Genomic DNA, 56,389 nt, shown 5'->3' on the forward strand with positions numbered 1-56,389 from the left:
ACGGCTTCGGGCGAGCCATCCCACGCTCCCAACGATCGAAACGTGATCAACTCCAGCCACCACCATGCCAGACAAAGATCATTATGCAAGGACCCCTTAGGCCTGGACAGGGACACCAATGGTGAGGTCGTGGAAGTGGCAGCTACCCAGGCTGCCGACGTTGTGATCGTGACGGCCCGCGAGATCACGCGGCGCCTCGAACAGCTACTGAGGTGAGAACCTGCCAACGAAACGCCGACGGCGATTGCGCTCGACTGAGCGCAGGCTGCCGAGCCCGGCTTCCGCCGCCCTGGACGCCCTCTAATCCCGCTCCTGCCCCAGAAATCATCATCGAGAAAGGCCAACATGACCATCCGGCAGAGCGATCAAAGCACGCCCTCTCCGTCACCCTTTGTGGTGATCAGCTTCGGATTCGGCGCGGGCAGATGCTGCGGGTCGCCATCGGCTGCTCCGACAGACGCGGCCGTGCCGTCGCCGAGCACCTCGCCGCTGCGCCGCGTCCCCCTGGAGCCGGGGTGTTCATCCATCATCTTCGACTCGTGCCGGACGAAGGTGGAGCGACCTGTACATCCTTCACGCAATCACCAGTCATGATCCGAAATGACGTCTCGACCCGCACCATCATCGAACTTTATGTGACCAGGAAAATGTCGCAGCGAAAAGTGGGGAACCGTGTTGGCATCAGCGCCAGCGCCGTACGCCTGCGTCTGATAGCCGCGGGAATTGAGATCCGCTCCCACGGCAAAAGGCTCGACAGCGATCAAGAATGGCCCTTAAACGAGAGGGTGTTTCGAAAGTGGCAGAAGGGTGTACCAGTAGCAGGAATCGCGGCGCAGCTCGGGATGTCTGCACACGAAGCCCGAGCAAGGCTGCATATCTCCGGCGTGAACCGGATCGGTGTCCCGATCGGTCGGCGTGCCAAGGTCCAGTTCCGCGGCTCAAACCCACACGAAGTTTGGTGTCGCAAACCGGACAGCGGACTTCCCTGGCCGGACTGCTGCCGCCGGTAAGTCGGCACGGCATGCCCAGGCGATCTAGTCGCAGCGGGCGGCAGTCGATCATTGATGGCAGCGCCTCATAAAGGCTATCGAGTAGCGGGGTGCGGTCGGCTGGCTGCCACAACGGCGTGGCGGCAGCCAGCACTCCACACCATCAACACGAAAAACAAAGGTACAGTGAAAGAAACCGAACAGCACGAACCCCAGCCAGGACTGGTAACCGTGGGATTGCATGCCCTGAGTCTGACCATCTTGTGGATCATCGGAGCGACCGCGATGATCCTCGGACTCTCCACCGCCGCCCACCATGCGTGGATCGGAGGGCTTTTCCTCTCATTCGACATCATTCTCCGAGCCGGAAGCTTGGTCACTCGCGTCGTCAGCGGTCGCGCCGCGCGCGCAGCCGCGGAACGCGACGGCAAGGATGGCGATCAGGCTTACTTCGAGGGGATGACCGAAAGCTTGCCCCGCGATCCCCGAAGCGCCCGCGCCGAAATCACCAGTCCACACTGGATCATCCAGCGCGCGTGTGCTGCTGCCTACGGCATCGTGATGATCGCGGTGATCTCAACCTGGGCTCCCACATCAGTCGCCGTCATTGTCGGGGTCAGCTACGTGGCCGCTGATCTCGGAGGCAACTATCTCTTCGCTATCCGGCTGCATAAGATTCTTGCTGCAATCGCTGAGGAGCGATCCTCACGGCGCTCCGCCGGCCGCGAAGCCGTCATAACTCCACCGCAGGAGCGGTGACGGACGAGACAAGCGTCCAGCAGCCAACGCGCCCTTACGGGTCGTAGTTCGCTGACGGCCACTGGCCTCGACGGCGACCGCTCTCACTGAAGTGCGTGCCTGGAGTATGGACCGCGCGACGCTTCGACAGTGGATGACCACTCGGCCAGAGATCGCCGAGCAGCTGCTGCGGGTAGTAGCCCGCCGGCTGCGTGAGGGCCACGACATGCTGGACGGCTTGGTTTTCGCCAGCGTGCCGGGACGTGTCGTCACGACGCTGCTACGGCTCGCGCAGCGTTTCGGCACCTGGGAAGACGGCCATCTGCGGGTCACGCGCTCCCTGCGGCAGAAGGACTCGCACAGCACGTTGATGCGCGGCGGGAGACCGTGAACAAGGGTGTTGACGGACTTCTGGCGCCGCGGCTGGACCGCTGAGGAGGCGAACGCACGCTCCTTCCCGACGCGGAGCGGTTGGAATGCCGTGCCGCCAACCAGTAGGTACCCACACTTCTGTTCTCCACGCGACAACCGAGACTCTGAAGAACGGCCACGCCCCGATCTCTGCACCCTCAGCAACGCTTGACCGAAACCTGATCCTAGAACCCTGAAGGAGTCCACATGTCCGATTGGCCAGTGCAATCCCGCCCGTTCCGTGGCGGTACGAGAGCTCACGCAGTGATCCCGCCGATCGTGCTTCTGTTGAGCTTCGGCTACAGCCAACGGGTCCCGCCACCGGCGAACTTCTCTCTTGACGTGCGTAGCGCGCCAAACCCGCTTCGTATCACCGAATTCCGGGGTCTCTCCGGACTGGACGAGTCCGTCCAGAAGTGGGTGCTCGCCGAGCTGGACTCGTGGTTCGACGGCCTTCTCGATACCCTCGGCCCTCAGCTCGCCGATGCAGAGTCGCGCGACTCGCGCGCACTCACGTGGGCATTCGGATGCACCACCGGACACGGTCAGTCGGTCGCTCTCGCCGAGTTGGTCGGCGCAGCCATCCGACGTACCGGAACGACGGTCTGCATCAAACACCTGGACCTCGCGGCGGAAACGATGCAAAACGACGCAGACCGGGTGGTGATCGCACCGTGACAGCGCGAGTGACCACACGGCTACGTGAGTAGCACAAAGGTCCGCCCGCGCGGTGGCGACGAACATTGGAGGAGTCCGGCGTTGGGCGACGTTAACTGGATTCTTCTCGTCCACGACGACAAACCTGTTGGCCCTCGAGGCTGCCTTCTCGGCTGCATGGTGATGCTGGGCATCTTCGAGGGCTTCATGATCCTCGCGCAGTACATGAGATGAGAACGTGATTCCAGCAAGGTGACGCCCTGCTGCGGGTTCCTCACCGGGACCGGAGTGAATCTGTGCGCCGCGGGCACCACATCACAGCACGCACCAGGTGGTGCTCCCGCTCATGTTCCCGTCTCAGGTTGTTCCTGCGCCGTCGAGGACGTCATTACGGAGCCCGTATGACGTGCGGTCGCACTCTGCTCCTCAAACCGAAAGGATGGACATGGCAACTCTGCCTGAGATCAACCGCAAGCGGAAGTTGACCAGTGAAGCCGAATCCGAGTTGCGCAGCAGGCTGGCAATGGCGGGCTACTACTGCTCCGCCGAGCCGGCAGTAGAGACCGACATCTACTACTCACAGCCGAATGTGTGGGTGCGCATCCGCGAGCGCGACAACGCCGCCGAGATCGCCTACACCGCCACCCCTGGCTCCACGCGCGAGATCCAGGTCATGCTCGCCGACATCACCCAGGCAGGAGAAGCCGCTGCGCTGCTAAAGGCAATCGGCGCGGTCGGGCAGGTGCGCGTGGTCAAGACCCGCGCGATCTTCAAACACCTGGCGCTGGAGGACGCCAGGGTCGTCATCGACCAGATTTCCGGGGTCGGCACCTTCGTGGCAGTCGAGGTCGCGCTCGATGATGCAGACGCCCGCGGCGTCGTGGCCAATGTGGAACGCCACCTGCAGCTCGATGAGCTGCCGATGATCGAACTCCCATACCGGGAGCTGGTAACGCGGGCCGTGACGGTGGCCTCGTGAGCCCGGCAGTGTTGGAGGTCCTCACCTGGGGCTACAACCGCACCACCCCGCCGCCGGCCGACCTGGCCATCAACGTCCGCTGGATCCCCAACCCTTTTCATATCCCGGAGTTCCACGACCTAACCGGGTTGGACATTCCCGTGCAGGAATGGGTGTTCGCCCAGCCCTGTGTAACAACGTGGTTCGACGGGCTACGCGTTGTCCTCAGAGGAATACTCGACGGCACCGAACTCCGGGGCGGTCGGCTGGTGACCGCGGCAATAGGATGTCAAGGCGGTCACGACCGCAGCGTGGCGATCGCCCGACGGCTAGCCGAGGCATTCGAGCGCGACGGAACCCGCACCCACGTCAGGCATCTGAACTTCGTGCGGGGACCACGGTGATCAGACACATCTGGGCGTGGATCCAGCGGACATGGGAGCTCTCCCGTACCCGCTTCGAGCGGGCGCTGCGGGAACACGGACTCGATCTCAGTGATCGATGACCACGAACGCCGGGCGCTCGCGCTCGCGTATTGGCGGACCAGGCCGCTCCCGGCGATAAGGCGGGAACCGCCGCTGACCCCTCCTGGCGACTGGGTGATGCGTCAGTGGATAGCCAACGAGATCACCGTGGCCCAAGTGATCAGGTCAACGAAGAACCAGGAAAGGGCATGACATGGAGGGTGCGCCTACGGTGGTGATCGACCAGCGATGAGTACGGTACAGGCCACGGCTAGCGCGCTCCGAAGAGCAGCGCAGCAGCTCCCACCCAGTATGATCACCCGGCTGGATGACGAGATCACCAAAGAACTGGCGCAGATCCGGATCTCGTTGAACCGCGGAAGTGAACGAACAGTGCAGCACAGGGGTTTCCCGCCGGATACCCGGAAACATGGTGGAGGAGCCGGGATCTCCACACCGCTGTGGCGACGGACGCGGCCGATTGCCGCAGCCACGACAGGGGTTCGCGGCGCTGTCGAGCCCCACGGACGGCCCAGAGGTCTTCCTCACGCTACTCGACGCAAAAGCGACATCGCGGACTGCGCCATTCGCGGGAACGATCCTCAATCAACCTCATATCACTCGGGCACGTCATGAGTTTCTGTCGTGGTCTGCAGACGATCCGAGAACGGAGCTGCTTGGTGGACGGCTTTCGCGTCGACTTGACTGCCTTGACCAGCGCATCGAAAGGTGTGCGCGACACCATCGACTCGATGAACGACCGCAAGGTCAGCGATATCGACTGCCCCGCTGACGCGTTCGGCCATGATCGATTGGCAACCACCGTCGGCGAATTCTGCAATCGTTGGAACAAAGGCGTGACGAATCTAGCCGACGACGCCAGAGAAGTCTCTGCCCGGCTCGACGGCTGCGCGAAGGTTTACCTGCAGACCGACGAAGCTGCCCGAGCCCATTTCGAGGGCATTGTGCAACGGTCCGGTGGCGACGACCCGGCGGCGCAGTGATGGCTGCTGAACTCGGAACCACGAACGACCCGAACGCCCTGATACCTGGCAACGCTGACGCTGTTCGCGTTACCGCAGCGTCAATGCGCCGCTACGGCAACACTCTGCAAGAGGCGGGAGAAGGACTCAAACGCATCGACAGCTCGGAGGGCTGGGAGGGTGAAGCCGCAGAGCAGTTCCGGTCCGCATTCGAGGGCGAACCTATCAAGTGGCTGAAAGCTGGTGACTGCTTCCAGCACTCGGCGGGGGCACTAGAGCAGTTCTGCGAGACACTGGCCTGGGCGCAAGGACAAGCTGCCGAAGCGATCCGACTGTGGAACGACGGCGAAGCCGCGACCAAGCAGGCCAAAGCCGACCACGCCCGAGCAATAGAGCAAGTCGAGCGGCACGCACCGCCTGGAGCAGCAGCTACTGAGGTGGCCTTCCACGATCCTGGCGAAGCGAAGCGCCAAGCCGCCAGGGAGATCTTGCAGCGCGCCCGCGGCCAGCTTGCAGCGGCCGGAGAGCGCACGGCCGACGTCGTCGGCCGTGCGCGGGACAACGCACCCGAAGAGCGAGGTTGGCTCGCGCAGGCAGGGGAAGCGATCGGCGATGCTGCCGCGAACGTGGTCAACGGGCTTGCCTCTTTCGGCAACGCCGCCATTCACCACCCCGAAATGGTCGCTGCCCTGGCGGTAGGTGCAGCGCTCACCGTGGTCAGTGCGGCGGGCGAGACCGTCGGCGTCGCCTTGGATGCCACTGGTGTCGGCGCGGTCGGCGGCATTCCGCTTGGCGCTGCCTCGACAGCTGGCCTGGTTGCCGGCATTGGCGCGATGGGGGTCTCAATGGCCGGGCTCGCCGCCGAATCCGCAGGTGACGACTCCGTCGAAGTCATCGATACCCATGACGCCGAACCCGCGCCCGCGCCAGCTCTTCCGTGGGAGGACCCTGCGGTGCAGGAGAAGCTCCCCGCGGAGTGGGGTGACGGCAGCGCCACGAAGAAAGGCGTCGGGCAGCGTTGGCAGGATCCCAACGATCCTGGCAACGGAGTTAGGATCGACCAAGGCAATCCGAACAACTCCCAACCCACGCAGCAGGTCGACCACGTGATCGTCAGAGAGCACGGAAAAGTAATCGGCCGCGACGGCGAACCAATCTCGGGTTCCGTCAAGCAGAACCCCGAAGAAGCGCACATCCCGTTGAGCGAGTGGAAGCAGTGGAAATCGTGGAACCACCCGTAGAGTCGATCCGCTACCCCGAGATGCGAGCAGAAGTCATCGACGCAGTCCGGTCGCTGTCCGACCTGGACTACCAGCGCCGTGTCTGGATCCGCCATGAGTACCCCCAAGACGGGTTCTACGACGACCTCACCACAAACGTGCACATCCTCTTCGACGACACGTGCGTGCTTCCCGAACCGGAGCAACGAGTCGGTGTTGTTCTCCACTCCAGCGAGGTGGAAGCAATCAAGGCACTCGGCGAGGTACTCGACCCACTCATCGGTGAGCTAGGCGACGCCAGCGATGGCCAGTACCTCGAACATCCACAGTGGTCTGAAGTCGTCACCAGGGCGCAGCAGGCACACCAGATTCTCAGCCGACACGAGAACAGGTAGTGGATCGGAGTCCGTGCAGGGGACGATGTCGCCGAACGAGCGCTGGGACCAGAGTCCGCGGCTCCCCCGTCTGAACTGGTCTTGATCACCAGTTTCTGAAGCATGGCACTGGACTAGCAGGCTTCAGACGATCGATCAGGGTGCTGGCTCGGATAGCTCCCGAACGTGTCGAGAAAAGGGACGTTTGACTGGTACTGGTCGACGAGGAGCTCGCCCCTCCTCGACCCGCGCAAGGCCGTGGACGCAGTCACCGAACCCCCCTGGCGGCGTGACGTGCCTGAAGACCCACACGGACGACGAGGAGACCAGCGCACCGGTAACTGCTGCCCACCGCTAGCAGCAGCGCGGGCGCCGGCAGTGCCAGGCGTGCATGACCGCGCACACCCGCCTGTCCTACCGACGCAAGCAGCACGGGACTCCGTGGACCGAAGACGAGTTCCGCGCGCTGGCAGATGAGATCTACGCACAGCGCCGAAGGCGGGCCGAGCTGTGGGCGCCGGAGGACGCCGGGCCGCTGCGCACCGCAGAGCCGTAAGCCGGTCGATGCCGAGAAGGTCTTGGCCGACTCGGCCGTCTGGTCTGGGCGAACAAAAAACCCCCGGCTACCTGACCAGGGGTTTTCGCATCTGTGACCTAGATCACCGACGGGAGTGATCGAGTTTTTGGTGATCGATGCTAGTCTGACCGCCGGGCACGTTGTGTCCCGATAGGTACACCTCACCACGCTACTGAACTTGAACAACTCAGACATTAGGGTGAACGCCGGAAACCTGTCAAGACCGAAGTAACGGAGTTCACTCCCCTGGTTGAGGTGCTACCTCTCGACAACCGAACCGAGAGGACGTGCATGGACAGCGTTCGTATTGGCCTGGGGCCGTTCCTGGACTACGTGCGTAGCACCCCGCGGGGCTGCGTGGCGATCGTGAAGTCCCAGCGGCGGATGTACCTCGATCCCGACAGCCAGGGATCGTCGTTCTACGGGCCGTTGTCGGCCGGGCTGCGGCGGGCGGTGAACTCGACCGACCCAGCGCGGGTCATCGCCGAGGTCGTGAAGCGGTCCCGGCCTGAGCAGCGACGGCACTACGAGGAGCTGCAGAGCGGGTTCGGCCGGTGGTGGTCGAAGACCAAGGCCAGCGGTGTGCCGGTGGCCTCGACCGAGTGGGTGCGCGCGGAGCTCGCGGTGCGCATCCTCGGCAGCCGTGAGCCCGGCAGCGGGGTGCTGGGGCTTCGGTACCGCGACGGCAAGACCGAGGTCGTGCTGCCCTACCTCAAGGAACCCAAACTGGGCCGGGACGCGGCGAACCTCGCGCTGCGGATGCTGGAGCTGCACATGAACGAGCTGCTGCCGGGCGCGATCCCGGTCGTGCTCGACCTGCGCCGGGCCGCGCCGCTGCGATTGCGCAGCAACACCAACCGCGACGACCTCGACGCGGTGCTGGCCGGCGAAGCCGCCAAGTACGTCACTCATTGGCAGGCCGCTGCGGCCTGATCATGACCGCCCTCCCGGGGCGCGGCCGCATCGTCGCGCCGCGCCCTGGGGTGTGCAGGTGGAGTTGCTGGTCGACAGAAATGAGGGTGCGTGCAGCTCGTCGAGCGTTTGAACCAGATCCGGACCCAGATGCGGCGTGAACTGGCCGATTTCGACCAGGCCGAGGATCAGGAGGCGCGAACCGCGTCCGTGGAGGCTTTGATCGGGCTGACCGAGCAGCTGCTGGCCTTCGACGACTCGCTGCCGGAATACGCACGGCAGCAGGCCAAAGCGGCCGCACAGGCCAAGGTGTTGCGCGTCAAACCAGCGATGCTGACGGCGGCGGGAATCTGCGCGGCCGCCGGGTTGCTGGTGACCGCGACCGTGTTCTGGGGATCGACGCCCGGGATCGCGATCCTGGGCAGCCTGGTATCGCTGCTGCTGGGCTTCCTGCTGTTCGCCGGAGCCGAGGAGACCGAGGTGCACACGGCGAACGGGCCGAAGGTGCCCTCACCGACATCGCGATGGGCCGCCGCGATCTGCGGCGCGCTCTCGGCCGTGGCCTTCGTGGCGCTGGCCTGGGGCTGGACCGGCAGCTGGTTCGGCTGGCTGACGCTGCTGGCCACCGGAGCCCCGGCGTTCCTGGTGACTCTCCAGCCACTGAACCCGCCGCCCTCAACAGAAGCGGCCAGCTCCACGGCCGCGTGAGCAACCCGGGTACTGCCGCCGTCCGCTTCCCGCATCAAGCAGAAAGGCCGCTGGGTGTTCCACAACGTTGAGGACTTCGACGACGTCTCCACCAGCCTGCAGACGATCCAAAACGAAATCGACGAGGTCAGCTCCACCGTCCGACAGCACCACACGGAGATCAACGACCGGGTTGAGAGCGCCGAGACCGAGAACAACCAGCTGGAACAGCGGCTGGACAAGCTCGACGACCAGCTGCAACAGCTGGCAGACCAGATCGCGGTCCTGGAACGGCGCGCGCTGACCACCAGCACCAACCGCGCCGACCTCAATACCCGAACCCCCACCGAACGGCGGCTGGCCCGCAGCGCCCGCCGCGCCAAGGAACTCGAGCGAGAGCTGCTGCCCGAGTACGCCCGCAAGTACAAGCAGAACTCGATCTCGACCTTCGAAAGCCAGGTCCAGGAACTCGCCGACAACGAAAGCACCCTGGTCGAAGCGATCGCGGAACTGGCCGACCTGGCCAAGCGAGACCCACGCACCGCCGAGCACCAGGCCGCCCGGGCCCGCTACACGCAGGCCAAGACCCAGGTCGAGACCAGCCGCCGCTTCGTCACACCACATCGCTGCCAGGCGATCGAGGACGACCGGGCCACGTTGGCCGCGGATGCGAAGAAACGCGCCAAGCACGGCGCGGAGATCGACGCGGGCAAGCAGGACTGGTTCCGGCTGTGCAGAGCACTGCGCAACCGTATAAGCAAGGCCATCGACAGCGGAGCCGCGCTGCCACCGTGGTTCACCACGGTCCTCGGGCCCACGCCACCTGCGACCCGGACCGAAAAATGGGTCAACACCGCCACGCTGCTGCTGGCCTACCGGGCCATGTACGAGGTCACCGACCTGGTCGTCGCGCTGGGCCCCAAACCATCCCGCAACGGCGCCAGCCTGCGCCACACGCTCTACGAGGAACTCGAGGACAAGGTGCGCACATACCGCCGGCGGTAGGCAGACCGCCTGCCGAAACACCCCGAAGCCTCCGCCACGGCGGGGGCTTCGGGGTGTTGCCGGTCAGCTGCGGCTGTGACCGGTGCGCTTGGCCCCGGTGACCGCAGCGACCGCCGCAACCTCGTCCTCGCCGTAGAAGGTGCGCGCCGAGGAGTGCGAGCCCAGGCCCGCCGCCTTGGCCAGGGTCGCAAGCGGATAAGGCCGCGGACCGACGAACTCGCGGCCGTAGGCGATCAGCTGCCGCAGCTGGCGATCGACCTCGTCCCGCTGGCGCCGCACCCGCTCAATCTCGGTCAGCAGCGGGTCCCAGTCCTCGGCCTCCCAGGCCCCTCGCAAGTTGTGGGCGTAGTCCTCGCGCAGCTCCCGCACGTGGTTCTGGGCGTCAGCGATCAAGTCGGGCGGGTCACACTGCGCCGCGTCCGTCGGCATGGGGTAGGCCAACGCAGCGATGTGATCGAAGATATCCATTCCTGCCATGTATGACACTCTACGCCACAACTGACGAATTTCGTCAACATTGACGCGTGACGTCATTCTACTGAAGCGTGCCCCATGTGTATGCGGGTGTCGGCAAGGAAGCCTCAAACAAGCACGGACGGACCGCGGCGGCGTCCTCGGCACGCCGATCCCAAGGATTTTGCAGACCGCCTCTCCGTGGACCAATCGAGTGACAGCTCAGCGACACCAGCTCGCCGCCCGACGACTTCACCGCAACCTTGTCGCGCGGTCGCCGAACGCAATTCGGCGCACCCAGGTGGCGACTGGTTCCTCGCTCAGCCGGGCGGCAGGTAGGGGTCCGTGGCCGCCGGGCGAGACTGTCGGTTCCGCTTGAATACTGACCGTCTGGTTCCGGGCGAATTCTGACCCCCTCGGTGATCGTGAGGGAGTGATCAGCGTGGAGGACTGGGCGGAGATCCGCCGGCTGCACCGGGCTGAGGGGATGTCGATCAAGGCGATCACCCGCAGGCTCGGGATCTCGAGGAACACTGTGCGCAAGGCGCTGGCCTCGCATGAGGCGCCTCGGTATGTGCGGGCGGGTAAGGGGTCGATCGTGGATGCGGTCGAGCCGCGGATCCGGGCGCTTTTGGCGGAGTTCCCGGAGATGCCGACCAGTGTGATCATGGAACGGGTGGGCTGGACTCGTGGCAAAACTGTGTTCTTCGAACGGGTGAACCAGCTCAGACCGTTGTATCGGCCGCCGGATCCGGCATCGCGGACCGAGTATCAGCCTGGCGAGCTGGCGCAGTGCGATCTGTGGTTCCCGCCGGTCGACGTCCCGTTGGGGTTCGGGCAGTCCGGGCGGCCGCCGGTGCTGGTGGTGGTCTCCGGCTACTCGCGCATGATCACTGCGGTGATGCTGCCCTGCCGGCAGTCGCCGGACCTGCTGGCCGGGCACTGGCGCCTGATCATCGGCTGGGGCCGGGTGCCCAAGGCGCTGGTATGGGACAACGAATCCGCAGTCGGGCAGTGGCAAGGCGGGAAACCGCAGCTGACCGAGGCGATGAACGCCTTCCGGGGAACGCTGGGGATCAAGGTCATCCAGTGCCGACCCGGCGATCCGGAGGCCAAAGGCCTGGTGGAACGGGCCAACGGGTATCTGGAGACCTCGTTCTTGCCCGGCCGCAGCTTCACCGGTCCGGCGGATTTCAACACCCAGCTCACCGCCTGGCTGGAGAAGGCCAACCAGCGCCAGCACCGCCGCCTGGGCTGCCGTCCCATCGACCGGTGGGGCGCCGACCGGGCGGCGATGCTCGAGCTGCCGCCCGTGGCGCCGGTAACCGGATGGCACTCGAGCACCCGGTTGCCGCGGGACCACTACATCCGCCTGGGAAGCAACGACTACTCGGTGCACCCCACCGCCGTCGGCCGGCGCGTTGACATCACCGCCGACCTCGAGCACGTGGTGGTCACCTGCGATAGCACTGAGGTCGCCCGTCACGCACGGTGCTGGGCAGCGCACCAGAGCATCACCGACCCCGCCCACAAGGCTGCCGCCGTCGAGTTGCGGCGCTCCCGCCGCCTGGCCGCAGTGCGGCCGGTCGACACCGTCGGGGTGGAACACCGCAACCTCAGCGACTACGACCGGCTGTTCGGCCTAACCAGCGAGGAGATCGCCTGACATGCCCGCCACCAAGACCATTGCCAAGCCCCACGGCCGGCGCAACGTCACCAGCGAGATCGCCTACCTCACCCGCGCCCTCAAGGCCCCGTCGCTGGCCGGGTCGGTCGAACGCCTGGCCGAACGAGCCCGGACCGAGGAATGGTCCTATGAGGAATTTCTGGCTGCCTGCCTGCAGCGCGAGGTCGCCGCCCGCGAAGCCCACGGCGGCGAAGGCCGCATCCGCACCGCCCGCTTCCCGAGCCGGAAGTCGCTGGAAGAATTCGATTTTGAGCACCAGCGCTCGCTCAAGCGGGAGACAATCACGCACCTCGGCACCCTGGACTTCGTTGCTGCCAAGGAAAACGTCGTCTTCCTCGGTCCACCCGGAACCGGCAAGACGCACCTGTCGATCGGCCTTGGGATCCGGGCCTGCCAGACCGGATACCGTGTCGCCTTCGCCACCGCCGCCGAATGGGTCGCCCGCCTGGCCGATGCCCACCACGCCGGGAACCTGCAGGCCGAACTGGTCAAACTTGGCCGCATCCCGCTGATCATTGTCGATGAGGTCGGCTACGTCCCCTTCGAGGCCGAAGCGGCCAACCTGTTCTTCCAACTGGTCTCCTCCCGCTACGAACGGGCCAGCATGATCATCACCTCGAACAAGCCCTTCGGGCGCTGGGGCGAGGTCTTCGGCGACGACGTCGTCGCCGCCGCAATGATCGACCGCCTCGTCCACCACGCCGAAGTGATCTCGCTGAAGGGCGACAGCTACCGACTCAAAGACCGCGACCTCGGCCGCGTCCCCGCGGCCACCAAGACCAACGACTAACAAGATCCACAACTAACCGAAGGAGGTTAAGGTTCGCCCGGAACAGAGGGGTCAAGAGTCGACCGGAATTGACAGCGAGACGGTGCACTTGTCGCGGACTACGGAGGTGCGGCTGCGCCCTCGACTCCTCCGGCGGTCAGGTCGGCAGCTTGGCGCCGGGCCGCCGACCAGCTTCGGTGCCGGCTGCTTGCCGCCGACGCGGGTGCAGCAGCCCAGTAATCCGGCGCGCCGTCCATCTCGGTCAGCAGCGAAACGACCGGCAGCATCCTACTCAGTCACTACCTTCAGGCGATTCGATCGACGCAGGATTCATGGTCAGGCTTTTCAAGGACGCGCTCAGCCCGAGACCGAGCTCGACTCTCCCTCACGTGTACGAGAATTTCGTGAGCTAGGCGTCGGATATCCGGTGCGCTAGAGAGGCGCCCGGTCGCGCGATCGATTGCCTCTCTGCGGTCGCGCGCGCAGACCCCTCCCCAGATCCCCCAGCTGACGCCTTCATCCGCCTCATGGCTAAGGGCGATCACGAGGCATTCAGTCCGGACCGGGCAGCCGGCACAAGCTTCGACCGCCTGACCACGTTGGCGGGCGAGTCCGTCGGCACCGCGGGCTGGCTCAGGGAACCATGCGTCCTGGGAGGTGGACGTGGTGCAGCGGCCATGACTGCGGACTCTCCATTCTTGTTCGCGAAACACAAGCGACCCCCGAAATAGTGACCATCGAGAACGAACCGGCTCCCGTGGGACGGCAGTTCGATGACGAGGCGAGCGCCGCTCTGCTTCGAGTGAACCACCGGTGCGTGAGTACGGGATCCGGGCAACCTCAGTCAGACACCCGACCAGGCTGTCCGCTATTGAGGACTTGGATGGTCGAAAGTACGCCGCCGTGGCCAGTGGGTCAACTCGAATGGTCTAAGGACTTGCACTTGTCCACTAAAGGGGACACCCTTGTAGGACTGGAAGGGAGGTGTCCGATGCCGGAAGCCGAGTCGGGCAAGACGTTCGGGGAGCAGCTGGAGCTGTTGTTCGACGCGGTCCGGCGTGAGGACGGCTCGGCGTACTCGAAACGCGAGGTCGCTGCCGCTGTCGGGTTGTCGAAGACCCACTTGTACAACCTGATCAACGGTGAGCGCGAGCCAAGTCACGCCACGGTCAAGGCATTGGCGGAGTTCTTCGGAGTGCAGCTGGACTACTTCTCAGACAGTGAGCGTGGACGAGAGCTGGCTCAGCAGTACTCGCTGCTAGCGAAGTTCGGCGAAGGCAAGCTGCGCGCTCTCGCACGAGGCGCGGAGAAGTTGTCGCCTGAGCAGTTAGCCAGCGTGATCGAGTACATCGAGTTCCAGGCGAGTAGAGATCACCCTTCTCGGTGACAAGACGTTCTTGTCGCTGTCAGCCCAGCACCACGTAGGGACACTGGATCTCCGCGCCGCGGAGCAGCTGGCGTCGCTGCAGGTTCTTCGCGCCACGACGAGCGACCACCCAGCAGCTTCGCTCGGTGGTAGTGCAGCCGACGCCTCCACCGTTGCGCACGGACGGAGGAAACGCCCGGCGGCGATATGAGGTGATGCGCTGTGGAAGACCCTCAGGGAACGGGCACAACAGCACGTAGATCTCGGCGTCGGCTGTTTGATCTGCGTATGCGCCGCGCTGGGGGTGAGGCCCGCCTTCGGCGCGCGCTTCGCGAGGAACTCGACGAGCTTGGCATCGTGGGCCCGACAGACATGGCCGAAGTGTGCCGACGTCTAGGAGCTCGCCGGGGAAAGCCGCTCAAGTTGTCGCCCTACCCGCTGGACGTACCCGGGCCATTCGGCTTGTGGATTGCGACCCCGGTCGTCGACTTCATCCTCTACCAGCAGGAAACGACGAACGCCCACCAGCAGCACATCATCGCCCACGAACTTGGGCATATCATCAGCGGTCATTCCTCGGACGACGGTGACGAGGCCGGGTGGTACGAGTCCTTTCCCGACATCCCTCCTGACCACGTCCGCCGTGCTCTACGACGTACGCACTACGAGACCGACCAGGAACGTGAAGCCGAAACCGTGGCGACCTTGCTGCTGGAACGCGCCGCTGTGCTCGAGCAGGTCGCGCTTCCTTCTCAAACGCCTCGAGCGCGGCGTGCTCAACAGGCGCTTGGCGAGCAACAGGACTGGCTGTGAGCCTGACGAAGCTGGCCATCATCGTCGCCCTCGCGTGGTTCAGCTATCGGCTAGCCCGCTCGCCACGGGACCTCGCTCTGCGCGCTGTGGTCGCATGCTTGTTCTGCCGCTTGTTCGCCGCGCCTTCGACCATTGCCGCTATTCGCGACCTCATAGGTGGTGCCCTGACGGCCAGTCTCGGCAAGCTGGTCATGAATATCGCGCTGAACGCCTCATGGTTCTTCCTGCTTCTCTTCTTCCTTTTCGCCGCTGCAGGAGGCACTGCTCGAGCCTGGCGGGAAACAACTTTGGTGCTCGGCGCCTCGGCCTGCATGGCCTTAGCCGTTCTTGTCACTCCTGACGCAGACAGCGCGTTCCCGACGCGCGGTGCGTTGCCGGTGACCTTCCAAGTACCGAGCGTTGCAGTCTTCTATCTCGTAGGCACGGCCTACATCGCCTATGCGACTGGATCAGCGGCAATGTGGGCGTGGCGCTACGCCGCTGAGTCTGGTCGCCGCGCGCAGGTTGGCCTTTGGCTCGCGGCCGTCGCCCTGGTTGGTGAAGCAGGCATCGCGGTGATCCGCGCCGGCATCGTCGTCGTCCGCTGGATGGGCGGCAACGTGCCGCCATCGTTCGCCGGTGCTGTCGACGGCCTGGTTCCTGTGGCGCTGCTGATCTTCGTGGTTGGGGTCTGTTGGGCTGGATTGGCAACTCGCATTTCGGTGCTTCGCGTCTGGGCCCGCCACCGGAGCGTTTACCACCAGCTGTATCCGTTGTGGGCAAGGCTGCATGAAGTCTTCCCTGGGGACGCGCTCGAGCGCAGCCCGCGGAGCCTGTGGCTCGATCGGCTTTCACCACGGCGCATACATCGCCGCTTCTGGCGCCGAATGATCGAGATTCGTGACGGCCTGGTCCAGCTTGGCCCGCACCTTGCAGACTCCGGCTTCGATACCGATCGGCCCGCGCATCAACAAGTCGGTGTCTTCGAGGAGGCATTGCGTCGCCAGCGTGAGGGGGCGCGCCCCAGCGGGAGGTCCGCGGTACTCGTCGCTGCTCCCGACGGCCCCGACCTCGGTGCTGACATCGAGCAGCTCGTCGCCCTCGCCCAAGCACTGTCCAAGCAGACCATGCCCATATGACCCACATTGACCAGAGAGACGGCACGATGAGACTTCTGATCACGGCTGAGCGCGTCTTGCTTGGTCCAGCCGGCCATCAGGTCGACGATGGCGCCATCCTGATCGACGAGAACACGATTCTCGCTGTCGGCCCTCGCCCCGAAGTCGAAGCACAAGCTGGCAGTGACGTCCGCCGGCGCGACTACCCGAACCACACCATCCTGCCAGGGTTGATCAACTGTCACGTGCATCTGGCGCTCGATGCTGGTTCAGCCCCCTTGGAGCAATACCTCGCCACCGAGGACTCCGATCTCTTGCTCGGAATGGCCGGCCGTGCGCAACGAGCTGCTCGGAGTGGGGTCACGACCATCCGAGACCTCGGAGACCGCCAGGGCCTTGCTTTCCGTTTGCGGGATGCCATCGCTCGCGGCGAGCTAAGCGGACCCCGCATCCTGGCGTCCGGTGCGCCGCTGACCATTCCTCGTGGTCACTGCCACTTCTTCGGCGGTGAAGTCTCTGGCGAACACGAGATCCGCCAGCATGTCCGGGACATGGCCGACCGTGGGGCGGACCTCATCAAGGTCATGGCGAGCGGCGGCCACATCACCCCGGAATCGCCTCCGATGTGGGCGACTCAGTTCTCCGCGGATGAGCTCCGGATCGTCGTTGAGGAAGCATCCAATGCGGGCCTGCCCGTCGCTGCACACGCCCACGGTTCCGATGCGATCGCTGCCGCAGTGGATGCGGGCGTCTCGACCATCGAGCACTGCACGTGGCTTCGAAGCGGAGGCGGCGGATACGATCAACGTGACGAGGTGGCCAAGCGCATGGCCAGCCAAGGTGTCTACGCCTGTATCGCATGGCCGCCGGACTGGCGGGGATTCATGGAACGCCTCGGGCCGGAACGCGCTGAGCAGATCATCGAGCGGTTCCTATGGATGGACGAGCTGGGGATCCGCCTTGTGCCCGGCACCGATGCGGGCCTGCGCGGCTCAGGGTTCGACGACTACGTCGACGCCCTCGAACTGTATGCCCACATTGGATTCCCGAACGCCCAGATCATCGAGATGACCACAGCAACAAGCGCTCAAGCTCTAGGAATAGGAGCAAGCGTGGGCCAGCTACAGCCCGGATACTCCGCAGACCTGATCGTGGTAGACGGCAACCCCCTCGTCTCCCTCGAACGCCTCCGTCACCCTCAGCTCGTGCTCGCCCACGGACACGAGTTCCACTCCCCCAACTGACCGGCTCCCAGGCACCACAGATGCCGTCGGCAGCGCTTCTGTTCTGACGGTGCACATGGCGTCCAGGCCACGTGTGAATCCCGCTGTGGGACGAGCCTCGACAGGTGGTCAAGACTCGTCCCACAGCGGGATTCTCCAGTTTTCGTACCCCTTCTCAGGGTTCGCGGTCGAAGTGACGTGATGCTTCTATCTTGTTGTCCTACGCGGAGGGTGGGGTCAGACCGAGGCAGCCAGCGACGCCGCCGTGTACCCAGCCGGTGACTCGGGTGGTGTCGTCGGTCAGGTTGACCCAGTCCGGTGTCGTAGGGGTTCCGCCGACGAGCTGGTGCACACGGTAGGAGTGGGCCTTGTAGTAGACGCCGTCGACGGGCGACTGCAGGTCCGCCGCGCGGTGGATGCGGGCACCGTCCTGGATGGACAACGCGGTGCCGGGCGGGCAGGCACCTTCCGCGTGAGCGGTGCCGGAGAGTCCTAGCATCAGAATTCCCGCGGCAGCTGCCAGGTTCACCGCAGTACTATACGTTTTTCGCATCGAACATTCCTCTCAGAATTTCACGAATGAAGAAGAGACACTTCGCTGGCCGGGACGCGTTGAAGGCGGATCCCAGCAGGGTTCCGATGAAAGCGAGGGATTCAGCGGTGCATCACAGGACGTGCTGGCTCGGGTGTCCTTGGCGTGGCTCTTCCAGGTGTGGCAGTCCGCATGACCCGGCGATGCAGTCGTCGTCGGGGGTGGCGGCATGGGCTGCGAGCGCTGTTCCGGCGACGGGTAGCGCGGCCAGGGCTACGGCGATCAACGCGGCTCGTACCGTGTTCACGGCTTCCTTGTGGAAGTACTGATTTTCTCTCTTCATTTCCTTTCCCTTCTCTTTTTGGGCACAGTTCTCCTGGGCGAGAATTCGCCCTGGGTGTGTTGTGTGGGCCGGCGGCGGTTAGTTGGTGATGCGGAGGATGGCCGCGGTCCAGGTCATGCCGACGCCGATGCCCAGCAGGGCAATGTGATCTCCGGCGGTGACGAGGCGTCGGGTGAGGAGGTGGTGCAGGTCGACGATGTGGTCGCAGGCGCCCATGTGGCCGTAGCGGCGGGCGAGGAAGGCGCTGCTGCGTTCTTCGGGAAACCCGAGCGGCGCGAGGCAGTGCCGGTGGGTCAGCGGGGCTCCGTAGTGCGGGCAGAGCAGGAAGCGGAGGTCGTCGAGTTCGAGTTCGGCGTCATACAGCGCTCGCTTTACGACGGTGCTCACGGCGGTCGCATTGAGGGTCTCGAGGCTGCCGGGGCCGTCGTGGGTGGCCAGCCAGTGTGCTTTTCGCTGGCGGAGCTGAATCGGTGGCCGGTAGATGTTTCCGTTGTACCAGCCGGTGTTTCCGCGGTGGAGCCCTTCGAGCTGGGGTTGCGCACAGGAGGCGGTGGAGATCAGCTCGGCCACGGCATCGTCCCGGGAGTCTCGTTGGAGGAGGACTGCGGCTCCGGCGTCGCCGTAGGTGATGCCGGGATCGGTTTGCCAGCGGTCGAACAGCGGCGTGTGGAAGGTGTCGCCGGCCGTGATGAGCGCTGCCTGACCGGGTTGGCCTTTGAGGACGTTGGCGGCCAGTTCGAGGCCGGCGACCATGCTGTTAGACATGCCATTGACCCCGAGGGTCATGGTGGTGTCGAGCCCGAGCTGGTCGGCGACAAAACAGTTGAGCGACCAGAAGTCGAGGCCCGGGTCGTGGATCGTGGAGTGCAGATGCAGGTCCATGTGGCGGTGGAAGCCACGGAGGGCTTGACGTCCCGCGCGTGTCGCGAGCTCCTGTCCAGTGCACTCTGGTGCGATGGCGAGGGAATCCTGGTGGTTCCGCTGCGCCTGCTGCGCGCTGTAATGGCCGGCGTGGATGGCGTCGGCGGCGGGCATGAGGTCGCCGGCGACCGCTCCGATGCCGTTGATCGTGATCCCGTGGTGTCGCATGCCGATCACCTCGCCGGGCGCGTCGCATCGGAGAGGCGCCCGGTGAACCACACTTCGCGGAACCCGTCGGCGCCGATCGAGCAGTCACGGCTGAGCATGTGAAAGACCGGATCAAGGGCGCGGTTGACGAATCCGAGGAAGACGGGCTTGGCGGCGTCGGTGACCGCGGACAGGTGGCCCCAGTCCTCGTCGTCTTGCCACCGCAAGATAAACAGCGTTCGGGATCTGCTGGTTTCTCGTACGGTTCGCATGAGGGATCACTCCATTCCCGCGCACAGCGCGGCAGGAAAAAGAGAAACGGGAAGCCCAATCAGGAAATCGCCTTCGCGGCGAAGGTATTTCCCGTGTTGTGGGTCTCGCCAAGGTGACATGGGCACGGTGCCGGTGTCAGTTTTTGGCCCCACCCCACCAACAGATACACCCATCCGAGTGAGCCCGACGCCCAGCACCGTGGGTCTTTCAACATCGAAAACCCCTGACACAGAACATGATCACGACGAAACCTTGCTCCTCGAGTCGTTGCGGCCGGGGCACCAGGAAGTGGTTGTCCTGCCTGAGGCTTCACTCGAACGAGCGCATACTCCGGTTGACGGGGGCCAAAATCTGACACGAGGCGCAATCCAATGCCAGGCTCACTCGTCCCCGGACCGCCGCGACAAAACCCGCTCCCTCGGACTTTCTCGCAGCCTGGTCCCCAGTTTCGGAGGTGACATTGTGGTGCCGGCCCCTTCTTCCCCACCTCACATCAGCAGTGGACGACGTCGTCCACGCGCCAACACTTTCCTGCCCCGTGCCGGTGATCTCGGTTCTCGTCCTCGCAGGCATCGTGGTGGGCCCGCTGCTGGCGTGGGCGGTGCGACCGTGGGTGGTGTGGTCGACACGCCCCTGGCTGGTCGCCGGGTTCAGCGCTGCTGGCGGCGCCGTCTCCCTCGCCGTGGGGTGCCGCTTCGCCACCGATCCCGTGCTTGCCGCCTGGTGGTGGTGGGCGATCTGCAGCGTGGCGCTGGCCTGGATCGACCTGTCCTGTCACCGATTGCCCCGCCCGTGGGTGATCGGGTTGGCCGCAGGCGGTGTCGTCGTGTTCACCGTCCACGCCATCACGGTCTCCTCCCCGATAGCGCTGCTGCGGTCGGTCTCCGCCGGTGTCCTGGTCCTGGCCGTCGGTTCGCTCTGCTACTGGATCGCGCCGGGTGGCCTGGGCTACGGCGACATCACCTTGCTCGCCGCGATCTCCGTATACACCGGATGGCTCGGGTGGCGAACCGTGCTGGTGGGCATCGCCGCGGCGCTACTGGTGCTCGGCATTCTCGCCGGCCTGGCATGGGCGACCACGCTACGAGCCCGGACCGCACGCATCGCCGCCGGTCCCTGCCTGATCCTCGGCGACTGGATCGCTGTCCTCGTCCACACCTCGTGAAAGGCCACTAGGAATGTCCTCGACGCCTGTGTCCGTAGCCGCGCAAGCTGTGCTGTGTTCGGCCGGGTTCGTCCTGGCCGGCTGTGTGACAGCACCGCCGACCTCGCCGCCTGCTGTCCCGAGCATCGCTACGCCGCCGGGCCCGTCCGCTGACGAACGTGCTGAAGTGGAGCGCACGTATCGCGAATTCTGGCGGATCACCTGGAATTCCACGGCCGAACGCGGTGCCGGATGGGACGCCGAGGTCCGTCGCGTGACAGGGCAGGAGCTGGCCGATCAGATCACCTCGCGCGCTCGCGAGCAGCTGGCTGGCGGAATCCGTCTGTACGGCGCCGTCCTCGCCCGTGTGTCGTCGGTGCAGATCACCGGGGATCACGCGGCTCTGCAGGAATGCCAGGACGCGAGCCGGGCTGGCCAAGCCGACGTCGCGTCGGGGAAGCCGAGGAACGTTGGCGTCGCTCGAAACCTCGTTCACGCGACGTTGAGCAAAGGGTCTGACGGGGTCTGGCGGGTCGATCGGGTCGAGTTTCCGGGTGGTGAGTGCTGATGTGCCCCACAGCCCGCGGTCCGTGCGTTCTCGCCGGATTGACCGTTCTGGCGGCGCTGACCGTCCCTGTGGCGCAGGCCCAGGATGGAGAAGTCGCGGTCGAGCATGGCGACGTTGGCGGCTGGCACGCTCCGCCTTCGATCGGTCTTTCCGCGACCAACCCGGGACGGCCGGGGCGCCCCGCGACCTCAAGGCCCGGGAGCAGCACGCGTCCGAGCAGCAGCTCGGCGGCGCTGGTGCCGTTGTGCCCGACCGTGATGTGTGATGCCCCGGGGCAATCACAGGACCCGGCGTTCATGCTCGGCTCTCAGCCGTTGTCGACGTGGTGCTTGGGACCGCTGGATGACGGGCAATGCCCCCGTCCAAATGCCACGCCGCAGACACCGACCCCGGTGAGCGCTGCGGGTCCGCCGGATCCCGTTGTTCTCGCTCAGGAAGCGGCCCGGCGGCTGCGGTTGCCGCTGCCGACGCCGCGGCATTCCCCGGATCTGCGGTTGCCGGATGGCCGTCCGGCGACGGTCGTCGGTGAGCACACCTGGTTCTGGACTGCCCCCGAAGACTGGCGTCCGCAGACGGAACGAGTGCAGGCGGGCGAGGTGTGGGCTGAGGTCACCGCCATACCGGTTCGGTTGTCGATGACACCCGGGCTGGGCCAGCCGGTCGCATCCTGTGCGGGGCCGGGGACACCGTACGAGCGGTCGTTCGGGCTGCATGCGGCTTCGCCGGACTGTGATGTGGTGTACGAGCAGGCATCGGTCGATCAGCCTGGTGCGATGGTGACGGCGGAGTGGTCGATCACGTGGCAAGTGACGTGGCAGGGCTGGACCGGCAGCGCACCGACCGGGGGTGAGTTGGCGCCGATGACCTCACGGGCACAGGCGAGGTTCGCGGTGGCCGAGGCCCAGGCCCTCCGCACCCACTAACGCAAAGTTTTCCTTTTTCTCTGTTTTCTCTTGTGTGTTTGGTGAATTCACGTGAGGAGAGACCTATGTCCAGTACCGGCATTTTCGCCGTCACCAAGCCCGATTCCACCGATTCCAAAGACAAACCCGTGTCGGTGCGTGCTCCTCGGGTTCCCCGGCAGCGGCGGTGGTGGCTGCTGAGCGCGTCGCTCGGGTTGATCATCGTGTCCGTCGCGGGAACGGTCGCAGTGGTATCGGCGGCGTGGGATCGCGAGGCCATGTTGCAGCTGGTCCGTGATGTGGCGTGGGGACAGCCCATCAGGGACGCCGATGTGACCACTGTGGAGCTTCCGCCGAGCGCGCGGCGATTCGTGGTCGCGGATGCCGACCGCGGCCGCGTTGTCGGGCAGATCGCCGCCGCCAACTTGCGCGCCGGGCACCTCTTGGCCTTCAGCGATGTCACCACTCAAGTCGTGCCCGCCAAGGGACAGCAGGTGATCGGCGTTCGCCTCCCTCTGGGACGGTATCCGGCCCGCGGGCTAGCGCCGAACGATCTTGTGGAGGTCGTGGGCGTGTCGAGCTCCGGTACGGCGTCGGAGACGGTGACGGGCGGGGCCGGGTTTCAGGCACGCGTGGTCCAGGCATCGCCCCCGGACTCCGAGGGCGCGGTCGTGGTCGATCTGCTCATCGATTCCTCTGCCGCCGAACAGGCCGCTGCCGCTGCTGCGGACGGCGCCCTCGTCAAACTGCTCGGCCCCACCCGCTGAAACCAGTGGCGTTCCTAGTCTTTTGTTCTGGTGAAAGGAGTGTGTGATGGCTGTCATCACAATGCTGTCTGCAAAGGCCTCGCCGGGGGTCACCACGGCGGTGGCGGCGCTGGCCACCGCCTGGCCCCACCGGCTTCTGGTGGTCGACGCCGATCCCGCCGGGGGTGATCTGCTGCGGGGATGGGGCGGCCCGTGGTTGGTCGACGGGCACCTCACCTCCGAGTGCGGGGTGGTCAGCTTCGCCGCCGCCACCCGCCACCTCGGCGCCGTGCCCTCGGAAGGGCTGGCGGGGCACGTGCAGGAAATTCCCGGTCACGACCATGTGCGGTTGGTGGCAGGCGTGACGACCCGCGCCCAGGCGGGAGCCATCGGGGACGACGGCTGGCGACGACTCGCCTGCGCCACCCGGGATCTCGCTCGTGAAGGCCCCGATGTCCTCATCGACGCCGGCCGCTGGGCACCGGAAACGCCCTGGCCGCTGATCACCGAAGCCGACCTGGTTCTGGTCGGAGTGCGCCCCAACCTCCGGCACATCTCGGCCGCACTGCCCTTGATCACCACGTTGCGCGAACTGATACCGATCACCCGGCTCGGCGCACTGGTGTCGGCCACCACAAGCCGCCAGGCCGACAGAGTCGCCCGAGCCGTGGGCGTCCCCGTGGCCGTCGAGCTTCCCGACGACCCGGCAGCCGCCCGGTTCTTCTCCGACGCGGAGGGCAACTGCCCGCCCCGCCACTCGGCCCTGTTGCGCACCAGCCGGAAGGCCGCGCTCCGGCTGCAGCGCAGTCTCACCCCACCCGCAACGACGGTGGCCGACGGCCTGGAAGCAGGTGCAGCATGACCACCGGGATCAACGGCAGCACGCACCTGCAGCTCTCGCGCGAAACCGTGGGATGGGTACCGGATACCGCGACCGTGCAGGCATTGCGGGAAAAGGTCGCCGCCCGCCTGCGGAACAGCAGCGCCGCCGAACGTGCGTCGGTGGTGGCCGCGGAAATCACCGCATGGGCCCACGAACGCGCCAGCCACGGCGACCCACCACTGTCCGCCGCCGACGAGGCACGGCTCGCCGACGCGGTGCTGTCCGCGGTGTTCGGCCTGGGCGGGCTCCAGCCGCTGCTGGAGCTGGAGGACGTGGAGAATATCCACATCCACGGCCACGACCAGGTGTGGCTGGAGCTGGCCGACGGCCATCTACAGCGCTGGCCCTACCCGGTCGCCGACTCCGACACCGAGCTCCTAGAACAAGTGGAGGCGATGTCCGCGCGGCTCGGACAAACGTCCCGCGAGTTCAGCCCGGCACGGCCCATCGTGAACCTCCGGCTCCCGGCCGGCGGCCCCTTGGGAGCGCGGCTGGCGGCGGTACGGGAGGTCACCGACCGGCCGCGGATCGCGATCCGTCGCCACCGCCTGACCCACACCACCCTCGCCGACCTCCGCACCCACGGCACCCTCGACCCCGGGCTGGAACACTTCCTTGCGGTCGCTATCCGTGCGGGGGTGAACCTGCTGGTAACCGGCGGCCCGTTCGCGGGCAAGACCACGCTGTTGCGAGCGTTGTGCGCCGAAATCCCTACCCACGAGCACATTGTGACCGTTGAAGATGACTACGAGCTCGGGCTGCATCTCGAGGGCGGGCGCGTGGTGACGCCGTTGGAGGCGCGCACCGCCAACGCCGAAGGCGTCGGCGAGATCAGCCTCGACGATCTGCTCAAACAAACCCTCCGCCACTCGCCATCACGGGTCATCGTGGGCGAGGTGCGTGGTGGGGAGATCACCGCGCTACTGCGGGCGCTGGGCAACGGCGCCACGGGCGGCATGGGCACCCTGCACGCGACATCGGCCCGCGCGGTCCCGGACCGCATCGCCGCCCTAGGACAACTCGCCATCCCCCCGCTGTCCGTAGAGGCCGCGCACCGGTGGACGGCCTCTGCCCTGGACCTCATCGTCCACCTCGCCCGCCGCGACCACTCTGACCGCCGGGAACGTTTCGTCACCGAGATCGTCGAAGTCGGCCCCGTCGGCGACGCCGCCATCCCGGACCTCACCACGCTGTTCCGGCCCCGTACAGGTGACGGTCGCGCGGTCCCGGCATGCCCGCCCAGCCCGACACTGATGGCTCGTCTGGACGCCTACGGCCTGGACCGCACGATCTTCCACCGTCCGGACGGTCAGTGGCACAGCCTCGGTCAAGGTGGTGAGGCGCAATGATCGCTGTTGTCACCGTCCTGTGTGGAGTTTTGTTCGGAACAGGGGTTCTGCTCGGTGTCCTCGCCTTCATTCCAGCAGCGCGGTCTCGTAAGGCAAATGCAACAGGGCAAGGCCGTGCGATGCCGTCGTGGTTGGCCCGGTGGTGGCGGCGCGGCGTGCTCGCCGTGGTGCTGGCGATGGTGGTGTGGTGGGTGACCGGGTGGCCGGTGGCCGCCGCAGCCGCCATCGCGGCCGTCGTGGGCCTGCCCGTCGTGCTGGCCTCACGAGGCGCGCGGGAGGCCATCGTGTTGCAGGAAGCCCTTGCGGTGTGGACGAGGCGAGTTGGGGACCTGCTGGCCTCTGGTGCCGGAGGTTTGCACCAGGCTGTCGCTCGCTCAGCCGACACCGCCCCGGAGCCGCTGGCCGCGCCGGTTCGGCGTTTGGCGGACCGGTTGCAGGCCGACAGTCCGGACACGGCGCTGCGGGCCTTTGCCGCGGAGTTCAGTGATCCGGTCGTGGATGAGGTCGTGCTGGCGCTGCTGTTGCGCCTGCGGACCGGTGGACGTGGTTTGGTGGAGATCCTGCACGCCCAAGCCGCCGCGCTGCGCGCCCGCGCCGCGGCGACCCGCGAGGTCGAGGCCGACCGCGCCAAACCCCGCACGACCGTGCGCACCCTCGTCGCAATCACGGCGGTCATGGTCGTCGGGCTGGTGCTCTTCGCCCGCGAGTTCCTCGCCCCCTTCAGCACCTGGACCGGACAAGGCGTTCTAGCCGTCGTGGCAGGCATTTTCGCGGTGTCGCTGTGGCGCATGCACCAGCTCTCCACGCCGCCAGCCAGGCCCCGCTACCTCAACGACGGGAAACCATCATGAACACCGCCCTCGCACTGGCCGCCGGGTTGGGCACCATGCTCGGAATCGGCATCGTCATCGGAGTGCGCGCGGTCGTGGGCCCGGCGCCGATGGACCTTTCCGCCGCGCTCGGCCACCTCGCCACCCGGACCACCGCGTCCGCCCCCGCGGCCGGGTGGCGGGCCTGGCGTGCACGCCTGTCGACCTACGCCACCAACCGCGCCAACCGGGCCCGGAATCCTTGGCTGGGCATCCCCACCCATGACCTCGACCTTCTTGAACGCAGCCCCACCGACTACGTGACCATGCGGCTGCGGTGGGCTGCGAGCAGCCTCGCCGTCGCCACCCTTCTCGCTGTTTCGCTGACGGTCGTGGGCGTGCCGGCAGGGGTGCTGGTGGGGCTCGTGGCCGCCGGCGGGCTGGTCGGGGCCGTGGTGCCGGTCTGGCAGCTCCGCGACCAGGCCGCGGCGGCGCGAGAGGACGCGCGGCGGGCTCTAGCGGTCTACTTGGACCTCGTGGCCCAGCAGCGCACTGCCGGCCACGCCCCCGGCCCGGCGCTGCGCGAAGCCGCCGCAGTCGGCGACCACCGGCTCCTGACCCGACTGCATCGCACCCTCACTCACGCCGAGCACAGTGGACACTCACCGTGGGAAGCGCTCCGCATACTCGGCACCACGATCCGGCTCCCGGAGCTGGTGGCGGTGGCGGACCTGGCGGCCACCGCCGCAGACGGGGCCGCGATCTACACCAGCCTGACCACCCACGCCACCAGCCTCCGCACCGCCGCAATCAGCACCGACAAAGCCGAGGCCAACACCCACACCGAACGCCTCACCCTGCCGGTCACCACGCTCATGCTCGGAATCCTCCTGCTGATCCTCTACCCAGCCGTCACCCGACTCCTGGGCTAACCACCGCAAACCCAGTCCCATCGAATGCGAAAGAGGTCATCATGTCTGTCAATCGTCTACTCCGGAACGCCACGACCGCGCTACTGCTGCTGTCGGTCTGGATCACGCTCGCCACCGAGCACGTCCAGCAGCGCTGGGGCCACGCCCGTTTCGACGACACCGGATCGGAGAGCACCGAAAAAGCCGTGCTCACCGCGATCGGACTGGCAGCCGCACTCGGACTCGGCGCCGCCATCACTGCAGTCGTCCAGAAATACCAAGGCCAAATCCACTAACCCGCAAAAGGGGGCGGCAGCGATGAAAACCCTGATGCGCCACACACATCCCCGCCAGGCATCTGGGGCCCGGGATGCGGGGTCGGTGGCGGTGGAGCTGGCCGTGCTCGCGCCACTGGCGCTGGTCCTGCTCGTCACGGTCCTGCAGGCCGGGCTGTGGTGGCACACCCGCACCCTCTGCCACGCGGCCGCCCAACACGGCGTGCAGGCCGCCCGCACGGTCACCGGCACCGCCGGTGACGCCCACACCGCCGCCACCAACTTCCTCAACCGAGCCGGCGGCCTCGTAGGCGACCCGGTCGTCACCGCCACTGTTGACGCCCGCCAAGTGCGCGTGCAGGTCGCGGCCACCGCACCACGGATCCTGCCCATCCCCGGCCTTGAGCACATCGAGCAGGAAGCGCGCGCGGCCAAAGAACGCTTCACCACCCCCGGAGAGTCACCGTGAACCGCCGATCCTCCGATGCCGGTTCAGCCAGCGTGGAGCTGGCGATCCTGACACCGATGCTGCTCATGCTGGTCGTGCTGGTCATCGCCGGCGGGCGCATCGTCACCGCCGACCTCGCCATGGAACACGCCGCCACAGCCGCCGCCCGGTCCGCCAGCCTGGCCCGCACCCCCGCCGCAGCCCATTCCACCGCAACCAGTACCGGAACCCGCGCCCTCGCCGAGCAGAACCTCACCTGCGCCGGCCTCCAGGTGACCGCAGACACCAGCGGCTTCGGCCAACCCGGGGGCCCAGGGACCGTCACGGTGACCCTGCGCTGCGCGGTGTCGCTGGCCGACCTCACCGGCATCCCGGGCCTGCAGGCCGGCATCCCGCTGCGCGCGGTGTTCACCAGTCCTGTCGATCCGTACCGGAGCCGAACATGATCCTCCACATCAGACACGCGAAGGACGAGGGATCGGTCAGTGTGCTGGTCGCGGTCCTGGTGCCTTGCCTGCTGCTGGTGTTCGCGCTCCTCGTCGACGGCGCCGACCGGCTCCGCGTCCTGGCGCGCGCGGATGCCGTCGCAGCCGAAGCCGCTCGCGCCGCGCTCACCGCCCTGAACACCCGCGGCACCACCCTCAGCCTCGACTCCCACTCCGCCACCGCGGCCGCGCGGCGATACCTCGCCGACACCAGCCACACCGGCACAGTCACCCTGGATGGCGCCACGACCGTCCGCGTCACGGTCACCTTCTCCGAGCCTGCGAAGATCGGGCTGCTGTGGCCCAGCCACACCGTCACCGGGCACGCGACCGCCGCGCTCGCCACCGGCACTCACAGCGCGGGTGGCCTGTCATGAGCCGGGTTCGGATCGTCTTCGCCGGGCTCGGGATCCTCGCCTTGCTAGCTGGGATGCCGGTGATCCTGACCCTCACTGGCCGCCTCGTCACCATTCCCGACCTGACCTGGCCGGCACTGGACACCTCGTACTGGGCACCGCCGATCCGCGACCAACTCACGGTCTGGGCCGAGGACACCTGGCACACCCTGCGCCTGGATCTCCGCGCCGACGGTGCGCTCCTGCTCGTCATCCTCACCACCGGGTGGATCACCTGGGCGTGCCTGATGTGGTGGACCCTCAGCGACCTCTTTCTCCTGGCCCGCTATGGAACTCGCGTCCTGCGCGAACGCCTTCCACGCTCCGGGCCCCGTGGGTGGATCGCCGCTGTGCTCGCCAGCACGGTGATCTCCCTGAGCGGGCCGTCCGCCTCGGCGGCACCCGCGGCCGACCGGGCCGCGGTCACCGCACCACGGCATCCCTCCGGTGGTGTCCTGCCCTTCCCCAGCAGCGACACCACAACGCTGGGTTCGGGCGGCTACGCCGACCCCACCCCGCCGCCCGAACCCAGCACCCCCACACACATCGACGACACCATGTGCCCGGACTGCCCCCGCTACCGTGTCGCCGGCGGCGACACCCTCTGGGACCTCGCCCAACGCCACCTCGCCAACCCCCACCGGTGGACCGAAATTCGTGACCTCAACGCCGACCGCATCGGCGACCCCCGCCACCTCCAGCCAGGCTGGGTCCTCCTCCTGCCACCCGACGCCACCCACCTGCCCACCCCCGAAGCCATCCCGGAGGACGCGCAGCGGGTCACGACCGTGCCCGGCGAAACCCTCACCACCCTCGCCGAACGCCACCTCGGCGACGCCGGCCGGTGGGAGGAGATCTTCCGGCTCAACGCCCACCACCCACAACCAGACGGACGCGTCCTGCGCGACCCGAACCTTGTTTTCCCCGGCTGGTCTCTCGCGCTCCCGGCCACCGACAATGACCACAACGGCGAAGCCCCCGTCAACCCGGACGCCGAAGCTGCACAAGCAGGTCCCCAGCCGCAGCCAGCGCCAATGCCTGACCGGCAACAGCCCCCGGGGCGTGCCGTCACCACAACCTCCGGCACCGCACTCTCCATTGGCAGCAGCGGGCTCGTTGCCGCAAGTCTGGCCGCTGCCGTGGCGCTGGCCTTGCTCGTCCGCCGCCGACGACGGATACGGACCTACCGGCCGGGACGTGGCGATCGCGCTCCGCTGCCGACACTCGCACCCGCCGTGCACGCACTGCGATCAGCGTTCGACGAAGACCAGATCTCGACCCGCCATGCCGGCCACGACAAGACCGAGCCGATCACGCCTTCGCCCGACAGCCATGCAGACCTTTCCAGGACTGTCTCGTCAGCGCAGGACGTCGAGGTCGGAGTTCGTGACGGCCAGGCTCGTGCGCTTGACCTCGCCGCCGTCCACGGGCTGGGCCTGACTGGACCAGGCGCTGAGGCCGCCGCGCGCGCTCTCCTGGTTCAGCTTCTTGCCACAACGAACGCCACCATCATCATTCCCGATCGCGACGTCCACTCCCTGATCTCGGGAGGCTTGCCCACCTCACCGCGGCTGCGCATCACGGCGGACCTGGCCGACGCAACCACCTACCTTGCCAGTCACCACACTCCCGCCGGTGGAACACACGAGCGGGACAAGCTCGACGTCGTGCTGGTCGCCGGCACCGACCGGCACAACCCACGACTACAGGCGATTCTCGACAACGGCGCCGCGCGCGGCATCGCAGGCATCCTGCTCGGCAGCTGGCCGGACGGAGCCACCGTGCACGTGATAGCCGACGGCCTCGTCACCGCGACGAGCTCAACCGTCGACGACCTGCGCGGTACACACTTGTTCCACCTCGACGCCACCGACACCCGCGACCTCATCGACCTGCTCACCGACACCACGACGCTCCACCCGAACACCGAGCACGCAGAGCCGGAGACCACGACCAAACCCGAGGCCGAAGAAGTCGGAACTCACGTGGACGACACCGACGACACCAGCATCGCTGATGGCGCGGACGACCATGCAGACCCGCCTTCGAACAGCGGGGAAGACCGCACACCGAGCGCGACCGGGATGGTCACGGCTGCCGAATTGGCCCATCCTGCCGACCAGGACGATCGGCCTGTAACGATTGGGGTATTCGGGCCAGTCACACTGACCTGGCGTTCACCGGACGGCGAGGACCACGACATCACCTCAGCGTTGGCCCCCAAACACAAAGCGCTGCTGGTGTTCCTCGCCTTGCATCCCAACGGCACATCCCGTGCAGCAGTCCGCGAAGCCCTATGGCCGGATGCCCGCGGTCGCCGCCCCTACAACGCGTTCTACGCGAGCCTGTCCCAGATCCGCAAAGCCCTCACCGAAATCACCGATGACCACGCTGCCGACGTGATCGCACAGCACGAGGAGACAGTCACACTCAAAACCGACCTCGTGACGGTCGACTACTGGCAACTGCGCCAAGCCGAACATGACCGCAACATCGCAACCACCAGCGAGCAACGAATGGCAGCGTGGTCCCGCATCGCGACCACCTACCGCGGAGAACTCGCCGACGGAATGTCCGCACTCTGGCTGGACGGCCCCCGCGAAGACGCCCACCGCACCGCCCTCGACGCCCTCGCCGGCATGGCCGCCCACTACCGCGGACACGACCCCCACCGACAACTCCAGCTCCTCGAACACGCCCGCATGCTCAACCCCGAAAACGAAGCCATCTACCGCGACATCATGCGCGTCCAAGCCGAACTCGGACTCACCGACGCCATCAGCCGCACCGTTCACCTGCTCACCACCAACCTCGCCGATATCGGCGAGCGACCTGATTCCAGAACCCTGGCACTCGCCCGAGCACTGCAGACCCGATACCAACAAGCAGTGACCTAAAGAAGTTCATGAGTATTCACCTCGACCCTTCGAATACCAGCCTCCACTCAAGCACGAAAACATTGGCACAATGAGCTATGATTTGTCGCAACCCACGCGGCAAATACACAGCTCAGTCAATGCAGTAACTGAACCTTGCGATCAGGTCGCACCAGAAAGAATAAGTGGCCGTCGCGGCCGGCTCGACAAATTCAAAGTCTCTTGTTCATGTCTGCGGTTGCCACAGAAGCCAGCCGCAGCATCTCTTTGTCAAACCACGCCATCTCCTGGGCCTAAACCTTCACCGATCCATATGTCCAATCATATGCCCACTCATGCACCCGTTCATCTACGCCTTAATCAGGAAGCTCCACCAAGTCGCCTTTCGCTGGTCACAGCGCCAGGGCCCCTACCTCACCCTACCCAGCCTCGGTACCCCACGGGAACCTGTTGACGACTGAAGAAGAAGGACAACAGGTAATCCCCGAAATACGACTCAAGAACCTAGGCGAAAGCATCATTCACCCCCTGCATCGCGGAGCCAAAGCCAAGCCGGGAAGACGATCGCAAACCGCCGACGCCGTAGACAGATCGGAGCACTGATCAACCAGGCAGCCGAACATGATGAGTCCATTCGTCGCCAGGTCAGCCAATTCCCCTCCGATCAGCTTGTCAATACCCCGAAAGAGTTGCGGGCATTTCCTCCCAATCTCTCACGCGGAGCATTTGCAGTCACGCGCAGCAACTATGCGCACCTGTGCCAGCTCGCCATCTTCGGTTGAGCCTGCCCGCGCGACCTTGAGCCCGAAAATATCTCACATACCCCCACGTCAAACGCATCCGACCTGCCCTTTCGGTTATTCAGATCACGAAACAATAACGGAGAGCGACTCCAAGTTGCACAGTGTCCTGTTTAAGTGTGTAATAGACATGTTAACAGGACAGGATGAGGAGTTGGTGAGGACCAGGGCACGGCGTCCCTGCGAGTCAATTACCACTGCCACGCTCCTGAATGACATACCGACTGCATCGCGCAGTCATGCGGCCCGAACGGGCCGTGCGATAACAGAGCAGCTAGCCCACGTTCCTGACGTGGTCCGCGTTTGTGAATGCTAGATGTGCTTGCGCCACTCGTCCACGAGTGGAATGCCGCCCCTAAGCGCACAAGCCAGCGCCAGCTAGTCAGGTCCGATAAGAGGTCACTGGACGCGCAGAGCGTCCACCGCGTGAGCGGGACAGATTAATGGGGTTAGTTGACGTGCCAAGTTCTGGCACGGAAAAGCGTGGCCGGTGTGGATACCGAGATCACGTGATATAGCACCGCACCCGTGGGGATACCTAGGCGAGCGTGACGAACGCGACGACCCTAGCGACAACGTCGTGATCCGAAGGATGACAGGAATGCAGCGGGGGCGGACAGCACCGGCCTAGTGACAGTAGGCCAACGCATATCGCAACAGGCGTGCCGCGCGGCGGAAAAGCAAACGTGCAGTTCTTCGTACGTAAGCCAGCGACCATGCGGCACGCCTTAACTGATGGCGCGGCTCAAAAAGTGTTGAGAGTCATCCCAAATGCAGACACAAGTAGCCTACCAAAGGAGAGGGTTCGCGAAATTTTCGCAGAAAACCCTCCCCCCACATGGCTAATGTCGCATCTTGGGGTGTACGGGTTCACGCCCCGTTCGTGCCACTGCGCGCGTCGACAATTGAGCGTCGCGCACGTAAAGGCGAGCCCTGACAGGGAATTCCGGTCCCTGCCAGGGCTCTTGACATACCAGAGAGGTAGCTCTGTTATGCCCGCCACCATTATAGATGACCAGATCGAGTGCGATCAATGTGGTGATCAGGTCTCGGAAACGTGCTTGGTGGATAGCTACACCATGTGCACGGTTTGCGCCGACGATTACCCGATCTGCGAGCACTGCGATCGATGTTCTGAAAGTACCTTCGAGACGGTAGACGGCGGCAATATCTGTGCCCCCTGCGCCCGATTGATCTACACGCGGTGCGAACACTGCAATCTATTCGCCCGCGACCTTCGGTGGACTGCCGACGGAACCGATGTATGCGATTCCTGCGCGGACGACTTCTGGGATTGCGAGGGCTGTGGAGACCTGACGCGCTATGCATCCCTCTGTGAGGCATGCGAAAGGGACGACAACGACAGCTCCGATTTGATCGAACGCTACTCGTACAAACCTGTACCGAGGTTTCACGGTCACGGTCCGGTCTTTCTTGGACTAGAACTGGAGATCAACACCCCGAGCGGCGAGAAGCGGGACTGCGCCGAAATGGCACTGCGCCACTTGGGCAGCCTGGGATACCTCAAAGAGGATTGTTCAATAGATCTCGGTTTCGAGATTGTGACACATCCAATGTCCCACGACTGGGCAATGGATCATTTTCCCTGGCGAGGGCTCTCTGATCTCGCAGACGCCGGGGCCGATGGTTTCGAAAACGGCATGCACGTCCATATCAGCCGTGATTCCTTTGATTCACCGTCCCACGTCTACCGCTGGATGAAATTTCTACACAGGAACGCGAAGCAAGTAACAATTCTTGCGCGCCGCACCTCGGAGCAGTGGGCAGCCTTTTACGAGTCCGACCGAAGGCATATCAAGGATTATGCCAAGGGGTTCAAAGGTGATCGATACCGCGCGATCAACACCCAAAATGACCACACATTCGAGCTCCGTATTTTCGCCAGCACGGTGAAGCCGCGTGAAGTAAAAGCAGCGTTGGGCTTGTCGGCAGCATCGGTGGAATATACGCGAACACTCCGTGTCTCGGATGTCGTCCACCGTGGCGGGTGGACGTGGCGGGCTTTCGTGTCATGGCTCCGCGAACACCCTGAGTATGCGCCGCTTTCGCGCGAGCTTGAGGAGCTGGCATGTGCCTCCTGACTTACTACCCGCAGGGTGTGGCACCGCAAACGGACGCACTTTTGAACGGCGCGCATCTCAACAACGATGGCCACGGTTTTGCCATTGTGGCAGGTAGCCAAATCGAAGTCCGGCGCAGCATGAACCCCGAAAAACTAGTGGAATCCTTCGAACGCATGCGCAAGAAGAATCTTGACGGCCCAGCGTTGTTTCACAGTCGTCTCAGCACACACGGTTCTATCGGCGTCCAAAATTGCCACCCATTCTTCATGGGCGATCGGCGTACCGTTGTTGCACATAACGGTATCCTGCCAAAAGAGGTGCACCCCCAACGGGGAGACAATAGATCAGACACTCGAGTTGCCGCTGAGGACTTTCTGCCGAACAGCTCGTTCGGGTCATTCGCCACTCGAGCGGGACGACGTCGCCTGACTCAATGGCTGGGCAGAGGAAACAAGCTGGCGATCTTGACAGTCGATCCACGCTATCGAAAAAGTTCTTACCTCTTTAACGAAGAGTGCGGAATCTGGGACGACGGCGTCTGGTATTCAAACTTCGGCTATCTCGAGCCATTGCATGATTTCAGCGACGGGTGTCCACTTTGCGAGTCTGCCGCAGAGATGGTTGACATCTACGGGTTCTGTGAGATTTGCGGCTGCTGCGTGGACTGCGAAGAGTACGTGGAGTCGTGCTGCTGCTATGTGCCTGCCATGCAGGCCCGTGGGTAGAGATTTCCAGAAAGTCGCGGACGTGCAGTTTTGCGCTGGACAATCCTGCGGTTTTGTCCAGCGTCTTCTGCCACGGATACAGCCTTTGAATTCGGAGAGACATGACGGTGATGAAGGTAGACGCCTTCGAAAGTTGCAAACAGCGCGCGAAAGAGTTGGGGCAACAACACGGCAAGACCCAGGCGACGTGGCTGGTGGATATGAACGCAAGCGCTGAGTCGGCGCGGCGGGCGCTCCAGATGTACGAGGACGATGACGCAGATTTCTTCGATGTCTTCGATCCCCACGTTCCGTTGTCCGGCGAGTACGCCGACGACTACAGCACCGCAGAACTGTTCGAGGAGTGCGGATACTACAGATCCGGCCTTCACCAGAGCGACGTTGTGGCGGCCGTGGAGGCCGAAGCGGAGTTGGCCGACGCCTACGAGTTCGAGTACTTCGGCGCCTGCACTGACGAAGTGGTGCGGTTGCTGGGCATTCTGGCGGAGGCGTGAGAGCCCTGGGGTCATTAAGAAATCCTCAGCGGGTCACCGGTGGCGATAGGGCCGGAAGCCGCAGAAAGCAGGAGCAATGTCTGAGCATCCACGCTACCGGTGGGAGGGCAATTCCCACGTTCCCGACGACCTTCCGGAAGAAGGCGACCGCTGCAAGTACTGCGGACTCTCCATCACTTGGATCGGCCCAGGCCAGTACGACTGGGAGCTTGCCGACGAGGGACCGGAGACGAACCGACCGGCCGTGACGCACAACAAAGTCGCGGCGCCGACAGGCCTGAGGAGCCGAGGACGACGCCTGGAGGCGGAGGGACCAGCATGACCGAACCGAACACGCGCCTCGTCTACGGTTCCAGCTTGGAGCCAGGGCACACGATGTGGGTGAACAACCGGCACGGCTGGGGTGTGGTGCTCAACGCCGCGACATCGGCCGACGACCAGGGTCGGCGGGTCTTTGAGGTTCAGTGTGCAGACGGTGAGGTGCGTACCTTCCGGCGTTCCGACCGAGGAATGGTCAAGGTACGGCGGCCGGGGCCGGTGACGCGTCGCTTGGCGGAGGCGGTGCTGGCCGAAGTCAAGAAGGCTTGGCGGTCGAGCATGCCGGAGGACGGACCGACCCTCCGGGACTACACGCATGGAGAGGTCAGCTCGCCAGGCTCCTGGTCGATCGACTGGGAGGATGTCGATGCCCCCTATAACTGGCCGTGGCTGTTCACCGAACGCCAGCACGCCGAACGGACCGTGCCCCTCGGAGTGCACCTGGAAGCGATCAGCGGCGTGGTCCTCGGGATCTACCCGAATGACACGGCATGAGCACTCGTTGCCCCAAGCTGCCAGCAATACATCCGCTCGCTGGGGCGTGTCCGGTTTTCTTGGCTCCGCGAAAACCGAAAGGAATGACCGACATGGCAGACGCGACGTACCGAGTGACTGACGCGGACGGCAGGGAGATCCAGGCCAGCGACCAGGTGACGAGTTTCCGCGGGGAGACTGCGATCTTCGTCCGTGTCGCGCGAGGCACGGAGTACAACGGCACGGCGAGGTCTCGGTGCGCTGGCCGGACGGATTCGAGCACGACTACTACGACCGAGTGTTCAACCTGACGGTGTCGACGATCAAGGACCAACCGCTGACAGCGGGAGTACCCGGAGAAATCTACGACTAGCTGGCGAGGGCATCGTCAACACGGACATCGACCGCAGCAAGGGCTCCGGGAAGGGCTCGCCATGGCGAGCCCGGTCAAGAAGGTTCGTCACGGTGGGCAATGGGTGGTCACGGCCTGCCCTGCGGAACTGTGAAACTCGGCGATCCCATAGACAGTGTTGCCGACGTCGTCGCTGTGAAGCCGCCAACGGAACGCGCCCAGGACGATCGCCACCACCAACTCCAGGCCTGCCGGACGGCACTCCGACAGATCAGCGCGGCGCCCGGCGAGCACTTCCCGAACATATGAATCCGCAAGGCATGAAGGTTCCTCGGCAGCTGGTGGCCTGGCATCCGGCCTTGATCGCTTTCCTGCGCACTAGTGATCCCCGTGGCATCGGAGTTACTAGGCCGCTGACTGTCGATCCCACTGCACCGACCGAGAAGCTTCTGGGGCCAAGGCTTTCCGTGTTCGGCCCCTTCGACAAGGAAGCACACGAAAGTGAAGCTCTGCACAGGAACACAACAATGACCGACACAACCGTACCTCCGATCCCGGCGTGGCTAGCACATCTACCGACCGTCGGCGGCTTGGTAGTCCCGTGGATCACCCCTCGTACCGCAGACGGCCGATACCTCTTCGGGTTCGTAGACCGGACTCGCATGAGAGATGCCCTTCGGCGCGGATGGTGCGGAGTGTGTGGCCAACAGCTAGGCGACCGCCTCGTACTGCTGATGCGACTGTCCGATCTGCCGCGCCAGTGCACCAACGAACCGGCTCTGCATCCCCAGTGCGCCGCATACACCGTCACGGCTTGTCCAATGGTCGGTGGACGTCTCACTCACTACCGGGCAACCCTGCCGCAGCTCGACTCGACCATGATGCCGGCACCGGACGCAACGGCGCGCCATGGCGCACGAGCCGAGCCGTGGTTCGCCGTATGGCTAACCGCGTACCAGGTCGTCACCAATCACGGCCACCTCATGGCGTCCTACGCCGACAAGCGGCCCCTACGGATCAAGCCGATCACCTGGCGGCTTTTCGGGCTCTTCTGATGCAGCGTCCCGCCTCGCTGAGTTGACCACACCGCCACCACCTAGAGCGACGACACCTCTACGACATCCCAGCCCTCGTCACATCCACTGCGTTCGTGGATGAACATGACCTGCACCGACGCGTCACACCCTCAACCCGCTTGCGTCGTCCAGTTTCGCTGGCTCCGCCTGAAGATCTGCACACCACTGGCTCGCAATCTTTCGCCGCGCCGGCCCACCCGCTTGTGGCGGTGTGGCCCCGGGGATCGCCTTTTGGCAGGTCGGTGAGGACACCGAGCCGCGTGTAGCAACGCAGCATCCAACACACCGCACTAGGCAAGAAACCGTATCTCATCGGAGAAATCACATTGAGTAGCAATGAATTTGACTGGATCCGTATCGAGCACAGGAGGTGGCCGCAATGGATGAGCTGATCAGGATCAGCGCCTACGCCCAGGATGGACAGCCGGTCCAGTCCTTCTTTGTCAACGGAATCGAGGTCATTCCGCGCAGGGATATCCAGGTTACCCCGGATGACCAGCTGCTACGCCACGACGCGGACAGCTATCGACGGAAGATGCAGGACGCGATGCGTGAGCTGCCGCCCTCGGCCGCGATCACGCTCGGCCAATGGACAGAAGAAACGATCGAGCTGGGAGGCGTCCGTGGTGGGGTCTGAAGATCGTTCGCTGCTGGCGTGGGCCGACGAACCGGTCGACGGCGCGCCGATATCTGCGGTGAAGGCGATTCTTGCGCGGCCAACCGACTTGCACCCGCGACTGCGGCCCGACGACCCCAAGAACGTGCAGCACGACAACACGCTGCGTGCGCAGTGGGCAGCGCACGCACTAGCAGCCCGAATTGAGCAGGTGCATGGGTCGGATGACCAACCGCTCGAGACCGTGGTTGAGGATCTGGTGGCCGATCTATGGCACTTCTGCGACGCATTCGGCATCAACTTCGAAGAGATCATCGAGAAGGGGGCGGAGCGACACGCAGACGAAGCAGCCGGCGAAATATGAGCGCCCAGTGTCTAGGTGCTAGCCCGGAACCAGCTAGCAACCGAGATGTCGCCCAAATCTCGGGAGCTCGGTGCTGCAGGAGGCGCCCGTATTTCCTGCCAATGCTGGCATCCCTGGACGGAGAGGTGTGACAGCAACCCGCTGATTCCACGCCACACGACAATACCCTGGAGGGAACGATGCCGAAGTACACCGTCACCGGTCTACGTAACCAGACCACGAAAGCCGTGCTCATTTCGGCCGTCTTTGACGGCCGCCCAAGGGAGGTTTCAACACGGACCAGATCCGGAGACTGGGGCCAGTGGACCCGATTCGCCGAAGTCGTCGACGCCGCAAACCCCACCCGAGCCGAAGCGACCGTCAACGCTCACTTCATCACGCGCTGACAGTCGCAGCGTTGCTTGTCCCATCTTCGAGCGCCACGACCTCCACCCGGCGCAGCCGGTGGACGGTCGTGGCGGTTCGCTGGCTTCCATGTTTGACCACCACACACGAAGCTGAGGTTCCGGACGGGTCCAGTCAGGCACCGGTCTTCCTAGCCTCACCGTTGGCGGCGCGTTCGCCGGACGACGGCTGGCTTTGTCAATACCTCAGGCGCTGGACATCTGATTCCTCGAAGTGCTCCCCAAACCGCGTGAGAAGAGTGTCACCATGCTATTCCCCCACAACGACGATCAGGTCGTCAACTACAGAGTCACCGACGCCGTCGACCTCAACCGACTCGTACCCGGCGCACAGGCGTACCGCTACACCTCCGTCACATCCGTCGGCCAGCTCGACGTGATCGTGCCGTGCTGCGGCCGGATCTCGCGGTTCAGCGGCGATTTCGTGCACGCCGTCCATCTGGTCTTGTGTACCAACTGTGCATTGACATACGACGTAGGCGTAATCGACGAAAACGACGGTGGCTTCGTCGCCCTGTTCACCGTCCGCGGCGAGCGGCCCGTCGTGGCCCGGCGACGCAGCGACCACTGGCTTGCCCGCCAGTACCAGAGCTGCTGACTCTGCAGCAAATCCTTGCCCGCGGCCCGGACACTCGCCACCCGACCGCCGCCGACACATCCACCATCACCGAAGCATGGCTGCACGCGTTCTACGGTGCCGATAGCACCGGCTCCCCAGGGCTGGTGTGACGGCAACGCGGCTCTAACCGTTACACCAGAACATCATCGGCCGAGCGCGTCCGGCCGCTCGGTCGAGCGCTCGCTCTCGTCGTCGAATTTCCTTCTATGAAAGGATTCATATGGCCATGTTCGTGTTGGACAAGGCACACATCGACGGACTCGTCCATGCGGGAATCCGGCTCGGCATGATCGATGTTGCCGACGCGAACGCCACGGGCCGGATGCTGCTAGACCAGCACTACCGCTGTCCCGGATTCGTCAACGGCAGTATGCCCTCCGACTACACCGTTCAGACCGCGTAGTTCCTGTTCCATTTGGTCGCCATATTCAAGCTAGTCGACTGCTACGACTACCAAGCGAGCGAAAGCCGAGGATGGGACAAAAGCCCGGCCAGGGCGTGGTCTCACCACTTGCGCAACGAAGCCCTGAGACGACTTCCCGACGCAGCCACGCGGGCCATACGTATCGCAGGAATCGAGTACTAGATGTACGAGACGCTCCAGTCCTGGGTGGACACGCCGTGGGGTATCACTTCTCTGGACCAGATTCCGGGTATCGGTGACGAAAGCATCGCTATTCCCGCGACAAGGAAGGGATTTCCTGTCAACATCCTCACAGGACCGTATGGGTCTTGTTCCAACGGAGGGTTGGCCTCACGAGTCCGCGGGGTCGTGATCGTCGAAATCGACGGCGACGATGTTCCCGACTTCGCACGCCTCACCGAGCCACGCCAGGATGCTCCGGCGGTGTCGCTGCGGTCCGAGTAGGGCAGGCATATCGCGCGCCCGGCGGACTCACCGGGCCAGTGGTTCATGGCGTCCGGTGCCTTCCTGCACTCCAGTGATTCCCGGTGGGCCGAGCTGGTCGGCCACTCGTTGCCGATCCCGCTGCACGACCGCACCGAGTAAGGCGGATCCTGCGCCGCTCCTTCCTTCCCCCGTACATGGGCTCTGCCGACACGGGTTTCCCATCGGCGCGGCCTGTTCCGTCCCTATTCGCTTCGTGACAAGGAGCGCCGCCCATGACCATCACCGACCTTCTTGCCGCTCGTGCGTTTCTCCTGCGCGCCACCGAACCGCCCGCTCCAGCTGTCGGCGCGTTCGTCGTCGCACACGGACCGGTGGAAGCGGTCAAACGCATTCGGTCCGGGGCTGCACCGCAGGCGGTCCTGCAGGAGATCTGCAACCCGCAGTCCCGTATCGATGACGACCTGGCGGCGATCGATGCCGGCCGATTCCGGCTGCTGACTCCGGACGATCCCGGCTGGCCGCACGGTGCGTTCCACAGCCTGTCGGAACACGGCCTCGGCGCTCCCCTAGGTCTCTGGGTTCGTGGCAACGCCGGCCTGGCTGAAAGCACACGTGCGGCCGTGTCCGTGGTAGGCAGCCGCGCGGCCACCGGCTACGGCGAACACGTCGCCAAGACCCTTGGCATGGATCTGTCCCGGTCAGGTGTCACCGTCCTGGCCAGCGGTGCCTACGGCATCGACGGCCACGCCCACTGCGGCGCACTGCTCGGCCCCACACCTCCGATCGCGGTCCTGGCCTGCGGCGTCGACGTCACCTACCCCCTGGGACATGCCCGGTTGCTGGATTCGGTCGCGCACAACGGACTGCTGATCAGCGAGTACCCCTTCGGTACGAGGCCCACTCGGCCCCGGTTCGCAGCCCGGGGCCGGCTGCTGGCAGCCCTCGGGGTGGCGACCGTCGTCGTAGAGGCCGGCCTCCGCAGCGGTGCTGTGGCCGTTGCCTATACCGCCGCGGCGCTGGGCCGTCGCGTCTACGGCGTTCCCAGCCCGATCACCTCCGCCACATCGACCGGCGTTACTGACCTGTTTCGGGCCGGCGTTGCCACTCCTATAGCCGCAGCCGACCACATCACCCATCAGGAAGGCATCCGATGACCGAACACTTCGAGTGGGCTGCCCACATCGAGCAGGCGGTGGCTAGCGTCGACCTTACGAAAGACTGGGACCTTCATGTCGAGATCCGGCCCCGCCGTAGCACTCTCGGGCTCGAACTCAAGCCGGGCGAACCAGTAAGGGTGCTGGTGCCGCCGCACGCCACCCCGGAACAAGTCGCGGATTTCGTCCGCCGCTACCAGAGCTGGCTCGCGAGGAACATACCCGAAGCTCGGCAGCTCGCCCCAGATTTCGCGATCAAGGAATTCGTCGATGGCGAGGAGTTCGATCTTCTCGGCCGGACCTACCGGCTCCGGCTCACCGAGGGCGGCACGCCTGCACGAACCGAGCGCGTGGTCCACGCCCTGGGAGCCACGGATTTCCTCTACATCCCGCACACCCGGCTCGAGGCGCCCCGTCATGCGATGATCACGCTCTACAGCGACCGTGGAGTGGCGTGGACTAGAGAGCATGGTGAGCCGTACGAACGCCGCGGCGCCATCCAGGGCGTGCGATATGAAGTCCGCAGCCTCGGCAGTCGCCGCTGGGCGCCGACAGCCGCGACGACGCCCTGCCATCGAGAGGTCGCGGCTTCTGACCAGCGGCGCAGTCACAGCCGAGCTGTTCGCGGGGCGAGCCCTATCCGGTATCGGCATGGGCGCAGAGATGACGCTGATCGGCCCGTGAATCTCCGAGTTCCAGCCCGCACGCCATCGCAGGCGCATTGTCGCCCGAACCGTCGCCTTCCTCACCTTCAGCGACCTCCGGGCCAGAGTCCTCGGCGGATCCGGCCCCGTACGGCTCGAAGACCGCCATACCGACTGACAAGGACCCCGCATTCTGTACGTGGAACACCTTGCTGCGGAACCGCCACGTTTTGCTGGGGCACTTCCCCAAGATGGCGACCAACTCGCGGAGCTGGTGACGGGTTCTGATCTTGGCGTCGATGCTCACCTACTGGTGCCCGTGATGGTGACCAGCTCGTGGAGCCGGTGAGAGGGGGAATTCGCCGTCGGCGTCGGCGCGCTGAATGCCCCCGTGATGGTGACCAGCTCACGTAGCTGGTAGCTGGTGGGAGTCGTGGCGTCCGGGCGCTGCACACCCAAGCAGATGTACCCGTGATGGTGACCAGCTCGTGGAGCTGGTGAGAGGCGGCACCGCGCATAGCGCCAGCTGGGCGCGGGTGATCCCGTGATGGTGACCAGCTCGTGGAGCTGGTGAGAGGTTCCCGGTGTGCGCCGGGTCGCGCATGTCCAGCAGCCCGTGATGGTGACCAGCTTGTGGAGCTGGTGAGAGGCCTGTTGTTTCACAATACCTGTGACCTGGGGTTTCAGAGATCGTCGCGAGCGGTGGTTGTTGAAGATCGTTCTTTTGCTGGTCTCAAAGGTCGATTGCAGAAGTGCGGGTTCATGACGTGCGGTAACAGGTTGCGAGCGGTGACGCCTACGGGTGCTGGAACTGAAGCGCTCGCAGGATCACGATCATGCTCGCAACCTACTCACGGCAGTAGCGCCGCGATCGTTCGGGCACGAACCGCGAATATCTGATCACGCTGGATTCGTCTCCACCATCGTGGTCGTCGACGTCCCCGCACATGGGCGCGATGATGCTACGGAAACGACCATTTGACGCCCGCGACTGATCTATTCGGGTGAATCTTCCCTCGATTCAAGAGTTGAATGGTCGGTGTTGTCGGTGGTGTCTGGTGGCCTGGGCCCGCATCGATCGGGTTTATCGGTCAAGCCGGTTCGAGATCTGGGATCAGAAGGGATGGGCTCTGGGGTGGAGTGGTACGAGCGGTTGTCGAAGGCGGTGACGCTGCAGGGGGATGATGCGGCGCTGGTGGTGCATGGCCGGTTTGAGCCGTCGGGTGGCCGGGATGCTCGGGTGTTCCCTCCGACCTATCCCGTAGACGCGGTGGCGCGGGACGAGCGTCAGCTGCCGTATGTGGTCGAGCCGCGGTTGGTCGACGGGGCCGAGGTTCCCACGGTGTTGCTGGATTCGGTGCAGTCACAGTCGAATCGGTTGGAGGAGGCCGCGGAGCGGGCGGTGCGGGAGCAGCGTCTAGGGCTGCCGTATCTGTTGGTGGAGCACGAACTTCCTACCGGTCAGGTGGTGCGGATCAGCAGTTTCACTGCGCCGCACCGGTATGCCGATGCCTACTTCCGGGATTCCCTGCTGGACGGGGTGGTGTTCGACAAGACCGAACTCGGGCGGCGCCTGCGTGCGGTGACCGAGGACGACGCGCAGGTGTTGTTCGAGCGCGAGCCGCTGAGCGTGTTACTCGGGGCGTGGGACACGCATCGCAAGGGGGCGCGGCCAGCGCGGTTTCCGCGGGTGTACCGCAGCGAAATTTTCGGCACGCGGCCGGAATTCGGGGTGCGGGCGGCGGGCCGGTTGGATCCGCACAACATCACCACCGCCGGGGTGGTGACGAACCCGGAGCAGGCCACGGACGGTTCCGGCGGTTGGGAGTACGTCGTCGGCGGCAAGGCCAAGGGGGCGAAGCCATCGGCGGTGGGGCACGGCAACATCGCGCCGGGTGCGGCGCATGGTGGGGCGACGGTGGCCGAGATCCGGCGGGTGGCGTCGTTGTCGATGGCGGGCCTGGCTCGGCTGCGTTTCGGCGATGCTTCGGCTGAGGCGGCGCACGCGGCGCGGGTGGCGTTGGCGGCGTTGGCGTTGGTGCTGGACCGGTTGACGTTCGAGCCCGCGGGGTTGTGGCTGCGGTCGGGCTGTGACCTGGTCACGACCTCGGAGCAGATCGCGTGGCAGCGGCGTGGCGGCGACTTGGAACCGGTGAGTGTGACGGCTGCGGAGGCGGTGGCGTTGTTCGGGTATGCCCGCCAGCAGGCCGCGGAGGCGGGGTTGGTGATGTCGGAGGAGGTCGTGCGGTTGGTGCCGGGGCCGAAGAACCTGGCCAAGGCGCTCAACCACGCCTACCTGGCGGCCGAGCCGGAGCAGGCATGAGTCTGGCGGTCGAGGTCGTCCTGCCCGAGGGCCGGTATGAGGCCGGTGATGTCGAGGACCGTGGGCGGGTGGAGTGGCCGCCTCATCCGGGCCGGTTGCATGCCGCGTTGCGGGCGAGCAGCTGCACCAACCTGCACGACCAGGTGTTGCGGTGGCTGGAAACCCTTCCCCCGCCGCAGGTATGGGCGCCGCTGACGCATGCGGGGCAGCGGGAGCATTCGCAGTTCGTGGTCACCGGCAAGGTCACCATCGGTGGCGGGAGTCAGACGCATCCGGGGCGGGTGCATCAGCAGCGCCGGCGGACCTCGGCGTTCGTCCCGCAATCGGGTTTCGCGTTCGTGTGGCCCGACATTGACGCTGACGTTGAGCTGCGCCGTGGTTTGGCTGATCTGGCGCGGCGGGTGCCGTATTGGGGCCGGTCGAGCAGCCCGGTGCTGTGTTCGGTGCCCGAGCAGATCGAGCTGCGGGACGGGTGGGTGCGGTTCGCCCCCACCGAACCCGGCGAACCCGGCCCGCATCCGCTGCGCGTGCCGTTTCCCGGGCTGACCGACGAGCTGGAGCGTCGCTACGAGTCCGGGCAGTGGGCCTGGGAAGCCTGGGACGCTTCCGGCTGGCGGCACTACCGGCCGGTCGACGTCGAAGAACCCCAGGACACGGTGGTGCCGGTGGAGTCCGGGCATGGGCCGATGATGGTATTCACCGCACCACCGGGGGTAGGGGTGGATGGGCTGCATGCGGGAGCGCTGGTGGCCGGGATGCGGTCGGTGGTGATGGCCCGGGTTCCGGATCCGTTGCCGCCGGAGGTCAGCGGGCACGGTGCCAACGGCCGACCGCACCTGGCGTATGTGCCGCTGCTGGATACCGGCCACCCGCGTGCCCGCGGTCATGTTCTCGGCGCGGCGGTGCTGTTTCCCCGCCACAACAGGGAACTGCAGGCGGTGGTCGCGGCGGCGTTGCGGGCCGAGCAGCGGCCGATCCATGTCTCGCTCGGCGGGATCAGCGTGGCACTGTCCCCAGCGGACCTGAGCCTGGTGCGTAGTCCCAGGTTGCGGCCGGGGTGGTGGGATCGTCCGGCGTCTCTGTGGGCGACGGTGACGCCGTTGGTGCTGGACCGGTTCTCCGGCCGCGGCAACGAGGAGGACGAGATCGCACGTCACTGCGCCCTGCTCGGACTGCCCGAACCTTGCTCGATCCTGACTTCCCGCAGCCCGCTGATCCCGGGTGGTGCTCGGATGAGCCGGCGGAACCTGGCACGGCCGGAGGACCGGCGGCCGTTCACCCACGCACGCCTGGAGTTCCCGGTTCCTGTGACCGGGCCGCTGGTGCTCGGAACGCAACGCCATGTCGGGATGGGGCTTTGCGCGCCGCTGACGGAAGGAGAGCAGCCGTCGTGACCGACCGGACCGAACCGAGCGTGGACGAGTTCGCCAAGTTCGTTCACGCGGTGCACGGCCACACGCTGTTTCCCTGGCAGGAACAGATCGTCGACCGGCTGCTGACCGGTGGGCAATGGCCGTCGGCGGTGGATGTGCCGACCGGGCTCGGGAAAACCACGATGATCGACGTGGCGGTCTACATGGCCGCCTACGGCGGGCCGCGGCGGGTGTTCTTCGTGGTGGACCGGCGCATCATCGTCGACGAAGCCCACGACCACGCCCAGACGCTCGCCACGGCCTTGCGTGAGGCGAGTAGTGGTGTGGTCGCCGATCTCTCCGCCAAGCTCGCCGCCCGCGGCACCGCGCTCGGGGCCGAGCCGGTGAATGTGACGCGGATGCGGGGCGGGGTCAGCTGGGAATGGCGGTGGGTCGCCCGGCCCGATCAGGTCAGCGTGGTCGTCGGCACGATCGATCAGATCGGTTCCCGGATGCTGTTCCGCGGCTACGGCACCTCTCCGCAGCTGGCGCCGATCGACGCCGCCCTGGTGGGCACCGACTCGCTGCTGTTCCTCGACGAAGCACACCTGGCCGAACCGTTCCTGCAGACCCTGCACGCACTCCGGGAGTTCGACCAACCTGAGCAGCGTGTGGCGGAGTTCCCCAGGGTCGTGCAGCTCTCGGCCACAACCCGGGCCGGCGTAGACCAGATGCCCTTCGACCTCGCAGCACACCTCGACAACGAGGAGGCAGCTCGCCGTCTCACTGCCGGGAAACGGCTCAGTCCCGTGACCTGCGCGGCCAAGCACACCACCGAGGTGATGGCCACCTACGCCCACCACGGGATCCAGCACCACCCAGGCGGGATGGTGCTGGTCATGGCCAACACCGTGGCCCGTGCCCGCGAGCTGTTCACCCGTCTGCGGCACACCCCCGAGGTCCAGGTCATGCTGCTCACCGGCCGCAGCCGCCCCTGGGACCGGCAATGGTTGCTGCACCACTGGCTCCCCCACATGCGCGTCGGATGGCGCCACCACGCCCAAGCCCAGCCGACCAGGGTGATCATCGCGACCCAGACCTTGGAGGTGGGGGCCAATATCGATGCCGATTTCCTGGTGACCGAAGCGGCGGATTATCCCGCGCTGGTGCAGCGGCTCGGGCGACTCAACCGCGTCGGCCGCGCCGAGCACGACTGCCAGGCGATCGTGGTGCAACCACAGACCAGCCAACCCGCCGTCGTCTACGGAGACGCCCAGCAGCACACCTGGACCTGGCTCACCAGCCTGCAGCAGGCCACCACGGTCACCCCACGCACCGCCGAGGCCGCGCTGGACAGCATCGACGGGATCAACGTCTCGCCCCGAGCATTGCGGGAGATGCCCCCACCGCCGCCGCAAGCACGGCGCCCGGCCCCTCGGACTCCGACGGTGGTACCCCAGCATGTGAATGGCTGGGTCCGCACCGCGCCCATCCCGATCCCCGACGCCCCCATCGGCCCCTTCCTCCACGGAATATCCACTCAGGACAGTCCGGTCGGGGTGCTCTGGCGCGCAGACCTTCCCCACACCCAATCCACCGGCGAACTGCTCCGTGCGGTGCAGGCCAGTGTGGAACGACTCGCGCCCCGGCCCCACGAGATCGTCGAAATCCCCCTGCCCGCCGTCCGCGCGTGGCTTCGTCACCAGCCCGAGCCCGCAGCACTGGCCGACGTCGACACCGCCGACACCGCTGGCGATGAGGACCGGGCCGGGCGGGGGCGACGGGTCGTTCGCCTCGCCGCCGAACCCACGCTGGCCGGTCCGGACGAGCTTGCTCCGGGGGATGTCATCGCCGTCCCCGACACCTACGGCGGGCTCGACGACTACGGCTGGAACCCCACCTCCACCGAGGCGGTCCTTGATGTCGCCGACCTCGCCTCCGGACGCCGGAGCCCGTTCGTGCGCCTGCATCCCCGCACGCTGCCCACCGCCGTCGCGAAGGTGCTCGATGCCGACACCGAAGCCGAGACCTCGGTGCTGCTCAAGGACTTCCTCGACACCTTCGACCCGGACGACCTCATCCTCCCCGACACCCTGCCAGCCGAGAGCGACGAAGACGGTGCTCTGACCGGTCTTCTCGAACGATGGTGGAATCGCCTCCGGGACGCAGACCCCACCTTGGCGGAGCTCCCCACACGGCTGGTCGACATCACCAACCCGACCACCGACACCAGTCTGGTACTCGCGGTGACCCACCGCACCGCGCTGCGGGCCGGGGACAATGCCAGCTCCCAGTCGGCGACCGCAGTCCAGCTGGACACGCACCAGGACGAGGTCGCCGACCTCGCCACCCGGATCGCCAAGGCTCTCGGGCTCGACGATCTCGCCACCGAGATCGGCCTCGCCGCGCGCTGGCATGACCTAGGGAAGCTGGACCTGCGGCTGCAGGCCGAATTCCACGGCGGCGACCACGCCGCCGCCAACGCAGCCCTGGCCACCGAGACAGCTCGCGCCAAGTCCGGGCTCGATCCCGCCGACCGTGCCGCGTTCCGCGCCGCCCGCCGCGCCAGCGGCTACCCCCTCAACGGCCGGCACGAGGCACTCTCGGCCCACCTCGCCCAGCACCTGCTCACCGGCCGCGACGAGGAGCTGGACCGTGAGCTGGTCGTGCACCTCATCGGCGCCCACCACGGCCACAACCGACCGCTCTACCCGCCGGTCCACGACCCCGCCCCGCCCCAGACCATCACGCTCACCGACGGCACCACAGTGGACACCCACGGGTTCACCACCATCGACTGGGCCAGCCCCGCACGATTCGCCCGGCTCAACACCCGCTATGGGCCCTGGGGCCTGGCCCTGCTCGAAACGATCGTTCGCCTGGCCGACATCGCCTGCTCCGCCGGCGAATACCACCCCGAGGAGACCTGCCGATGAACACCATCCCCCTACCCGCGCTATCCGGCCGCATCCCGCTGGGCTTCCTCGCCGCCCTCGGCCTGCACCACCTCGCCACCCACCACGCCGACAGCACCGACGTACGTCTGTCCTGGGACCCCGCCACCCACACAGCTCAGCTCCACACCCGGCAGTGGAACGACGTCGACGGAATCGCCGACTGGCTGATCAACCTCGTCGACAACCTTCCCGACGACCAGCTTCTACCCAGCTACCCGCCAGGATTCCCACCACCCGGCGCCGCACCCGATCCCCTGGTGTGCACTCCGGAGCAGTACCCACACCTGTTCACCGACCACCACACCGCACGCGACATACTCGGCGCACTCGTCACCGACCTCGCTATCAACCCCCAAGGCCGCGTACGCCGCACCCCCATGGTCGCCCCCACCGGCAAACAAACCTTCCACACCATGCTCCGCAACCAAGCCACCACCATCCGAGCGCACCCCGAACACCTCCGCGACGCCCTCACCCGCTGGCAACGTCACCCCGACACCACCGCCGAATCCTTCGACCACGCCGCCATCATCGGCGCAGCAGACGAACCCACCGGCCAACCAGGAGAACGCGCCATCCCCGGCGCCACCTGGCTCGCCATCGCAGGACTCCCCGCCTACCGCCTCGCCACCGACCACCACCAACGACTCACCGCTACTGCATGGCGCCACCCCGGTAAACGCCCCCTCCTAATCTGGCCACTATGGACACCACCACTTGACACCCACGCCACGCACACCCTCCTCGAACACCCGATCACCACCCACAACGCGCGCGACCACGGCACTCAGCTCCACCTGCCCCTCACCACCACACACCGCACCCTCGGGATCTTCGCCATCTACGCCGCACACCGCCGCAACACCGGCCACTCTGACGGACCACTCACCCCACTCCCCACCACATGACAAGCTTGCAGTGTGCTCTCACCAGCTCCAAGTTGGTCACCATCACGGTTTCCAGCGGCTAGGTTGCGGGAAGTCCACCACGTCGCCACTCTCACCAGCTCCATAAGCTGGTCATCATCACGGGCCTCCAGAGACAACGCACTTGGTAATCGCGTGGTCACCTCTCACTAGCTCCACAAGCTGGTCACCATCACAGGGTGTCGAACAGCTGGCGTTCGGCCCTGTGCAGTACCCCTCACCGGCTCCGCGAGCTGGTCACCATCACGGGAGAAACCATTCGAGCAGCGTGGGCCCGCCGTAGAGCCTCTCACCAGCTGCATATGCTGGTCGCCATCACGGGCCGTTGACATCACGCTTGACCATCGCCCGAGCCAGGCTCTCACCAGCTGCATAGGCTGGTCACCATCACGGGACCAAGATCAAGCGCCGGCGCGCCGAGGCCGCCGCCAACTCTCACCAGCTGCATAAGCTGGTCACCATCACGGAATCCGAAGGGTGCCCAGGCGTCTTCGAAGTTATAGATCGACTGGTTGACGGCGACATGGGCGAAGTCGGCGGTTCCGGTCGTCCTCGCGTCACCGAAGATGGTCGCTGCGAGCGCGAAGTCGCCGGCGGCGAGCATCTGTGCAACTCGCGCCTGCCCTCGTAACGGACGAGGGGCAGCAGCGGGCAGAACGTTTCTTCAAGTACGACCGGCGAGTCCCAGGTGGTCTCCACAATGGCCAGGTCATAGAGCCTGTCGTCTGGGGCTGTTCCTTTCCTGAGCACGCGCCCCAGCTCCGGGAGCCGGTCGTACCAGGCAGGTGCGGCGTCAGGAATCAGCAGAGGCCCGAGCTCGGTTCCGGGATTCGCGTTGTCCCCCAGGACGACTGTCTCAGCGTGCGCGAGAAGAGAGTCCACGAACGCGTCATAGACCTGGTCAGCGATGTAGACGCGTTCCGTGGCCAAGCAGTCTTGCGAGCTGTTGAACAGACGGGTGGCGTTGATCGTCCGTGCTGCCAGCTCGACATCGGCGTCCTCGGTGACGATCGCGGCGGACACGCCTGGGCCCTGCCCGATGAAGTGCGTGTCCGCGGGTAGACGTTCGTCGAAGGCCCGGATGTGGCTGGCGCTGCCGGCGAAGACGACACCATCAGCCTCGGCGCACGCCCCTGCGGCGAAGTCCTCCCACGGCGCATCCGTCATCTCCACCGCGGCACCAGCCTTGGCGGCGAGCTCGTTCACCAGCCGTGCGCAGGGGCGACTCGCAGACGCCGCCCGCGCGATGACCCGGTTACCGACCGCGGCCGGAGACAACGCGAACAGAACGAAGGAATATACCGGCATCGTCGCTGGGACCGAGGCGTACACCGTGCCGATAGGATCGCGCTCATCGAGCCATGCAACACGATGCTCAGCGGCTTCAAGGGCGGTGAGCGTCCAGTCCAGCTCAGTGCACGCAGTGCGGTAGGTCTCCACACCCACGAGCGCGTCCAGCAGCTCGGCGCGATGCTGGAGGACCTGTTCGGCCACGGCCGAAAGCAACTGCTTGCGCCCTGCCTTCACGCCGCACAGCTCCCCACCGTTCGCCCGCCGACACAGCCAGCGTAACCGTGTGATCAACACGGCCAAACGAGTGAAGAACTAGGCCGAATGTGACCGGAACTACATCCGTTCGGGGGCTGAAATCCCGAGAAGGCTCAGGCCCTGAGCAAGCGTCCGCGCGGCCAGCCCGCACAGTGCCAACCGGTTGGCACGAACGGCCTCGCTGTCAGCTTTGAGCACCGCGCATGCCTCATAGAACTCGGAAAACGCACGAGCGACGCTGTACAGATACCCGGCGAGCCGGTGCGGCTCAAGAGTGTCGGCCACCAGATCCAGCGTGGCGTCGAATTCATCGAGAAGCAGCCCAAGAGCCCGCTCCTGCGGCTGCAGAGCCAACCCGGTGTCGAACCGGGCCTCGGTGATCCCGGCTTCGGCCGCCTTGCGCTGGATCGACTTGATGCGCGTGTGCATGTACTGCAAGTACACGCCGGTCGCACCGTTGAACGACACCATGCGATCGACGTCGAAGGCGTAATCCTTCGTCCTGACCGTCGACAGCTCGGCGTACTTGACCGCACCGACGCTCGCGACCTGCGCGATGTCCTCCAGCGCTGTCGCGTCGAGCTCGGGATCCTTCTCGGCGACGATCTCCCTGGCGCGCCGCAATGCGTCGTCGAGGAGGTCAGCGAGCTTGACGGTGCCGCCGGCACGGGTCTTGAACGGCTTGCCGTCGCTGCCCAGCACCGTTCCGAACTGCACATGGACGGCTTCCTCGTCGGTGAGCCATCCGGCGCGGCGCGCGACCCGGAAGATCATGTCAAAGTGCTGTGCTTGACGGGCATCGACGACATAGAGCAGGCGGGTGACCTTCAGCTCCTGCAAGCGGTACCGGATAGTCGCGAGATCGGTGGCGCCGTAGCCATATCCGCCGTCGCGCTTGCGAACCAGCAGCGGAACCCGGTCGCCGGTCGGCCCGAGAATGTCGTCGAAGAACACGACCAAAGCACCGTCGCTCTCCTCCACGATGCCCATGCGCTGAAGTTCGTCGACGACATCGTCCAGCAGCGGGTTGTAGAACGACTCGCCAACCAGGTCGTCGCGGTTCAGCAGCACACCGAGACGGTCATAGATCCGCTGGAAGGCGATCTCGGACTCACTGACGATCTCACGCCAGGCGGCCACCGTCTTGTCGTCGCCGGACTGCAGAGCGACTACGCGTCGCTGAGCCCGTGCCTTGAAAGCCTCATCCGCATCAAACTCAGCGCGGGCAGCCCGGTAGAGAGTGTCGAGCGCAGACGTCGCATCCTCGGTGCCAGCTTGGTCCACCTCGGCGTTTCGCCAGCTCAGCTCAGGGTGCTCGAAGATGTACTGAATGAGCATTCCGAACTGGGTTCCCCAGTCGCCGACGTGGTTCTGGCGGACCACCTCGGCCCCGAGGAACCCCAGAACACGAACGAGCGCGTCGCCGATCAGCGTCGACCGCAGGTGGCCGACGTGCATCTCCTTGGCGATGTTGGGCGCGGAGTAGTCCACGACAGCGATTTGGGTTCGCCGACTCTCGGGGATGCCGAGTTTCTCCCGGTCCGCGCGCTGTTCCAGGCGAGACTGAATGGCCTGATCCGACACAGTGATATTGAGAAACCCTGGGCCAGCCAGCTCCACCGAAGTGATCCACGGCACAGCTGCGAGGTGTGACCGCAACGCCTCGGCAAGATCGCGGGGCTTCTGGCCCGCTCGCTTGGCCAACGCCAGCGCGACGTTGGACTGGAAATCGGCGTGATCGGATCGGCGCACCAACGGATCCTGGCCTGTGAGTTCGGCCGGAAGTTCCGCGGCCATCGCCGCCGAAACCGCCAGCTCCACCTCATGAGCCACCGAGCGCACCTGCTCAACCACGTTGCGACAACCCTTCACGCAGACATCAATCCAGACGTAAGCCCTGCTCATAGTGTGCCGGTCTCGTCACAGCACCTAGCCAAGGGCCTCCCCAAGCACCTGCTGCGCACTGCGGGAAGAGCAAGCGCGAAGATGATCGAGTGCTAGGGACACGATTCGAGCCCTATATGCGCCGCGCGCCGCCGGGCCCGGTCCGGACTTGCGTGTGCTCAGGCAAGGCCAGCAGGGTGGTCCGGATCGACCCGACGATCGTGTCGAAGTCCGAGTAGGACAGACCGGTCGCGCCCGGGGAGGACTGTGTAGTGAGTGGTGTTTCCGGCCCTACACGCGCTGGGGGTCAAGGGGCGTAGGGTCGAATCCCGCCGTCCCGACGACCGTGAACAGCGGGTCCACCAGAAGGTGAATCCGTTGGCTTCGTTTTGCCAGCGCGGAGCACCAAAGTTCAACCCAGAGATGGGTAAATAACGGTCAAGAAGAGCACGAATGTTGCCCCTAGAGATGGGTCGACCTACCTGCCTTTGAGCTCTTATTTACCGAATTCTGTCGCACCAGAATCGGCGTAGAACCCACCTCCTCGATCGACGTTGCCCGAAACCGCCGTCAGGTGGGACAGCCCGGCGGTTTCGAAGTTCTGCTCCACCTCCGGCGGTAGCCGCCCCGTGTCGCCGACCACCAGCCCCGGCAGCAGCCCCGCGGCAGCCGGGCCGAGCACGTCGGCCGAGACCCGTCGCAGGCCATCCCGCAAGTCCTCCGCGACGCGCTGCCAGCCCGGCGCGGCCGCGACGTCGGCCGGTGGGCCGAACACCTGGAAGGCTGCGACCGTGAGCTCGCCGGCACGCGGCGGGGAGACCTTGCCGGTCGCCGTCACCTGTTGTCCGGCAATGAGGTTCCGCCACTGCGCGGTCGGGACCAACAGCACCACCGCACCGCCTGCCAGCACCCGACGCCCGGCCAACTCACCGGCCTGCAACTCCGCGCGCACCAGCGACCTGTCCGCCGCTCGACGGGCTCCGAAGGACGCACCGCGCAACGGCGTTGGTGCGCTCGTCAACGTGACTCGCAGCGTCGCCCGCTCGGCGTGTCCGGCGGCCAGCCGCACCGGATGGTGCTCGACCGCGTGGACGCGAACCGCGATCCCAGTGGCGGCAACACCCGCCAGCAGCAAGACCACGAGGGCGCCCCTGGCGACCGGCCGGGCGCTCACTGCCTTCCACACCAGCGGCGCGGCCAGCAGGGCGAGCAGCGCCACGACCGCGGCCGGAACCCAGCCCGCCAGCAATCCGGTCAACGTCACGGCCCAGACCCCGAGCGCGGCCGGCACCAGGCGCAGGTCGAGTCTCGCGATCACACCCGCACCACCTCCCGCAGCCGGTCGAACCGGGTTTCGCCGATGCCGCCGACCTCCTTCAGCTGCTCCACCGAGTCGAACCGGCCGTGTTCGGCCCGCCACTGCACGATCCGCTTGGCGGTGACCTCGCCGATGCCTGGTAGTTCATCGAGTTCGTCCTCCGTCGCGATGTTCAGATCGACCTTTCCGTCGCCGCCGGGTTGTCCGGGCTGCGGCGCTCCCGGCACGGCGACGTAGAGCTGCTCGCCGTCGGCAAGCCGACGGGCCAGGTTGAGGCCCGTCAGATCCGTGTCCGGCAGCGGACCGCCGGCGGACGCGACGGCGTCGGCCACCCGGGCACCCGGCGGCACGGTGACCAGGCCTGGGCGGACAACCCGGCCGACGACGCTGACCACGAGCTCCGGCGGCGCCGCCGCCGTGACCGGGGCAGGCGGCGGCACGATCGGCGGCGGCGCCGGTTCCGCCGTGGGCCGACCCGCCCATGCCCCGGCCACGATGCAGACCAGCACCACCAAGGACGCCAGGGCGAGCGCGAGCACACCAATCCGGCCGGGGTCCACTCTCGACCTCAGCAGGGGTTCGGGCAGCCACCTCTCGGCCAGCCGCCGCCAAGGCGAGCCGGACCCGGTATCCGGCGATCGGCGCTCGGCGGCCTCCACCCGGCGAGGTGAATCACAGGTGGAGAGGTGGAGTCGTGTGCGAACCGCCAGGTCAGCGTGACCGGACGCCGAGCGGTCAGCAGGAACACCACCAACGCCACAAATAATCGTGTCGAGAGCGATCTCGCTGTGCCGGCCTGGATCATCACGACGGTTCACGACGTTCGTTATAGGCGGCGATCTCCTTGGCCGCTTGCTCCAAGGCTGCGATAATGCCGGCAAGGCATTCCGAAGCCGCAGACGCTGCGGTGACCGCTGCCTGCGCCGAAGGATGATCGCTTCCCTTCTAGGCGGACGCCATGCTCGCCCGAGCATCCTCGGCGCTGCGATGGGCCGCGGAGAGCGGGGAAACAGGGAGTTGGGCGGCCAGGTTCGTTAACTGTGCACGAAGTTCCACAACCGACATACTCCGAGCATCGAGCAGCCTCCTTGGCACCACGCGATCAAGCAAGGAGGGTCGAAGCCCACGTACCGAAAGCTGTGGTGCCCCGAGACCTCCGCCTTGAGCTCGGCAATAGCGGGAGCCACAGCTCGCAACTCCGAAGAGCGCCTCAACGACTATGCGGACATCGATGCAGAGACTTACGAAGGCTGGGTTGCGAGACAAGCGCCGAAAGCTCCTTGGCTCACCAAACGTCAGGTCTACGCGCTCAAGGCGGCGTTCCTCCGCATCTTGAGCCCGCCCGACGAGGAAACGTTCTGATCCTCGATCCGCGGCTACGCCTCCCTACCCGCTTCGAGTGCTCGGGCTTCCTCGTCAAGTCGGCACAGCAGACTGCACGCGACCATCAGTCCCTGGACCGCGTTGCGCCGGTTGAACTGGCGCGGGCTCACCGTGTGCGCCGTGGCGTTGCGGCTGAAGGTCATCGGAACCTTGTCTCCCCCGGTAACGAAGAACTTCTGGTACGCCTGCCACATGGGAGCGAACGCGATGAACTGCCGGACGTTGAACTCGTCATAGGCGTCCTTCGTCCGCTTGCCGTTCTTATCTGGCGTGTACTTATACCGGTCCTTCCCGAAGTACGAGCTCAGGATGGCGTCCACAAGAGAGCCGGCGA

The 56,389-nt window shown here is 65.7% G+C and carries 65 protein-coding genes and 1 pseudogene (1 of these 66 cut by a window edge); 51 read left to right on the forward strand and 15 right to left on the reverse strand.

What is annotated here, in order from left to right:
• The coding region (locus tag AB0I53_RS19155) for a hypothetical protein (protein WP_358604275.1) at window positions 1-216 on the forward strand (216 nt) is incomplete at its 5' end.
• Between the two features lie 149 nt (window positions 217-365).
• On the opposite strand, the gene AB0I53_RS19160 is transcribed toward AB0I53_RS19155, so the two are convergent.
• Window positions 366-530, reverse strand: a complete 165-nt coding sequence (locus AB0I53_RS19160; protein WP_358604278.1) for a hypothetical protein — start codon at window positions 528-530, stop codon at window positions 366-368.
• A gap of 9 nt (window positions 531-539) precedes the next feature.
• On the opposite strand from AB0I53_RS19160, the gene AB0I53_RS19165 reads away from it, so the two are divergent.
• The 14 genes from AB0I53_RS19165 to AB0I53_RS19230 all read left to right on the forward strand — a co-directional run bounded on the left by AB0I53_RS19165 (window position 540) and on the right by AB0I53_RS19230 (window position 9,975).
• The gene (locus AB0I53_RS19165; protein WP_358604281.1) at window positions 540-1,010 is read left to right on the forward strand and encodes a hypothetical protein; all 471 of its coding nucleotides are present in this window, start codon (window positions 540-542) and stop codon (window positions 1,008-1,010) included.
• Between the two features lie 165 nt (window positions 1,011-1,175).
• Window positions 1,176-1,748: a hypothetical protein gene (locus tag AB0I53_RS19170; protein WP_358604284.1), complete on the forward strand. Its 573-nt coding sequence runs from the start codon at window positions 1,176-1,178 to the stop codon at window positions 1,746-1,748.
• A 133-nt stretch (window positions 1,749-1,881) separates the two neighbouring features.
• Window positions 1,882-2,118 carry a hypothetical protein gene (locus AB0I53_RS19175; RefSeq protein ID WP_358604287.1) on the forward strand — a complete coding sequence of 79 codons (237 nt, stop codon included), beginning with the start codon at window positions 1,882-1,884 and terminating at the stop codon, window positions 2,116-2,118.
• 284 nt (window positions 2,119-2,402) lie between these two features.
• Window positions 2,403-2,816, forward strand: coding sequence for an RNase adapter RapZ (locus AB0I53_RS19180; protein ID WP_358604290.1), 414 nt, complete (start codon window positions 2,403-2,405; stop codon window positions 2,814-2,816).
• Window positions 2,817-2,897: 81 nt separating this feature from the next.
• Window positions 2,898-3,029, forward strand: a complete 132-nt coding sequence (locus AB0I53_RS19185; RefSeq protein WP_358604293.1) for a hypothetical protein — start codon at window positions 2,898-2,900, stop codon at window positions 3,027-3,029.
• A gap of 211 nt (window positions 3,030-3,240) precedes the next feature.
• On the forward strand, window positions 3,241-3,774 hold the full coding sequence (locus tag AB0I53_RS19190; protein WP_358604296.1) for a CYTH domain-containing protein: 534 nt from the start codon (window positions 3,241-3,243) through the stop codon (window positions 3,772-3,774).
• A complete protein-coding gene (locus tag AB0I53_RS19195) occupies window positions 3,771-4,157 on the forward strand; it encodes an RNase adapter RapZ (RefSeq protein ID WP_358604299.1) in 387 nt (128 codons plus the stop codon). Before AB0I53_RS19190 ends, AB0I53_RS19195 begins: the two co-directional genes overlap by 4 nt.
• A 740-nt stretch (window positions 4,158-4,897) precedes the next feature.
• Window positions 4,898-5,221, forward strand: a complete 324-nt coding sequence (locus tag AB0I53_RS19200; RefSeq protein WP_358604302.1) for a hypothetical protein — start codon at window positions 4,898-4,900, stop codon at window positions 5,219-5,221.
• Complete coding sequence (locus AB0I53_RS19205; protein ID WP_358604304.1) at window positions 5,221-6,441, forward strand: putative T7SS-secreted protein; 1,221 nt, start codon at window positions 5,221-5,223, stop codon at window positions 6,439-6,441. Before AB0I53_RS19200 ends, AB0I53_RS19205 begins: the two co-directional genes overlap by 1 nt.
• Window positions 6,408-6,815, forward strand: a complete 408-nt coding sequence (locus AB0I53_RS19210) for a hypothetical protein (RefSeq protein WP_358604307.1) — start codon at window positions 6,408-6,410, stop codon at window positions 6,813-6,815. Before AB0I53_RS19205 ends, AB0I53_RS19210 begins: the two co-directional genes overlap by 34 nt.
• A 370-nt stretch (window positions 6,816-7,185) precedes the next feature.
• Window positions 7,186-7,350 (forward strand): hypothetical protein, encoded by a 165-nt coding sequence (locus AB0I53_RS19215; protein WP_358604309.1) that lies wholly within the window; start codon window positions 7,186-7,188, stop codon window positions 7,348-7,350.
• Window positions 7,351-7,662: 312 nt separating this feature from the next.
• Window positions 7,663-8,304, forward strand: coding sequence for a hypothetical protein (locus tag AB0I53_RS19220; protein ID WP_358604312.1), 642 nt, complete (start codon window positions 7,663-7,665; stop codon window positions 8,302-8,304).
• A 90-nt stretch (window positions 8,305-8,394) separates the two neighbouring features.
• Complete coding sequence (locus tag AB0I53_RS19225; RefSeq protein WP_358604315.1) at window positions 8,395-8,991, forward strand: hypothetical protein; 597 nt, start codon at window positions 8,395-8,397, stop codon at window positions 8,989-8,991.
• 54 nt (window positions 8,992-9,045) lie between these two features.
• Complete coding sequence (locus AB0I53_RS19230) at window positions 9,046-9,975, forward strand: hypothetical protein (RefSeq protein ID WP_358604316.1); 930 nt, start codon at window positions 9,046-9,048, stop codon at window positions 9,973-9,975.
• Window positions 9,976-10,038: 63 nt separating this feature from the next.
• Here the strand turns inward: AB0I53_RS19230 and AB0I53_RS19235 are convergent, their stop codons facing one another.
• Complete coding sequence (locus tag AB0I53_RS19235; RefSeq protein WP_358604319.1) at window positions 10,039-10,452, reverse strand: hypothetical protein; 414 nt, start codon at window positions 10,450-10,452, stop codon at window positions 10,039-10,041.
• Window positions 10,453-10,861: 409 nt separating this feature from the next.
• On the opposite strand from AB0I53_RS19235, the gene istA reads away from it, so the two are divergent.
• Both istA and istB read left to right on the forward strand, forming a co-directional pair.
• Entirely contained in the window at window positions 10,862-12,094 is a 1,233-nt protein-coding gene (gene istA, locus AB0I53_RS19240; RefSeq protein ID WP_358604322.1) for an IS21 family transposase, read from the forward strand.
• Window position 12,095: 1 nt separating this feature from the next.
• Entirely contained in the window at window positions 12,096-12,905 is an 810-nt protein-coding gene (gene istB / locus AB0I53_RS19245) for an IS21-like element helper ATPase IstB (protein WP_358604325.1), read from the forward strand.
• 284 nt (window positions 12,906-13,189) lie between these two features.
• Here istB and AB0I53_RS19250 read toward each other — a convergent pair whose 3' ends face one another.
• Window positions 13,190-13,597, reverse strand: a complete 408-nt coding sequence (locus AB0I53_RS19250; protein ID WP_358604328.1) for a WhiB family transcriptional regulator — start codon at window positions 13,595-13,597, stop codon at window positions 13,190-13,192.
• 278 nt (window positions 13,598-13,875) lie between these two features.
• Between AB0I53_RS19250 and AB0I53_RS19255 the strand changes: the two genes are divergently transcribed.
• Window positions 13,876-14,271 carry a helix-turn-helix transcriptional regulator gene (locus AB0I53_RS19255; protein WP_093267586.1) on the forward strand — a complete coding sequence of 132 codons (396 nt, stop codon included), beginning with the start codon at window positions 13,876-13,878 and terminating at the stop codon, window positions 14,269-14,271.
• Window positions 14,272-14,290: 19 nt separating this feature from the next.
• Here AB0I53_RS19255 and AB0I53_RS19260 read toward each other — a convergent pair whose 3' ends face one another.
• Entirely contained in the window at window positions 14,291-14,431 is a 141-nt protein-coding gene (locus AB0I53_RS19260) for a hypothetical protein (protein ID WP_358604331.1), read from the reverse strand.
• A 107-nt stretch (window positions 14,432-14,538) separates the two neighbouring features.
• Between AB0I53_RS19260 and AB0I53_RS19265 the strand changes: the two genes are divergently transcribed.
• From AB0I53_RS19265 to AB0I53_RS19275, 3 genes are read left to right on the forward strand one after another with little or no spacing between them, the layout of a single operon-like run.
• Window positions 14,539-15,063 (forward strand): hypothetical protein, encoded by a 525-nt coding sequence (locus tag AB0I53_RS19265; RefSeq protein WP_358604334.1) that lies wholly within the window; start codon window positions 14,539-14,541, stop codon window positions 15,061-15,063.
• Window positions 15,060-16,181 (forward strand): MAB_1171c family putative transporter, encoded by a 1,122-nt coding sequence (locus AB0I53_RS19270; protein ID WP_358604337.1) that lies wholly within the window; start codon window positions 15,060-15,062, stop codon window positions 16,179-16,181. Before AB0I53_RS19265 ends, AB0I53_RS19270 begins: the two co-directional genes overlap by 4 nt.
• Entirely contained in the window at window positions 16,178-17,404 is a 1,227-nt protein-coding gene (locus AB0I53_RS19275) for an amidohydrolase family protein (RefSeq protein ID WP_358604339.1), read from the forward strand. Before AB0I53_RS19270 ends, AB0I53_RS19275 begins: the two co-directional genes overlap by 4 nt.
• Window positions 17,405-17,603: 199 nt before the next feature.
• On the opposite strand, the gene AB0I53_RS19280 is transcribed toward AB0I53_RS19275, so the two are convergent.
• The 4 genes from AB0I53_RS19280 to AB0I53_RS19295 all read right to left on the reverse strand — a co-directional run bounded on the left by AB0I53_RS19280 (window position 17,604) and on the right by AB0I53_RS19295 (window position 19,553).
• Complete coding sequence (locus AB0I53_RS19280) at window positions 17,604-17,912, reverse strand: hypothetical protein (protein WP_358604342.1); 309 nt, start codon at window positions 17,910-17,912, stop codon at window positions 17,604-17,606.
• Between the two features lie 136 nt (window positions 17,913-18,048).
• Window positions 18,049-18,258 (reverse strand): hypothetical protein, encoded by a 210-nt coding sequence (locus tag AB0I53_RS19285; protein WP_358604345.1) that lies wholly within the window; start codon window positions 18,256-18,258, stop codon window positions 18,049-18,051.
• 78 nt (window positions 18,259-18,336) lie between these two features.
• A complete protein-coding gene (locus tag AB0I53_RS19290; RefSeq protein WP_358604347.1) occupies window positions 18,337-19,347 on the reverse strand; it encodes a ketoacyl-ACP synthase III family protein in 1,011 nt (336 codons plus the stop codon).
• Window positions 19,348-19,352: 5 nt separating this feature from the next.
• On the reverse strand, window positions 19,353-19,553 hold the full coding sequence (locus AB0I53_RS19295) for a hypothetical protein (RefSeq protein WP_358604350.1): 201 nt from the start codon (window positions 19,551-19,553) through the stop codon (window positions 19,353-19,355).
• A 545-nt stretch (window positions 19,554-20,098) separates the two neighbouring features.
• Between AB0I53_RS19295 and AB0I53_RS19300 the strand changes: the two genes are divergently transcribed.
• The 17 genes from AB0I53_RS19300 to AB0I53_RS19380 all read left to right on the forward strand — a co-directional run bounded on the left by AB0I53_RS19300 (window position 20,099) and on the right by AB0I53_RS19380 (window position 36,306).
• Window positions 20,099-20,764, forward strand: coding sequence for a prepilin peptidase (locus AB0I53_RS19300; RefSeq protein ID WP_358604353.1), 666 nt, complete (start codon window positions 20,099-20,101; stop codon window positions 20,762-20,764).
• Window positions 20,765-20,930: 166 nt separating this feature from the next.
• Window positions 20,931-21,311, forward strand: a complete 381-nt coding sequence (locus AB0I53_RS19305) for a hypothetical protein (protein WP_358604355.1) — start codon at window positions 20,931-20,933, stop codon at window positions 21,309-21,311.
• Window positions 21,312-21,703: 392 nt separating this feature from the next.
• Window positions 21,704-22,234 carry a hypothetical protein gene (locus AB0I53_RS19310; RefSeq protein WP_358604357.1) on the forward strand — a complete coding sequence of 177 codons (531 nt, stop codon included), beginning with the start codon at window positions 21,704-21,706 and terminating at the stop codon, window positions 22,232-22,234.
• 65 nt (window positions 22,235-22,299) lie between these two features.
• Entirely contained in the window at window positions 22,300-22,980 is a 681-nt protein-coding gene (locus tag AB0I53_RS19315) for an SAF domain-containing protein (protein ID WP_358604360.1), read from the forward strand.
• 46 nt (window positions 22,981-23,026) lie between these two features.
• Window positions 23,027-23,821, forward strand: coding sequence for a hypothetical protein (locus tag AB0I53_RS19320; RefSeq protein WP_358604362.1), 795 nt, complete (start codon window positions 23,027-23,029; stop codon window positions 23,819-23,821).
• Complete coding sequence (locus AB0I53_RS19325) at window positions 23,818-25,191, forward strand: ATPase, T2SS/T4P/T4SS family (protein WP_358604365.1); 1,374 nt, start codon at window positions 23,818-23,820, stop codon at window positions 25,189-25,191. The genes AB0I53_RS19320 and AB0I53_RS19325 overlap by 4 nt, the downstream gene beginning before the upstream one ends.
• A gap of 119 nt (window positions 25,192-25,310) precedes the next feature.
• The gene (locus tag AB0I53_RS19330) at window positions 25,311-26,042 is read left to right on the forward strand and encodes a type II secretion system F family protein (protein WP_358604368.1); all 732 of its coding nucleotides are present in this window, start codon (window positions 25,311-25,313) and stop codon (window positions 26,040-26,042) included.
• Window positions 26,039-26,932, forward strand: coding sequence for a pilus assembly protein TadB (locus AB0I53_RS19335; protein WP_358604370.1), 894 nt, complete (start codon window positions 26,039-26,041; stop codon window positions 26,930-26,932). The genes AB0I53_RS19330 and AB0I53_RS19335 overlap by 4 nt, the downstream gene beginning before the upstream one ends.
• 41 nt (window positions 26,933-26,973) lie before the next feature.
• The gene (locus tag AB0I53_RS19340) at window positions 26,974-27,207 is read left to right on the forward strand and encodes a hypothetical protein (RefSeq protein WP_358604373.1); all 234 of its coding nucleotides are present in this window, start codon (window positions 26,974-26,976) and stop codon (window positions 27,205-27,207) included.
• A gap of 85 nt (window positions 27,208-27,292) precedes the next feature.
• The gene (locus AB0I53_RS19345) at window positions 27,293-27,655 is read left to right on the forward strand and encodes a TadE/TadG family type IV pilus assembly protein (RefSeq protein ID WP_358604376.1); all 363 of its coding nucleotides are present in this window, start codon (window positions 27,293-27,295) and stop codon (window positions 27,653-27,655) included.
• Entirely contained in the window at window positions 27,652-28,080 is a 429-nt protein-coding gene (locus tag AB0I53_RS19350; protein ID WP_358604378.1) for a TadE family protein, read from the forward strand. The genes AB0I53_RS19345 and AB0I53_RS19350 overlap by 4 nt, the downstream gene beginning before the upstream one ends.
• Window positions 28,077-28,496: a hypothetical protein gene (locus AB0I53_RS19355; RefSeq protein WP_358604381.1), complete on the forward strand. Its 420-nt coding sequence runs from the start codon at window positions 28,077-28,079 to the stop codon at window positions 28,494-28,496. The genes AB0I53_RS19350 and AB0I53_RS19355 overlap by 4 nt, the downstream gene beginning before the upstream one ends.
• A 575-nt stretch (window positions 28,497-29,071) precedes the next feature.
• Entirely contained in the window at window positions 29,072-31,411 is a 2,340-nt protein-coding gene (locus AB0I53_RS19360; protein WP_358604383.1) for a LysM peptidoglycan-binding domain-containing protein, read from the forward strand.
• A 1,771-nt stretch (window positions 31,412-33,182) separates the two neighbouring features.
• Entirely contained in the window at window positions 33,183-34,292 is a 1,110-nt protein-coding gene (locus AB0I53_RS19365; RefSeq protein WP_358604386.1) for a hypothetical protein, read from the forward strand.
• A complete protein-coding gene (locus AB0I53_RS19370) occupies window positions 34,280-34,999 on the forward strand; it encodes a class II glutamine amidotransferase (protein ID WP_358604388.1) in 720 nt (239 codons plus the stop codon). The genes AB0I53_RS19365 and AB0I53_RS19370 overlap by 13 nt, the downstream gene beginning before the upstream one ends.
• Before the next feature lie 101 nt (window positions 35,000-35,100).
• Entirely contained in the window at window positions 35,101-35,493 is a 393-nt protein-coding gene (locus tag AB0I53_RS19375; RefSeq protein WP_358604390.1) for a hypothetical protein, read from the forward strand.
• 318 nt (window positions 35,494-35,811) lie between these two features.
• The gene (locus AB0I53_RS19380; protein WP_358604392.1) at window positions 35,812-36,306 is read left to right on the forward strand and encodes a hypothetical protein; all 495 of its coding nucleotides are present in this window, start codon (window positions 35,812-35,814) and stop codon (window positions 36,304-36,306) included.
• 439 nt (window positions 36,307-36,745) lie between these two features.
• On the opposite strand, the gene AB0I53_RS19385 is transcribed toward AB0I53_RS19380, so the two are convergent.
• Window positions 36,746-36,931 (reverse strand): hypothetical protein, encoded by a 186-nt coding sequence (locus tag AB0I53_RS19385; protein ID WP_358604393.1) that lies wholly within the window; start codon window positions 36,929-36,931, stop codon window positions 36,746-36,748.
• Between the two features lie 440 nt (window positions 36,932-37,371).
• Between AB0I53_RS19385 and AB0I53_RS19390 the strand changes: the two genes are divergently transcribed.
• The 13 genes from AB0I53_RS19390 (at window position 37,372) to AB0I53_RS19450 (ending at window position 49,904) form a co-directional block, all read left to right on the forward strand.
• The gene (locus AB0I53_RS19390; RefSeq protein WP_358604395.1) at window positions 37,372-37,692 is read left to right on the forward strand and encodes a hypothetical protein; all 321 of its coding nucleotides are present in this window, start codon (window positions 37,372-37,374) and stop codon (window positions 37,690-37,692) included.
• Window positions 37,693-38,092: 400 nt separating this feature from the next.
• Window positions 38,093-38,350, forward strand: a complete 258-nt coding sequence (locus tag AB0I53_RS19395) for a hypothetical protein (protein WP_358604397.1) — start codon at window positions 38,093-38,095, stop codon at window positions 38,348-38,350.
• Window positions 38,340-38,693, forward strand: coding sequence for a hypothetical protein (locus AB0I53_RS19400; RefSeq protein WP_358604399.1), 354 nt, complete (start codon window positions 38,340-38,342; stop codon window positions 38,691-38,693). The genes AB0I53_RS19395 and AB0I53_RS19400 overlap by 11 nt, the downstream gene beginning before the upstream one ends.
• Window positions 38,694-38,872: 179 nt before the next feature.
• Window positions 38,873-39,079, forward strand: a complete 207-nt coding sequence (locus tag AB0I53_RS19405; protein WP_358604401.1) for a hypothetical protein — start codon at window positions 38,873-38,875, stop codon at window positions 39,077-39,079.
• 265 nt (window positions 39,080-39,344) lie between these two features.
• Window positions 39,345-39,695: a hypothetical protein gene (locus AB0I53_RS19410; protein ID WP_358604404.1), complete on the forward strand. Its 351-nt coding sequence runs from the start codon at window positions 39,345-39,347 to the stop codon at window positions 39,693-39,695.
• 247 nt (window positions 39,696-39,942) lie between these two features.
• A complete protein-coding gene (locus AB0I53_RS19415) occupies window positions 39,943-40,119 on the forward strand; it encodes a hypothetical protein (RefSeq protein WP_358604407.1) in 177 nt (58 codons plus the stop codon).
• Between the two features lie 183 nt (window positions 40,120-40,302).
• A complete protein-coding gene (locus AB0I53_RS19420) occupies window positions 40,303-40,584 on the forward strand; it encodes a hypothetical protein (RefSeq protein ID WP_358604410.1) in 282 nt (93 codons plus the stop codon).
• 254 nt (window positions 40,585-40,838) lie between these two features.
• The gene (locus AB0I53_RS19425; protein WP_358604413.1) at window positions 40,839-41,720 is read left to right on the forward strand and encodes a DNA-processing protein DprA; all 882 of its coding nucleotides are present in this window, start codon (window positions 40,839-40,841) and stop codon (window positions 41,718-41,720) included.
• Complete coding sequence (locus AB0I53_RS19430; protein ID WP_358604416.1) at window positions 41,717-42,652, forward strand: YgjP-like metallopeptidase domain-containing protein; 936 nt, start codon at window positions 41,717-41,719, stop codon at window positions 42,650-42,652. Before AB0I53_RS19425 ends, AB0I53_RS19430 begins: the two co-directional genes overlap by 4 nt.
• Window positions 42,653-43,487: 835 nt before the next feature.
• The gene (gene cas7u / locus AB0I53_RS19435; protein WP_358604419.1) at window positions 43,488-44,687 is read left to right on the forward strand and encodes a type I-U CRISPR-associated RAMP protein Csb1/Cas7u; all 1,200 of its coding nucleotides are present in this window, start codon (window positions 43,488-43,490) and stop codon (window positions 44,685-44,687) included.
• Window positions 44,684-46,081 (forward strand): type I-U CRISPR-associated protein Csb2, encoded by a 1,398-nt coding sequence (gene csb2 / locus AB0I53_RS19440; protein WP_358604422.1) that lies wholly within the window; start codon window positions 44,684-44,686, stop codon window positions 46,079-46,081. Before cas7u ends, csb2 begins: the two co-directional genes overlap by 4 nt.
• Window positions 46,078-48,975, forward strand: a complete 2,898-nt coding sequence (gene cas3u / locus AB0I53_RS19445) for a type I-U CRISPR-associated helicase/endonuclease Cas3 (RefSeq protein WP_358604425.1) — start codon at window positions 46,078-46,080, stop codon at window positions 48,973-48,975. Before csb2 ends, cas3u begins: the two co-directional genes overlap by 4 nt.
• Window positions 48,972-49,904, forward strand: a complete 933-nt coding sequence (locus AB0I53_RS19450; protein WP_358604428.1) for a hypothetical protein — start codon at window positions 48,972-48,974, stop codon at window positions 49,902-49,904. Before cas3u ends, AB0I53_RS19450 begins: the two co-directional genes overlap by 4 nt.
• 453 nt (window positions 49,905-50,357) lie before the next feature.
• Here AB0I53_RS19450 and AB0I53_RS19455 read toward each other — a convergent pair whose 3' ends face one another.
• The 6 genes and pseudogenes from AB0I53_RS19455 to AB0I53_RS19480 all read right to left on the reverse strand — a co-directional run.
• Window positions 50,358-51,449, reverse strand: coding sequence for an aldehyde dehydrogenase family protein (locus AB0I53_RS19455; protein ID WP_358604431.1), 1,092 nt, complete (start codon window positions 51,447-51,449; stop codon window positions 50,358-50,360).
• A 99-nt stretch (window positions 51,450-51,548) separates the two neighbouring features.
• On the reverse strand, window positions 51,549-53,375 hold the full coding sequence (gene argS / locus AB0I53_RS19460; protein WP_358604434.1) for an arginine--tRNA ligase: 1,827 nt from the start codon (window positions 53,373-53,375) through the stop codon (window positions 51,549-51,551).
• Between the two features lie 112 nt (window positions 53,376-53,487).
• A pseudogene (locus tag AB0I53_RS19465) lies at window positions 53,488-53,613 on the reverse strand (MBL fold metallo-hydrolase); the annotation flags it as partial.
• A gap of 237 nt (window positions 53,614-53,850) precedes the next feature.
• On the reverse strand, window positions 53,851-54,672 hold the full coding sequence (locus AB0I53_RS19470; protein ID WP_358604437.1) for a hypothetical protein: 822 nt from the start codon (window positions 54,670-54,672) through the stop codon (window positions 53,851-53,853).
• Window positions 54,669-55,331 (reverse strand): ComEA family DNA-binding protein, encoded by a 663-nt coding sequence (locus AB0I53_RS19475; RefSeq protein ID WP_358604439.1) that lies wholly within the window; start codon window positions 55,329-55,331, stop codon window positions 54,669-54,671. The genes AB0I53_RS19470 and AB0I53_RS19475 overlap by 4 nt, the downstream gene beginning before the upstream one ends.
• A gap of 717 nt (window positions 55,332-56,048) precedes the next feature.
• On the reverse strand, window positions 56,049-56,389 hold the 3' end of the coding sequence (locus AB0I53_RS19480; protein ID WP_358604441.1) for a hypothetical protein. Its footprint extends 787 nt past the window's final position; 341 of the gene's 1,128 nt are visible here — the last part of the coding sequence; its start codon lies beyond the right edge, outside the window; it ends in the stop codon at window positions 56,049-56,051.

The sequence above is a fragment of the Saccharopolyspora sp. NPDC050389 genome (assembly GCF_040655595.1).
Classification (GTDB): domain Bacteria; phylum Actinomycetota; class Actinomycetes; order Mycobacteriales; family Pseudonocardiaceae; genus Saccharopolyspora.

Coding starts and splice junctions, on each gene's coding strand:
- AB0I53_RS19220 (WP_358604312.1), top strand. CDS start 7,663: ATGGACAGCGTTCGTATTGGCCTGGGGCCGTTCCTGGACTACGTGCGT.
- AB0I53_RS19375 (WP_358604390.1), top strand. CDS start 35,101: ATGACGGTGATGAAGGTAGACGCCTTCGAAAGTTGCAAACAGCGCGCG.
- AB0I53_RS19360 (WP_358604383.1), top strand. CDS start 29,072: ATGTGCCCGGACTGCCCCCGCTACCGTGTCGCCGGCGGCGACACCCTC.
- AB0I53_RS19415 (WP_358604407.1), top strand. CDS start 39,943: ATGTTCGTGTTGGACAAGGCACACATCGACGGACTCGTCCATGCGGGA.
- AB0I53_RS19430 (WP_358604416.1), top strand. CDS start 41,717: ATGACCGAACACTTCGAGTGGGCTGCCCACATCGAGCAGGCGGTGGCT.
- AB0I53_RS19395 (WP_358604397.1), top strand. CDS start 38,093: ATGGATGAGCTGATCAGGATCAGCGCCTACGCCCAGGATGGACAGCCG.
- AB0I53_RS19325 (WP_358604365.1), top strand. CDS start 23,818: ATGACCACCGGGATCAACGGCAGCACGCACCTGCAGCTCTCGCGCGAA.
- AB0I53_RS19420 (WP_358604410.1), top strand. CDS start 40,303: ATGTACGAGACGCTCCAGTCCTGGGTGGACACGCCGTGGGGTATCACT.
- AB0I53_RS19390 (WP_358604395.1), top strand. CDS start 37,372: ATGCGACTGTCCGATCTGCCGCGCCAGTGCACCAACGAACCGGCTCTG.
- AB0I53_RS19215 (WP_358604309.1), top strand. CDS start 7,186: ATGACCGCGCACACCCGCCTGTCCTACCGACGCAAGCAGCACGGGACT.
- AB0I53_RS19450 (WP_358604428.1), top strand. CDS start 48,972: ATGAACACCATCCCCCTACCCGCGCTATCCGGCCGCATCCCGCTGGGC.
- argS (WP_358604434.1), bottom strand. CDS start 53,375: ATGAGCAGGGCTTACGTCTGGATTGATGTCTGCGTGAAGGGTTGTCGC.
- AB0I53_RS19380 (WP_358604392.1), top strand. CDS start 35,812: ATGACCGAACCGAACACGCGCCTCGTCTACGGTTCCAGCTTGGAGCCA.
- csb2 (WP_358604422.1), top strand. CDS start 44,684: ATGAGTCTGGCGGTCGAGGTCGTCCTGCCCGAGGGCCGGTATGAGGCC.
- AB0I53_RS19205 (WP_358604304.1), top strand. CDS start 5,221: ATGGCTGCTGAACTCGGAACCACGAACGACCCGAACGCCCTGATACCT.
- istB (WP_358604325.1), top strand. CDS start 12,096: ATGCCCGCCACCAAGACCATTGCCAAGCCCCACGGCCGGCGCAACGTC.
- AB0I53_RS19175 (WP_358604287.1), top strand. CDS start 1,882: ATGACCACTCGGCCAGAGATCGCCGAGCAGCTGCTGCGGGTAGTAGCC.
- AB0I53_RS19275 (WP_358604339.1), top strand. CDS start 16,178: ATGACCCACATTGACCAGAGAGACGGCACGATGAGACTTCTGATCACG.
- AB0I53_RS19365 (WP_358604386.1), top strand. CDS start 33,183: ATGCCCGCCACCATTATAGATGACCAGATCGAGTGCGATCAATGTGGT.
- AB0I53_RS19370 (WP_358604388.1), top strand. CDS start 34,280: ATGTGCCTCCTGACTTACTACCCGCAGGGTGTGGCACCGCAAACGGAC.
- AB0I53_RS19190 (WP_358604296.1), top strand. CDS start 3,241: ATGGCAACTCTGCCTGAGATCAACCGCAAGCGGAAGTTGACCAGTGAA.
- AB0I53_RS19425 (WP_358604413.1), top strand. CDS start 40,839: ATGACCATCACCGACCTTCTTGCCGCTCGTGCGTTTCTCCTGCGCGCC.
- AB0I53_RS19160 (WP_358604278.1), bottom strand. CDS start 530: ATGATGGATGAACACCCCGGCTCCAGGGGGACGCGGCGCAGCGGCGAG.
- AB0I53_RS19335 (WP_358604370.1), top strand. CDS start 26,039: ATGAACACCGCCCTCGCACTGGCCGCCGGGTTGGGCACCATGCTCGGA.
- AB0I53_RS19315 (WP_358604360.1), top strand. CDS start 22,300: ATGTCCAGTACCGGCATTTTCGCCGTCACCAAGCCCGATTCCACCGAT.
- AB0I53_RS19290 (WP_358604347.1), bottom strand. CDS start 19,347: ATGCGACACCACGGGATCACGATCAACGGCATCGGAGCGGTCGCCGGC.
- AB0I53_RS19285 (WP_358604345.1), bottom strand. CDS start 18,258: ATGAAGAGAGAAAATCAGTACTTCCACAAGGAAGCCGTGAACACGGTA.
- AB0I53_RS19235 (WP_358604319.1), bottom strand. CDS start 10,452: ATGGCAGGAATGGATATCTTCGATCACATCGCTGCGTTGGCCTACCCC.
- AB0I53_RS19340 (WP_358604373.1), top strand. CDS start 26,974: ATGTCTGTCAATCGTCTACTCCGGAACGCCACGACCGCGCTACTGCTG.
- AB0I53_RS19355 (WP_358604381.1), top strand. CDS start 28,077: ATGATCCTCCACATCAGACACGCGAAGGACGAGGGATCGGTCAGTGTG.
- AB0I53_RS19410 (WP_358604404.1), top strand. CDS start 39,345: ATGCTATTCCCCCACAACGACGATCAGGTCGTCAACTACAGAGTCACC.
- AB0I53_RS19405 (WP_358604401.1), top strand. CDS start 38,873: ATGCCGAAGTACACCGTCACCGGTCTACGTAACCAGACCACGAAAGCC.
- AB0I53_RS19255 (WP_093267586.1), top strand. CDS start 13,876: ATGCCGGAAGCCGAGTCGGGCAAGACGTTCGGGGAGCAGCTGGAGCTG.
- AB0I53_RS19330 (WP_358604368.1), top strand. CDS start 25,311: ATGCCGTCGTGGTTGGCCCGGTGGTGGCGGCGCGGCGTGCTCGCCGTG.
- AB0I53_RS19320 (WP_358604362.1), top strand. CDS start 23,027: ATGGCTGTCATCACAATGCTGTCTGCAAAGGCCTCGCCGGGGGTCACC.
- AB0I53_RS19265 (WP_358604334.1), top strand. CDS start 14,539: ATGCGCCGCGCTGGGGGTGAGGCCCGCCTTCGGCGCGCGCTTCGCGAG.
- cas7u (WP_358604419.1), top strand. CDS start 43,488: ATGGGCTCTGGGGTGGAGTGGTACGAGCGGTTGTCGAAGGCGGTGACG.